Genomic DNA, 57,671 nt, shown 5'->3' on the forward strand with positions numbered 1-57,671 from the left:
CTAAACATTTTGATTATTTCCTCATGCGAGAATGTAATTTCATAGGGTATTATTCTCCGTTTCCAGAGGCTATCCCCTTGTGTAAGGCAGGTTACTCACGCGTTACTCACCCGTTCGCCACTAATCCATTCATTTTCATTCCGAAGAAATCTAATGAGTTTCATCGTTCGACTTGCATGTGTTATGCACGCCGCCAGCGTTAATCCTGAGCCAGGATCAAACTCTCATGAAAAATATTTAGCTACTATCTTTAAAATAGTAGATTAAGTTTTATTCATAAAAGCTTTTTGATTCAAGCTCTTTTCATTTACACTGATTTTAAAATCAATGCGTGATTTATTTTTATCCTTTTCTATATAATATAGATAAGAATCATTTTCTCGGCCGTTCCGTCCTGCGACCACTCCGTGGAGGGTCCTCTTCTGGCCGGACAGGCCTGCTTTTTTGGTTACTCAAATTAATTGATTAAGTTTAATTACTATTTATTTGTAGATAAGTTTTAACTTATCTGGTTCAATTTGCCGTGTGTTAACGACAATATATATAATACCACGATTAAAAATCATTGTCAAATGTTTTTGATAATTTTTTAATATTTTTGCCATAAATTACTTTTATAGCAGGTGTGGTATTTTTATATGATATACCATTTAAAAAGTTTTGTCAAATATCATTTGAATTTACTTTCTAAGTGGTGCTATTAATTTTACTAGGTATTTTTAATTGTGTCAAGCTTTATTTGATATTTCTTCTATTATTTAATACATTTATTATTATCAGTAGACTAGTTGTTATTAATACACATACTACTGCCATGGCCATGCCTACTGAAACTGACCCTTGTTCGAACTCGCTTGTTATATATGTAGATACTGTCATTACGTTTGGTGGGCTGATGATAGAACTTGCTACTAGTTCTCTAAATGAAATTATTAATGTCATCATGGCTACTGAACTTATGCTTGGTGCTATTAGCGGCAAGATTATTTTTCTAAATGTGTAAGATATGCTTGCTCCACTTATTTTTGCGGCTTGGATGAGATTATCTCCCATTTGTAAAAAAGATGATGACACGTATTGGATAGTAAATGGTAAAAACATTACTGAATATACTAAAATCATAAATCCTACTGTATTGTAAAGGGGGATAACATTATAGATTTTGTTCCAAAAAATCATAAGACCTATTACAAATACTATGTTTGGAATCATTTCCGGTAAAATAGCTATGTTTTCCAAATATTTTTTCCATTTGCCTTGGCGATATAGACTTACTACTATAAATGTTCCAACTATTGCACAAATAATGGCAGTTGCAGCTCCTAATCCGAAACTTGTCAGAAGGGCTCTTTTTGCTGCTGACCTATTTTGAAATAATTCTACATAATGCTTACCAGTAAAATTGCCAGCCTTAAGGCCATAGCCTCTTAAGTTTATAAGAGATGTGGCAATTATTGAAAAATATGGTATGCCTATTGAAAATATTATTAGTGTTAGAATATATAGAACAGATAGCACATCAAATAAAATCTCTCCAATTTCTGGTATTTCAAGTCCATAAATCATCCTTAAAACGGTAGTTTTTCCGCAACCAGAAGGTTCTTAGAGAGTAGTAAAAGAATTGTGGTCTATAACCAAATTCAAATCCTTTATAACAAAACTATCCGAAAACTTTTTATTAATATTTACAAGTGATATTTTCACCCCACTCCTACTTTCTTAGAAACTTTGCTGTACGGATAAGTTTACCTAATTAATTTATAAAATTTGCAATTTTTATGTAAACTGTGACTCTAATCAAGTTTACATAACTTGTCTGGATAATCTGTAATCAATCCATTAGGCTTAAATCTTAAATAATGGCTATAATCATAGTCTGCTTTTCCAAACCAAATATTTAAGCCAATATCATTTTCAGCAAATTTTTCTACCATTTCTTTATCAACGACAAAATTCATTGGGTGGTAATATTCCATGCCTAGATTTTTTACGTATTCCCATGCTTTATGGAGTCTGGATGATTCTAAGACCCCGCATTTTATCTTTTGATCAATATTTTTAAATCTTACTAAAGATTGGTGATTAAAGGATGAGATTATTATTTTTTCAGCAATATCATATTCTTTTATAAGCTCATAAACTTTTTCTTCTATGCCCCTATAATCGATAATAGAATTTTTTAGTTCGATATTTGTAATTATTTCTTTGTCTTTGGCAAAATCAAAATATTCTCTAAGGCTTGGTATTCTTTGAATCTCACAATCTGGATATAGTTTTGAAGCATTTAGTTTTTGTAATTGTTCTAGGGTTTTTTCGCAAACTAAAGCCTCACCATCTGTTGTTCTTTCTAATGTTTCATCATGAATTATTACTAATTCCCCATCTTTTGACAAGTGCACATCAAATTCTATACCATCTGCACCAGCTTCTATGGCTTTTTTAAATGCTAGCATGGTATTTTCTGGATATTTTCCCTTAAATCCCCTGTGGGCAAAATTTATCATATTATTCTCCTATTTTTTATAATTATAATAATAAATTTATATAATTTTTATTTTGATTTTGTAAAATTTAAAAAAGAGCTGTTTTATAAGCAAACAACCCTTTTGTGTTAATATATAATTCATATATGTTCAATTTAGTTTTAATTATCTACAAGAATCTTTGTATTGACTGTGTCCACCATGAATAGCGCCTGCTGTTGTTCCAATTATCGACCCAATGGTAGCTCCTTGTGGTCCAGCAAAAGATCCTGCTTTTGCACCTGCAAGTCCACCTGCAGCTCCTTCAGTAACTATCCCAACGGATACATCTACTATACATTCTTTGCTGTAGCCGCTAGCGTGTGCAGTTTGAGTTGGCAATACCAAACCGATTCCTAATGCTAAAGATGCTAAGGCTATGTTAGCTTTTCCGATAATTTTTTTAAAATTTTTCATTACGCTTCCTTCCCTTTTCAATCTTTAATTATTAGTTTCTAAAATTATTTTTTCAAATATTTCTTGGCTAGCCATTAAAATAATTACCCGCTGATTTTGCCTTTAAACATTTTTTTAGTAAAAATAAAAATATATTTAAAGTTTAATTATTAAATCACTATTAGATTTTCCGCTTTAATCTGATATAATACTTTAAAAGGCTTTAAGGATATATTATGCATACAAATAAAAATAAAAAATTTAATAATATTGATGGTTTTACTGGTAAGCTAGGCTTTACACTTTCTTCTGTAGGTTCTGCGGTTGGCATGGGAAATATTTGGCGTTTTCCTGTTATGGTTTCACTTTTTGGCGGGATGAGTTTTTTATTGCCATATTTTCTTTTTGTAATTTTAATTGCATCTACAGGAGTTATTGAAGAGTATTCCCTAGGTAGGCTTACTGGATCTGGTCCTGTCAAGGCTTTTTCCTTTGCAACAGGTCAAAGGGGCAATAAAAATATCGGAAAAAATTTGGGGATAATTCCTGTTTTGGGATCTCTTGCCTTAGCTATTGGATACACTGCTGTTATGGGCTGGATTTTTAGATACAATTTCATGGCCATAAATGGAACTTTGTCTAGTTTTGCAGGCGACAATTCTTTGATTGCTATGACCTTTGACCAAACTGCCAGTGATTTTAGCAATAATTTTTGGATAATTGTAGCTGGTATTTCTTCTATGATTATCATGTCCTTTGGTATTGCCAAGGGCATTGAAAGGGCAAATAAATTTTTGATGCCAATTTTATTTATTTTGCTACTTGGTCTTGCAATTTACATTGGGACAAATCCTGCTGCTAGCAAGGGCTACCAATATATTTTTAGCCTTAATAGAGATGAATTGCTTGACCCCAAACTCTGGGTTTTTGCCTTTGGACAAGCATTTTTCTCCCTATCTATTGCGGGAAATGGATCTGTGATTTATGGATCATATTTGCCAAAAAATGAAGATATACCTTCTTCTGCCAAAAATATTGCGTTTTTTGACACCATAGCAGCCCTTCTTGCTGCCTTTGTAATTATTCCAGCAATGGCCATTGGCAATGCTGACCTTACTGAGGGTGGGCCGGGACTAATGTTTATATATTTGGTAATTGTTTTTAACAAAATGGAAGCTGGGAAAATTTTGATGATAATATTTTATTTGGCCATACTTTTTGCAGGTTTTTCATCAATTATCAACCTTTATGAGGCTCCAGTGGCCTATGTCCAAGAAAAATTTGGCTTTAGCAGAAAAAGATCTGCATTTCTTATAAATGGTTTTGGCATTTTGGCAGCTATTTTTATCCAAGGCATCGTCGGACCTTGGATGGATTTTGTTTCCATATTTATAGCTCCTTTGGGCGCACTTTTGGCTGGCGTGATGTTCTTTTGGATTCTTGATAAAAACCTTGCCCTAAGCGAAGTAAATAAGGGGCGTAAAAAAGCCCTTGGCTCATGGTTTTATCCACTGGGAAAATACCTTTACTGTACATTGAGCATTTTAGCCCTAGTTCTGGGGATTATTTTTGGGGGAATTGGATAAAAGTTTTAAGAGTAGATTATTCTACTCTTTTTTTATAGAAATTATTGATAAATTTTCTATAATCTACTAAAGTTTATTATTAAATTTTGATAATAATGGATATATTATATAAGAAAAAAGGAGGTTATTATGATGGAAAATCAATTACTTCTTAGTTCAGTATTTGTTGCTGGATTTTTATCATTTTTTGCTCCTTGTACTTTTCCCTTGATGCCGGCCTACATCGGCATAATTACCGACCAAAATAGTGAATATAAGAATCTAAAATTTGGCAGGATTTTTATAAATGTTGGAGCAATTATAAAAACCATGACCTTTGTCTTAGGTCTTGCCACAAGTTTTGTTATTTTAGGTTTTGGAGCAGGATTTTTGGGGAAATTTTTTAGCAATAGATGGATAATTTTCCTAGGAGGTTTGCTGGTATTTATCCTAGGCCTTCACCAAATGGAGATAATAAATATAGGAAAATTAAATAAGTCTAGGGAAATAAGTTTTAAAAACAATAAAACCAAGGCTCTTGGGACTTACTTGATGGGATTATCTTTCTCCCTAGGATGGACTCCATGTGTGGGGCCAATTCTTGGGGCGGTCTTATTAGCATCAGCAAGTCGTGGTACAGAAGTATACGGAGCCTTTATGATGTTAGTCTATTCTTTTGGGCTAATGATACCATTTTTGCTAATGGCAATCTTATCGACCACCCTTAATAAAAATTTTAATTTTTTTAGTAAACACCTTACATTTTTGAAAAAATCGGGCGGATTTTTGATAATGATTATGGGAATAGTCATAATGACAGGCCAACTTTCAAATCTAACAGCTTTTTTCAACAATTTATTTTTATAGGAGAAAAATATGAAAAAATTAATATTACTTGCAATTTTCGCCCTATCTTTGACCCTATCTTCTTGTGATCAGCAAAATAAAGAAGATATCGATGACCAAAAGTTACAGGCAGAAAATCAAGTAGAAGAAAATATTAATCAGCAAATTAAAAATGAAAAAGAAACAGAAAGTGAAGATTCTATAGTTTTAGAAGATAAGGATGGCAATCCAGTTTCTCTGGCAGATTATAAGGGCAAAAAAACTTTTGTAGAGTTTTGGGCTTCTTGGTGTCCGGTATGCCTAACCGGCCTAGAACAATTGGACCAATTATCCAAAAACGCTAGCGACTACAATATTGTAAGTGTAGTTTCTCCAGGACTTTTAGGCGAAATGCCAAAGGATGATTTTATAGAGTGGTTTGATGACCTTGGCCATGAAAATATTGAAGTCATATTTGATACAAATGGAGAATTTATAGATGAATTTAATATAAGGTCCACCCCAACAAATGTATTCTTAAACTCAGATGGCGATGTGGAAAAAGTTCTGCCAGGGCAAATGCCAGAAGAAATGATCAAGGAAATCCTAGCTGAATTTGAATAAGAAAAAGACCTTACCTAGGAAACTAGGAGGTCTTTTTTTTATTAGATTATTGCTTTTCTTAAGTCTTCTAAGGCTTCACGTGCTACATCCATAGCCTTTTGCATAGCATCTTTATTTGTCATATCAACGCCCGCTTTTTTAAGAACATCGATTGGATATTCACTTTCACCAGCTTTTAGGTAGTTTAAGTAAGCTTCACGGTCTTCATCACTACCATTTAAGATTTTTTGGCTAAGGGCTACTGCGGACATAAATCCTGTTGCATATTGGAATACATAATAGAACATATAGAAGTGTGGGATTCTTGCCCATTCTGCAGAAATATATTCATCAACTTCTATATCACCACCAAAGTAATCACGGTTTAAGTCACCATATATTTGGTTAAGTTTTGCAGCTGGGATAGGCTCTCCCTCTGCAACTAATTTATTTACTTCATGTTCAAATTCTGCAAACATTGTTTGTCTAAATACTGTAGATTTAAATTGGTTTACGAAATAATTTAGTAAATATGCAGTTTCTTCTTCGCTTTGGCTATTTTTTAGCATGTAATCTAAAAGTAGTAGCTCATTGGTTGTTGATGCAATTTCTGCAAGGAAGATTGAGTATGACCCGTAAATGTATGGTTGGTTTTTCCTTGTGTAGTATGAGTGCATAGAGTGGCCAAGTTCGTGAGCAATTGTAAATACATCACCAATTGTATTTGTGTGGTTTAACAAGATATATGGTTGGGTATCGTATGATCCTGAAGAATATGCACCTGATCTTTTGCCTTCATTTGGCATAACATCAAACCATCTTTGGTCAAATCCCTTGCGGGCTACTTCTACGTATTCCTCCCCAAGTGGTTTGATTGCTTCAAGTACTAATTCGCGTGCTTCATCAAATTCGATTTCTCTTTCATAATCTTTTACAAGTGGCACATATATATCGTGGAAACCTAGGTCATCTACCCCTAAAAACTCTTTACGAAGGCTAGTGTAGTCTCTGTGGATGTCCATATTTTCGTGAACTACTTCTAAAAGATTGTCATAAATTTCTTCATCTAGATTATCTCTGAAAAGACTCATCTCACGAGCTGACTTATATTTTCTAAGTTTTGATTCTATATTATGGCTAGTAATTTCCCCATCAAGTAAGGAAGCAGCTGTGTTTTCAAATTGCTTATAAACTCCATAGTAAGTTTCATAAACCCTACGTCTAAAATCACGGTCCTTATCTTCTTCAAGAGTTGTGAAGTTTGCATCTGATAGGGCAACTTCTTTGCCGTCTTTTTCTACAGCTGGGAATTTCATATCTGCATTTGAAAAAATCATATAAGTAGAAACTGGATTTTGACTTAATTTTGAAAAGCTTGCTAGGATTTTTTCTTCATTTTCACTTAAAACGTGGTCTTTATTTCTAAATAAGTCCTCAAAATAATGGTCATATGCCTCTAATTCTTCTTTTTCACCCAGCATTTTTTTGATGTCTTCATAGTCAGCTGCTAGAATTTCTGGTGTGATAAATGATAATTTTTCAGAAATTTCTGCTCCAGCAATAGAAGTTGTTTGGCTCATTTGTTGGTAGGTGCTATCAGCTGTATTTTCATCAGATTTTAAGTGGCCATAAACTCCTGCCTTGTGGAATTTTCTCATTAGTTTTTCGTAATCTTTTAGGAAATTTAAAAGATTATCAGCATTTTCTGTAATTTTGCCCTTATATTCTGTAAGCTTATCAGCAAGTTCTCTAGCTTCCTTTACTTCACTATAATATTGATCATCACTTGCAAAAATTAAAGAGGTGTCCCACTTTAATTTTTCATCTATTTCGTGTCTTTGCATTATTTTCTCCTTATTTTTCTATATCTATATTCATGCCCATATTTTGGGTAGTAGTTGTGGTTCTTGTGATTAATATGCGATCTTCCCCAGTAATATCTGGCAAATATCCCAAATCCATTTGGCGATTATCATAAAGGCTTGTGAGCGGACGGTGTTTTACCCCGTAAATATCTAACATAGATGGCAAATACCTAGCCTCTGCTTCCATACGATTTGTAATTGCCTGATCTAATGATCCTGGAATGGCTTGGTCAGTATATTCAACCACATCTCCCAATCTTTCGACTGTTGGACTTGTATCATTTACTGATGTCCTAAAAACCAAATTATCCATCAGGCTCATAAATTTATTAAATAAATAGTAAACGCTATAAGTTTCACCATTATCAACTGTTACTTGGCTTACCAAAAGCATAGGGCCTGATTCGGAATTTATTTTATCAAAGCTTACTGTTGTATTTATGCCAGTTATGCCGGTAACCGGCCCAAATTCGCGTTCTGTTAGCTCATTATTCCTCTTATAAGAAAGAATGGTGGAATAAGCACCTGCCCTTTGGCTAGATGGACGAAGTGAAATCCCAATTTGGCTATCGCCAACATTTGTATCTACAATATTTCCTACAGCATCAGCTGGATTTAGATTCTTGCCGCTCTTACCAGAGCCATACAAATTTTCCAAATCCAAATCATCTTCTGATTTTTCCCTTGCTGTATCAATCTCCTCTTCACCAGCCTTTTTGTAGGTGATGTCAGGCATTACAAAGTCTTTATCCTGCTTTTTTTCTGCAGTAGCTATTTCCTTTTCAAAATCAGCTCGTGATTGGAAGTCACAAGCTGATAGGGAAATAATCATTGCAAGTATTACAAAAAAATTCTTTTTCATTAGTGCCTAAACCGCCGATCTTAGTCCTATTATTACAAAAAGAATGGACAATACTACAAAGGCAGTCACACTTATAAGTTGTGTGCTAGTTTGTAGGCTACGATTTATAATTGGGAAAACTCCTGCCAAAATCACTCCTGCCAAAAGTCCACCCAAGTGGCCCAAAACACCAATTCCTGGTCTGATAAGTGAATAAATAATATTTATGGCGATAATAGATAGAAAACTAGATCCAAAGCTAGAAAGCATACTATCGCCCCTATAATTTAACAAAATACCTATAGCCAGACCAAAAAGTCCATAAAGTGAAGTAGAAGCTCCAGCACTAACTGTAGCTGGGTTTCCAAAGGCAAAACTTACTAGGTTGCCCATAATTCCTGCTAAAAGATAAATTATCAAATAGTTACGACTGCCATAAAGCCTTTCAAAAACAGGCCCTACTTGATACAAAAAGTACATATTAAATAAAATATGTGGTAATCCTATATGGATAAAGCTAGCAGTAAAAAGTCTCCACCATTGGCCATTTGCAACTTCACTCTTTACAACAGCACCAAATCTAACAAGATTTGCAATATTTTCGCTGCCACCAGTAAAGGTCATAATTACAAATACAATAATATTTACAATTAGTAAAAGGCTTGTTACTTTGCTTGATCCTAAAACTCTAAAATTATTCATAAGTTTATTATACTTTCTTTTCCTATTTTATCCGCTAAAGTAATTTTGACTTAGGTCCTTGGCAAGGGCCCTAATAGCATCTTTCATCTGGTCTCGGTCAAAATTATCTGAAATGTGATAATCATATATTTTATCAAAATTTTCCCTCTGGCCAATTTTTTTGCCATCCTGATCTTCCAAAAATATTACCTTTAGCTTTTGGTTGTAAGCCTTAGCTACATTTGCAACATTTATTGAGCTTAGCCCGTCAAAGGTATCCACATTTTCTCCCAAAATTAAAATATCATAATTTTTTATCATAGTATCAAAATCTATTTTTTCTAAAATCACGTCCATGGATTTGGAAATTTTGGCCTTAAAAAATGCATAAAGAGCCCAAGCCACTCCTCCACCAGAACCAAGTGATGGCAAATCTAGAGGATTTATTCCTAGGGTCTGCTCAATTTTTTCCTTAAAGTTTTTAGAACCCTTATACAAAAAGGCTATATCTTCGACAGAGGCCCCTTTCCTATAAATCCTATTTTCTAGGAATGAATTTTCCCCAAAAAGTGTAGTATCAGAAGAAGTTCCTATAGTGATTTCTGTCTTTAAAAGCCTGTGGTCTAGATCTGAAATATCAATATTTTCTACTTCTACCATATTTTTTGCAATTGGGTTTAGTTCTTTCCCCTCGCTGTTAAAAAATCTAGCTCCCAAGGCATAGAGCATGCCCATGCCAAGGTCATTGGTCGCAGTATCTCCAATGCCTATGAAAAAAGTATTTGCTCCAGCATTTAAGCCATCTACCATCATCTCCCCAAAGCCTAGGGATGAAGAATTCATAACATCAAGGTCTTCTTGGTAAAGCAAGCGCAAACCGGATGATTCTGCCATTTCCATAACTGCTTGCTTATCTTTCATGACATATCTTGCGGTAATTACCTCATTTTTAGGATTGTGGACATTTACATAATGGTAGTCTCCATCTAAAAATGCTTGCATGGCTTCGACTGTACCTTCTCCACCATCTAAAAAAGGGATAATATCAACATCATTTCCTAATTCTTCCTTAAATATATTTCCTATTTCTATTGAATTTTCGTAATTTTTTATAGAATCTATTGCTACTAAAACTTTCATCTTCCGCCTTCTTTTCTATATACTCCTTATAAAATATTACCCTAAAATCGGTTAAAATAGCATAAATTAAAGCTTTACAAATGATTTGCATATGTTATAATAAACTAGAAAGTTTATACTTTCGCTGTTTAACTCATGGAATCCTACGGGATTTCACCCATCAAAGGCCATCACGAGAGCGTGGTGGTTTTTTTATTTAACAACTTCTTACATTTGTGTTATGCTGTTATTAAAGATTTGTAAATGGGGTGCTAAATTTGGCTGAGATTATACCCAATAACCTGATCTAGGTAATGCTAGCGGAGGGATTTTTCTCAACTTTTAGCTCCTTTTAAGGAGGTTCATATGCAAAATTCTAAAAGTTTACGTAAATTTGTCTTACTTGCCATGCTTGTAGCAATTGGTGTAGTTATTTCCCCAATCCTTAGGGTCCATGGTTTTGCTCCAACCCAGCATTTTATAAATGTGGTCTGCTCAGTTTTGCTTGGTCCATTTTATTCCCTAGCCTGTGCAACAATGATTGGCCTTATCCGTATGAGCCTTATGGGGATTTCTCCACTGGCTTTAACAGGTGCAGTTTTTGGAGCCTTTTTATCTGGGATACTATACAATAGATACAAAACATTTTTATCAGCTTGTATAGGTGAAGTGATAGGCACAGGAATTATCGGGTCTATGATTTCTTTTCCAGTTATGAAATTTGTGGCTGGAGATAGCATGGTTGCCCTATTCACATTTACACCAAGCTTTGTAATTGCAACAATTATTGGATCTTCAGTTGCCTATATTTTCTTAAAGGCCCTTGAGAAAAATGGCAGCCTTGCCAAAATGCAGGAGTCACTAAATGATTAATTTTGAAAATATTCTGGATTTGATGAGGGAAAATACCCACACTATCCATGCAATAGTCAGTCCCCTTGCCTCAAATGATATGGCAAATGTACTTTTAAGCCTAAACCAAGCTCCATTTTTGGCAGAATATTACAATGAGGTTTATGAAGTAACCCAAAATTCCCATGCTCTTTTAGTAAATATGGGGACAATTAGCGAAAGCAAGCTAAAGGGAATCAAGGAAGCCCTAAAATCGGCCAAGGAAAATTATATTCCAATTATCCTTGATCCAGTGGGCGCATCTGCTACAAAAATCAGACTTGAAACTTGCCTTTACTATTTAAAAAATTATCCTATAAAAGTTTTAAAGGGCAATTATAGCGAAATTTACTCCATATACCACAAAAAATTATCAACCCGTGGGGTGGATTCAAAATCCATAGAAAAAGAAGAAATTATAAAAATTTGTAAAGACTTATCTACTATGTATAACACAATAGTTGTTGCAAGTGGTAAGGAAGATATAATCTCTGATGGCAAGGACATTTTGATTTTAAAAAACGGCAGTCCTCTTTTGCCAAAAGTAACTGGGACAGGTTGCATACTTGGCGGAATCATTGCTGCAGCATATTCCTTTGAAAATACTATAAATGCAATAGCCCTTGCCATAAGCATTTTAAATATTGCAGCAGAGCTTGCCCAAAAAGAAAAGGGTATGGCAACTTTTAAAATCTCACTTTTAGACGAAATTTCACTTATGGATAGCAAAAAAATAATGGAGAGAATAGATTATGAAAGACTTTGATTTAAGCTTATACTTAGTAACAAATAGGGACAAATTAAGTGATGAAGAATTTTTTGATGTGATAGAAAAATCTTTAAAGGGTGGTGTAACTTTAATCCAACTTAGGGAAAAAACTGCCCTAGCTCGTGAAGTTATAGAGATAGCCAAAAAATTAAAAAAATTGTGCCACTCATACCATGTACCACTTTTAGTAGATGATAGGGTAGACATTGCCCTAGCAGCAGACCTTGATGGAGTACATCTAGGAAATGAAGATATGGATGTGGCTGATGCTAGAAAAATTTTGGGAGATGATAAAATAATTGGATCAACTGCCAAAACCCTAGACTGGGCCATAGCTGAAGAAAAAAAGGGAGCAGATTATTTAGGTGTTGGTGCTATATTTGAAACCAAAACCCATGTAAAAACCACCCGCACCAGTGTTGAGACCTTAAAAGAAATAAATCAAAACATATCCATACCGACAGTAGCAATTGGTGGATTAAATTACGAAAATATAGACATCCTAAAAGATTCAGGAGCATCTGGCATATCTGTAGTAAGGGCAATAATGGATAGCAAAAATCCAGAAGAAGATGCTAGAAAATTATTTGAAAAAACCAAGTCAATTTTGGGTTAAATAATCAAAAATATTTTTATTTAATTTCTCAACAAAAAATTCCCAGCTTTTAATAGCTGGGATTTTTTTGTAAACTTAAACTTTTTTATATCTAAAGGGTGGTAATTATTAATTTAGGCTCATGTAGTTGATTGTGTATTCTACTGGATATTCTTGGCCGTCTTTTGTAACTCCTGTTACTTTTACTTGTAATTTTGTACCTGGAGCATAGTTCATTCCGTATCCAAATGTAATTGCTTTTACGCTTCCTTTAAAGCTTTCATCTACGTGAGATTCTGTGTTTACTTGACCTGTTGCAAGATCTGTTACTTCAACTTGTGCATTAGCAAGTTCAAAGTTTTCGCCAAACATTAGTGATAGGCTAGATCCTTCGGAGTGGAATTCGCTGATTGCTGTTTGGCCTGGGTAAGCGTAAACTGTGTTTGCATTTTCTCCAGCATAGTCGTCGTTATTTACGAACATTGCGCTGAATTCGTCTGTTTGACCAAATCCTACAAGGCTAGCTTGAGGGTTTAGTACCCATCTTCTGTGTCCAACTTCTGTTTGGTTTTGTTCACCAAGGTCATCTCTTAAATATTCTACAACTGAGTCAAGGATGTTGAATCCTGAAGCAAGGTTTGAGTTTGCTGCACCGATAGTTCCGTTTGCATATTCCGCTGAATCTGCTTTCATTCCTGCTGGTAGTGATGGGAAGTGGTTAACTTGTAGGTTTAATCTATTAATCATAGATGCTGCTTGAGCAAATTTAGCTTGGTCATTTCCAATTGTTAATTGATTTGTGATACCTGCTGCAAATCTTGCTGTGTTTGCAATGTGTAGGGCATCTTCTTGAGCTGCTTGTGATAGTGAACCAACATTTAGTGAGTTAAGGTTAGTATTTGGTGCGCTTGTGAAAACTTCTGTACTGTCTGGGTTAATTAGCTTTAGTCCTAAAAATTCTTTTGTGTCACTTGCACTTGTTTGGTAGTTCATCCAGTAAGATCTGATTTCTTCTATAGATGGGCTTGAGACTGTAAGACCACCTGATACTTGGTCAGCTTCAACTAGATTTTCTACTACTGGAGCTTCTACTGCTGCAACTACTTCTTCTTCTACTGTGTTTGGTAGAGATTGTGATTCAGATATTTCTGATACTGTTTCGATGTCTGTTAGGTCAAATTCTTCAACTGTTGCCGCTGCTACAGTTTGTTCTACTGCATTTGGAAGTGATGTTTCTGATCTTGCATCTATGTCTGCTAGGTCGAATGTTTCATTTGTAGCTACTTCTGCTACTTCTTCAAATTCTACTTCGTTTATAGCTTCTACTTCTTTATTAACTTCTGGAAGTTCCTGTCTAACCTTTTCTATTGCTTGAACAGTTTCATCAACAATAACTGGTGTTTGTTCAGTAGCTACTGCTGTGATTTCTTCTGCTACTTCTTCAACTTCTTCAACTTCGTTAGATTCTTCTGTCATTTCTTCTTTTTCTTCTAAAGCCACTGTTTGTGGAATTAGGTAATTTCTGTTATCTTTTTCTTCAACTTTTACTGCACCTGCTTTTGGTGCATCTACGTTTGCTACTTTTTTTTCTGAACTTTGGACAACTTCTGTACGTCCAACTCTTGTTTCTTTTGCTATTTTTTCTTCTTTTGCTTTACTTGTTCCACAAGCTGTTGTTGTTAATAATGCTAGTGCTAATGTTAGAGCTTTAAATTGTTTTTTCATTGCTGTCCCCTTTGTAAGATTTTTTGTTTAAGTTTGTTTAAGTTTGTTTAAGTATTCAGTATAAGGTGTTTGTCTAAGCTTAATTTTTTTGAATTTCACTTTTTATTTTCTGCTTTTATGATTGCCATCACCTTTATTCTGATTACATTATAGAGGGGGTTTGCTGGCTTGATTTTTTTTGGAATTCACTTTTGTTTTTTAAGGGTGATTTCATATGAAAAAGCTATTTTTTAGCAAAAAAAATACCAGACCTAGATCTTTTTATTAAAAGCTAAGTCTGGTTTTATCTCATTTGATATTAAATTTTATCATTTTTTAAGTCTTCTATTATTTTTTTTGCTTTTTCTTCTTCATCTGGGTCAAAACGTGGATACTCAGGATTTATATTTTCTATAGCATCAATTAGTGCAATAGTTGCAATTTTTCTTGAAAGCCATGGATTGTCAGCTGGCAGCACATACCAAGGAGCATCCTCTGTAGCAGTGTTATTTAACATTTCTTCAAAGGCTTTTTGGTACTCATCCCAATTTTTCCTATCGACTATGTCAGAAAATGAAAATTCGTGATTTTTCTCCCTGTTTTCTAGCCTATCTAAGAATCTTTCTTTTTGCTCATCCTTTGACATATGGAAGTAAAATTTCATAACTGGAAAGCCATTTTCTTTCATATATTCTTCAAAATTATTGATATGCTTGTATCTTTTTTCCCACAAGTCTGGGTCATCTTTGATATTTTTTGGTAAATGGTCAAGGGTGTCATAAATTTTAGGTGAAATAATATCTTCATAGTAGGACCTATTTAAGATTGCTATTTCTCCTCGTTCTGGCAGCCCCTTATGCATCCTCCATAGGTAATCGTGGGCGTTTTCTTCTTCGGTTGGTTTGCCATAATTTGTGTTTTTAAGTCCCTGTGGCATGAGGTTTGAGAAAATATATTTTATTATCTCATCTTTGCCAGCAGCATCTAGGGCCTGTAAAACTACCAATATCCCATATTTACCTTCTGCATTTAATTTTTCATGGAGATTACGCAGCTTTGGTACTAATTCTTCATATAATTCTCTTTCTATATCTTCATCTTTCTGATCACTTATCAAATCACTATCTATACTTGCAATATCTATCTTTTGCCCTGTTAATTTAAATTTATTCTTATCCATTTTTTACTCCTTTTTTGCTCTAGTATATAAATACCCAAGAAAAAAATGCCGGATATTTATCCGACATTTCTTATTAAAATTCATGGTGTTTGTATATGAATTTGTTGATATTTTCTTGGTTATTTTTATAATCTATGGCATCAGCAGTTTTTATTGCAAGTTCTAGATATTCTTTTGCTTTTTTACTTGCCCCACAAGGCATAAAGCTCTGCTAAGTTGTTGTAGTTTACCATAAGTCTTTCCTCATTTTCTATTGATTTATGGTAGTCTATGACCCATTTTGTAAGCTCGATTGATTTTAGATAGCAATCTTCGCAAAGGGCATAATTTTTATCCTTAATCAGATATAAGTTTGCCAAGTTGTTATAGGTTATAGCAGTTTTCTTGCGTTTTTTGTATGGGTCTTTTAGGATTTTTATAAGCTCTATTACTTCTAAATACAATTCCTCAGTTTCTTCGAGACTGTAATCTAAGTCTGCATAAAGGCAGGCTAGGTTGTTATATATTATCAATAATTTTTCTATAATATCATCATCCTGATATTTTTCAATCAAGTCTTTGTAGATATCTATTGCTATTTTAAAGTAAATTTCGCTATTTGCTATATCATCTAGTAAAAAGTAGAGACTTGCAAGATTTGTATAACAAGTTGCAAGGTTCTCCCCATAACTTTTATCCATCTCGTTTTCATCGATTGTATGCATTAGGTCGATTGTTTTCTTGTAGCATTCCAATGCAAAATTATCATCTGACCTATTATCCATATACAAAAATCCTAGGTTATTATAAGAAGTTGCCAAATCTGTAATATCATCCTTTGATGAGCTAATGCTTAGCAAATCTTCCTTGATTTCTATAGCTTTTTTGTAATATTTGTAAGCCTTGTTAATTTTCCAATCTGCATATAGATTTCCCATATTGTCATAAGTGACTGACAATGAACGTTTTACAGATAATATCGGCTTGTGATTTAAAATACTTTCAAAAATCCTCATTGCCTTAAAGTAGAAATCTTCTGCCTTTTGCCTATCATCGATCAGTTCGCTTGCAAAAAGATCGGCAATATTATTGTAGGCCTTGGCTAGGGTTTCTTTGTTTTCAAGACTTGGCTCGATTTGCTCTATTTGGCGTATTACATCAATTGATCTGTAATACCATTTTTCAGCCTTATCAAATTTATTTTCGCTAAAATAAAGGCTGGCAATATTTATATATGCTAGGGCCAGGGTCTTTTTAAGATTTATATTCTCATGCTCATCCAAAAGTTTTTTTATAATTGCAATGGCTTTTTTGTAGTAAAACTTAGCATTTACAATATCTTGCCTATCCCCAGTTGAATGTAGGTTTGCAATATCATTGTAGGCCATGGCTAGGTTTTCATTATTTACCATTGATGGGTCATTTTTTGCAATTTCTTCAAACATTTTAAGGGATTTTTGGTAATAATTTTGAGATTCACTTTTCTTTTTTGCTCCCATATCAAGGTACAACCTAGCTATATTGCTATATGAATAGGCAAGATTTTCTTTTTTTGTATCTTGATCAAGCTGGTAAATTTTTTCGTTGGCTCCTACTGCATTTAATAGGTAAATTTCGCTATTTTTCATATCTTCTTTTAAACCAACATTGTATTTCATACCTAAAAATGCAGACTGATCAGCATAAAGTCTTAGGATGCCAAGATCATCTGGGTATGTTTCAAACATGATTTCTAAATATTCTAAAAGTTTTTTACCATTAATTTTGCTAGCTTTTAGAGAATCTCTAGTTCTTTCTTCAAAGGAAGAATATACCATATAGGCTAGTAAAACTTTTTGAATTTCTAGGTCAAATCTTGAAAATTCTTCAAAAACTTTTCTAATCCACAAATCATCTTCACTATTTATGCGGGTATTGTGGATTTTGGTGATGTTTTCAATGGCTGATTCTATATCTCTAGGATTCAGATTTTGAGCATTTTCGCCAATCTGCCTTAAAATATCAACTGCTGCATCAATATTTCCTGACATATATGCAGAATAATATTGTTCTTGAAGTTTGATAGGGTCTTCAATTGGCAGGGACATAAAGGATTCTGCGATATTGTTGTGGTAGTATTTCTTTTTTTCCCCACTTACGGCTTCTAAAACTGCCTGGCGGATAATCTTGTGAGTAAAATCTACCCTTAAATACTTATCTTCTAGGAAAAAGGCCCTTAAATATCTTTTTAGACTTGCAAAATCAAGGGAATTGTAAGTTTTGCCCTTTAATTCATATATTTTTCTTAAATCACTTTCACGAAGTCCACGCCTTGAAACAGCAAGGTAGGATATGGTTTTTTCAACATCGTCTGTATTTGTTTTTAGGTTCTTGGCTGCGTGGGTGATTAAGTCTAGGATTAGCTCTTTAAGATCATTTGGTAAGTTGGCAATAAGATCTTTTTGGTAGCTGGTTATTTTTTCATAACCGTCACCTGCTTTTATGATGCTTAAATAGTCTTCACTATTCATCATCAAAAGTCTTTGTACCAAGAGTGATATATATAAGGGAGATGAGCTTCCCTCTTTTTTTACAATTTCTTTTTTTACTTCTAAGGGCAATTCTTTGTTGTTATTTGCTAGAGAAGCATTGATTACTTCTATCTTATCACTATCTTCTAGCTCTTTTAATTTGAAATTTAGGTAATCATTTAAGAAAATATAATCATCATCTAACTTATCATCTTCATCTAGGTAGGAGATTATAAATTTGACCTTGCTATCCTCATTAAAGTTTATGGGCTTGATTAAATCTGCTATGGCTCTAGGATTATCTAGCTGGTCAATGGCATCGATTAGGATGACAATCTCTCTTTTTCCTTTTCGTAAGTATTCTCTAAGGGTTGTTTCATAGAGTATTTCTTCGGCAGATAGCTCTCCCTTAGGCCCTGATTTTGAAATTTCTTCCTTGTGGTCATCTAGGACTTCATCAAAATCTATGGACTTATTTTCGTATTTTAAAATCTCACTTATATATTCGGTTATAATCCTCATCATGCTTAAGGCACTGGTTGTCCTTGGTGTCAGTGAAGAAAATAAGATTATGGAATAGCTTTCTTTTACTATGCGGTTAGAAAGGGTAGACATAAGGGTCGATTTTCCACTTCCACTTTTCCCCTTAACAGTAATGATATTATTGTTTTTTATCTCTTTTACTAGCTTATCTTCTATAGACTTTCTAGCATTTGATATTACTGATTTTTCATCAGCCTGGGTCTTGTGGTAGAGGATTTCTTTTTGATTGTCTGTTAAAAATTCCTTATTGGTTTCTTTTTCAAAAAGAATCTTAAGCATATCCTCTTTTGCAAAATCTACAAACTTGTCTACACCAACTAAATATCCATTTTTGTAGGTGACATCATATTCATGGATATTTTCTTTTGGCAAAGCCATCCTAATTTCTTCTTTTAGTTTTTCTATTTTTTCTTTTTCTTCTGGGTCTTGTTCATAAATTGTGCCTGAAACATCACCAATGATATTTCTAATGTAGGCAAAAGAATTCTTAGCATATTGAGGATTTTTTAAAAATCCATAGTCTACTTCAAGATTTGTGATAGATTTCTCGATTTTTTCATCTGGAGAATATATCCCATACCTTACCCCAGTTTCCTTGACCAAATCATTTTCTGGTATCCAGCCATACCTATCGCCAACAAGTACCATAAAATATGGCCTGTTATTTTCAATCTCATCTAAGCAAACCTCTAGGATTTTCTTATCCTTATCCTCTTCATCATCAATATCTGTATCAATACCCCAACGCAAATCTTGGAATTTGATTCCTTGTATTCTTTTTTGATATGCTTTTTCATTTAAATCTGGAGTTAATTTTGTTTGTATTAAATCCCTTTCTATGTGCATATCCTTAAATGTGCTTGATACAAAAATTTGTTTCATCTCTTATCACCTAAATTTCTATGTTTTGCCAGTTTTTATCTGCCCTTGCTATATTGTCTAAGTATTCTACAACACTTCTTTTTTCAATCATTTCACGGTCTATTAGGAAAACTCCAGTTGCTTTTGCAATTTTTCTAATGGATTTATCTATGCCCATGCTGTTGGTATTTATCAAAATTGGTTTTGTATCAATACCAAATTGCTTAGCTTGGGTTTTTATTTCATAAAGGTCTTCTTTTTTTAGTTGGATTTGGGTAGTTGTAATTATAAATGTTGAAAATTCTTTGGTGCAAACTATATCGATATGATTTTCTACTCCCTCACTTAAAGGAGAGTAATCATCATAGGCCTGCCATTTTAATCTAACATCGATTTTGACCTCATCAAAAACCTTACTTTTTCTAATCAGTTCAAAGTAGGTGTAAATTTGTAGGGCAATACCCTTTTCAAAAAATTCCCTAAAGGCAATATCTCCTAGCTGGTAGTTAAATTCTAGGTAGTCACCGTGACCTTCTACATAGTCCTTGCCATTTATGTGGTTGAAAATTCTGATTTCTGCATCCGGATTTGTATCTTTATCCAAGTCTTCCATCATATTATTTAATTCATAGGCCAAGTTTTTGTAATCTTTATTATAAATTTTATAGGAAAATTTGACGTTATTGCTCATAGCATAACAATAAAATTTCTTTTCTGCCTTTTCATTTAATAATGGAAAATATAATTTTCTTAGGTCAAAAACTTCAAAATAATTGAATAAATTTTCACTAATAAAGTCTCCCAAATTTTTAGAAAATTCTTCGTTGTAGGATTCTAGTTTAAGTCTGCCTGGATTAATGGGAAATTTGTAATCCACTAGTAAATCCTCATCCTTAAGCTCTTTTAAAAAAGAAGTTAATTTTTGATATTTTTGTTTATCATCCCTTTTAAAGATGAAATTTCCTGATTCTATCATACTAGAATTTTCTTTTTTTGGATAGGAAAGGTCAAAAATATATTGAGAAATTCCTGCCCTAAAAAACTCTGTGAAAATCGCCCACTTAGAAGAATCAGTATCCATATAGGCCTGCCATAATTTTTCGTAAAAATTGCTCAAACGAGCCAAATTATTTTCACTGGCTGCATTATAAAATTTGGCATTATTTAGGAAAAATGCTTCTTCAACTGTAAGAGTTCTGCGATTTAGATAAAAATCATTGGCAGCATAATCCCCACCCCACTCATTTGATCCTAAATACTCCACATAAGGAAGTTTCATAATTTCAGGTCTTTTTGCATCTGTATGAGTGTTTAAAGTTAGGTCGGCTACAGCATTTTCACTACTATAATATTTTATATCCTCATAGCTAATCATTTTGATATTCATGGATTTTTGCTGTCTTTTATTTTTTAGAAATTCAACAATCTTATCAAACTTTTCCTTGTGATCTTCTGGATTTTCATCGATTAAAAATAAGTTTTGTGGCTCATATTTGATTGCTGCAAGAACATTGGCCCACAAAAGCTCATCATCTGCCACAAATGGGGCAAAAATTGTTTTTATAGGCCCATATTTTATCAAGGGCTTAGCATCTATAACCATGTAGTCAGAATCTCTAAATGACTTTGGTTTTTCACTTTCAATTAGGAGTTTTAAATCTTGTTTGATAAGCCTATAATCAGCCAAAAGATCTTCCTTGCCTAAAAAATCTTTTTCAAATCTCTCATCAATTATACTGATTAGCTGGTTTAAGGTGTTTATAGCATAGGCTTCTTTGTCTGATAACCTAAGAGTAATATTGTAAAGCTCTTCCCAAAGGGGGAAAAGTTCCCTTAAATTATTATTAGCCAGCCAATTTGTATTATTTAAATTATGGCTGATGCGTTCTAAGACTCCTTGGTCAAGATTTTTGGTTTTCTTTAGCAAGAATGCTTGTATTTTTTTACTTACAAGCTCAAACTCATCATCCTGGCCAGATTTAAATTTTCTAATATTGGTATTTACAATGAGCGGGTGGAGTTTATTTATCCTGTCAACGTGATTATTTGAACCAACATAGGCATATTTTTTAAATTCTTCATAGCTTGGCCTAAGGTAACCTTGGCTGATCATAAATCTATTCCAAGTGTGGTGTTCCATATCTGCAAAAATATCTCGTTGGCTAAGGGCATCTGTCAATCGTCCAGGTTTTACAACATTATCATAAAAATGACGGCAAATGTCATCTTTGTTATATGATCCAGACATATAGATCCTGTATTTCATAGAAAGTGCTGTCCTTATAGAAGATTTGATGCTATAAAGGTCATCTTTTATAAAATTTTGCCAAATTCTTGCATCATCCACCCTTTCACCACCATATTCTCTGGTATAAAATTTGTGAATTTCATAGGCTTCTTCTAGGATACTTTCGCTAAAATCTCTGTTCCTAAATGTAGCAGCACTGCGGATGTCGATATTATAAGAACTGATAAAGTCATTTTCAAAAACTTCCACACCCCTTACATACCTGCTGTAATTTACTATTAGTCGATTTTCTTCTAAATCCTCAAATTTGTCGTACAATTTTTTTGCCAAATCCGTATAATTTAGCCCATCTTCCTGGTGGATTATGATGTAATGCTCATTAATGTTATCAAACTTTTTTGTAAAATTAATTGAAGCGTAGGAATTTTCTGTGATAACTTGGTTTATATTATCATCAACGACTTTTTCTTCTATAGAAATTTTTGTAGTTTCCCTTAGCAGGGGCATGGCATCAGTAAGGATCTTGTAGGATTCTTTAGGATTGCTGGTATAAAAAGTAAACCTATTTTCAACATCTGCCAAATCCACCGATGCAAATAATAAACTAAAGAAATCCAGTCCAGCTCTTAAGCCTCCTACCATTGCAATATCAATATATTTTCCATTTTCATCCTCATTTATATAATTATAAAGAGGCTTGCTTTCCATAACAAAGGCTGAAGAAAGTATGTTGGCAATTTCATTGTTTTTGCTAGTATCAAGGCCCTTTTGAATCTCATCTAGCCTTTGGCTAAAGTCATTGACTGATAGATACCTGTGGACACTAAGGCTTTCTTTTAATAGGTCAACTATCCTATCTGTGGTGATTTTGTTTAAAAAGATCCTGTTTGACTTTTTAAGTAAGACCTCCCTAAGATTTCTTTCCAAATAGTCAATATTTTCATTTTCCAAATCCTCTGGATACCTATCCATTAATAGATAGAAAAATGTAACCCCAAGCATATATAAGTCTATCTCTTCGCTGATAAACATTTCCTTGCGGTTGTTGATATTCGAAAGATAACGCAGTTCCGGAGGGATAAAGGCACGCTCACTTGGCATGAAAAATTCTGTAATATTATCCAGTTCATCCAAAAATATTGCCGCATCAAAGTCAAAAAGCTTTACCCTATCTCTTTTGTAATCATAAAGGATATTGGCAGGCTTTAGGTCCATGTAAATAATATCTTTTTGGTGAAGGAAGCTTAGAATTTCAGAAGTTTGCTTTAAAATATCTATAATCCTACCAAGGTCTAGGTTATTGTATTTATCCACACTTTGGGCCTTGTCAGTGTCATATAGGGCAAAAAGATAGTCATCAGACTTTTCTAGTTTGTAGGGTCTTACTATCCTATCTTCTAAAATCGGGTCAATTTCAATCATTTTTATGTGTTTGTCATATGATTCGATAAATTTTTTGCGGTCTTTGACCAAGGTCATCAAGGACTCTTGGTCTTTTGTTTCAAAACGCACCTTGAGAGGGTTGTTTTCATCCCTTTGGCCCACAATATTAGCTTCCTTATAATTTGGGAAAAACTCCTTTAAAATCATATTTTTCTTTGGTGGGTAAAGGTCATCGACAACAACTTCATAGACTAGGCAAGAAGCACCAGCCCCAACCAGTCTGCCTATTTCTATTTTGTATTTTAATTCTCCCCTTTGGTCAGAGATTGCTATTTCTTGACCATCTAGGGGATATCTATTATCTAAGACTGGTTCTTTTATTTGGCTGATAAATTCTTCTTGTGTCTTGAAATTTTTCATCTATTTTTTATCTCCTATATTTAGTAGATACTTGGCCCACAGGTCGCGGAAAGCATCTATTGGTTCATCATAAACCACAAGTTTTAGCAGGGTTTCCTCGTAGGGATTTGAGATATTGTACTCATAAAGCCTTGAGTTTCTAAGCTTGTAGTCCATAAAAATCAGATAGTCCCTTTTGCGCCTAGCTGGTATGGAAAGTTTGTCAAACCAAATATCCTCATTTTCCAAAACATAGGATAGAAAATAGAGGGTAATGAGTCTAGAACGTGTAATTTGGGAGATCTTATCCTTTTCTATAATGGCATTTAAGTTTTCGTGTTTGATTTTTGTATCTTTTAATAAGTCATCTAGGGCCTTAATTTGATCATCTGGCAGGCTGCTATCATCTGTTGAAATAATAGCATCTTCATTGTAAAGATAGGATAGTAGTGAAGATATTTTTTTCTCAGAAATATATATGGAATCTTGTTCTACTTTTTCTATGCCAGCAATATCATTTTGATAAACAAAATCGCTATATTCATCTGCTGATCCTAGTATTGGCACCTCATCCTTAAAGGCGTAGTCATCGCTTCTAAGTGTAATTTCCTTTAATCCGCCTTGTGGATTTTTTTCTAAGATATACTTATGTTCTGGGTAATAGGTTTTGCTTTCGCCCTTTTCTTCTGATTTGAATACAAAGGGCATATTGCGTGTTAGGATAATATCCTCATCACTTTTGTAAAAAACTTTTACCCTGCCCCTTGAAAAAAAGTCGGCATTTTGGGTTAAACCATCATCATTGCCGTATTTTACATTAGAAAATGCTGCAATCTGATCGCCTAGACTTTCTTCCAAATCATAAAATGTGGATACAAATTCACTTTTTATAGTCCTATTTGTGTTTTCACTGACCAAGTCCTTGTGGTAGGCAATGATATTTAAAATAATTTCATCATCGACCTCATTCATATTGCGGTACTCATTTAAGTAATCATCAAGTGAGTTTTGAAGAATACTTGTATTTAGGTTGGTATCCTTTTTTTCAACCTTAACATAGGCCAAATCTTCGTTATCATAAAGCTGGTTTGCCCTTACAAAAAAATTGACAGGATTGTCTGGAAAGTGTTTTAAGGCAATATAAATCAAGGCTTCTTTCTTATCCCAAATGTTAAGCCCTGTTTCTTCTAATACCTTCATCAAAAAAACTTCTAGTTCGGCAAGGTCCATTCCTAGGCCAAATCCATAAATAAACATCTTATCTCTGGTGATAATGCTTGCCTTTAAGTCTTTTCTAATTTGTGTTTTTTTCCAAATTTTCCTGTCTTCTTTATTAAATTCTAACGATCCATAAACTTCGCTTTTTGTGCCGTGTGGGTAGAGGTTTTTTGTCCTAAAAAGTTCTACTACTAGGTCTACTATTTTTTCAAAGTCTGGGTTTTTTTCTGCATTTTCTATGGATGTAAATATTTCTGCCGCCTTATCCCCTATTTCTTCTTGGCCCAGGCCTAGGTCCTTGTAGTGGGTCAGCAGCAAAAAATTGATTATGTACTTATAAAAAGGAATTTTTTTCCTTAGAGCAATGGTGTTATTTGCACCTATCTCGATAGATTCAATATCCAAATACTGACCAGAACTGATGTTTTTTTGCCATTCAAATTCGTTGGTCTCAATAATGGTAGTTTCTCCAGAAACTATTGCATTTTCCATATATGCTCCTTAGTCAATATATTCGTAGGTCTTGTCAAACTCATCCTTGTCGATAAGGTTAAAGTCGACATCTAAAATATTTTCACCATCTTTTTTAACATCATATATTAAGATAATATCATCTTTCTTAGCACTTAGGACAGTTCCCCAAAGCTTGGCTTGGTAAAAACATTTTTCAGAGTCGGGGTTTATGGTTAGTTTGCCATTATCTAGCAAATATTTTATAACCTCATCCTCATCGTCTCCATATTTCCAGCTCCAAAGGATGACTGGGAATTGCTCATAATGATAGTCTTTTATGTGCCTGTGGTGTTTTAAAAATCTCTCACGTGAATTTGGATAGGGGTTATCTGCCTGGTCAATTTTTACAAAATCGCCATCTTTTGCCACTTCACCCTTGGTGGTTGACTCTGCCGAGTAGATTTCATAGTGATCATCGTGTTTGATAATTTGACCACTAGCGATTAGCTCTTGCTCTAGCTTACTACCAGCTCCAAGCTCAAAGGCCTTTACGCACACGTTGGTTTTCTTTGCTTTTTTCATAGTTCCTCATCAAATTTTAAATTAATATTTCAATAAAATTTCCCTAGTAATTCCTAGGGTCTTACTAGGTAATATTTTACCATATTAATGTAAAATTTACATTAATATATAGGTATATTTGTTAAATTAAATATAATCAAAAATCTACTAAATATTTTCCTAGCATTTGGGTAATAGATGTAATGTAAGTTCATTCTAAGGGAAAGTTTAATTTAGTTTGACTTTTATTTTAGAATGATTATAATAATTATGTAACTAATAGTAATAGCGCACTAAATTAAAAAGGAGAATTAACATGGCATTTATAGGTAAAACACTACCAGAATTTGAACTTGACGCATATAATCCACAAAATGACGAATTTACAACAGTTTCTAGCGAAGATTTAAAAGGAAACTGGAAAGTTCTTATCTTCTACCCAGCAGACTTTACATTTGTTTGCCCAACAGAACTAGAAGATATGCAAGATAACTACCAAGCCCTTAAAGATCTTGGTGCAGAAGTTTACTCAGTATCAGTAGACACACACTTTGTTCACAAAGCATGGCATGATAATTCAGAAAGAATTAGCAAATTACAATACACAATGATTGCTGACTCTAACAAAGAATTAGCTAGAGAATTAGACATCCTTGATGATTCTGGAAAAGCTTTAAGAGCAACATTTGTAATAGACCCAGAAAATGTAATCCAAACAGTAGAAATCAACGCTGATGGTATCGGTAGAAAAGCTGATGTAAATATCAACAAAATCAAAGCTGGTAAATACGTTGCTGAACACCCAGGCGAAGCTTGTCCAGCAAAATGGGAAGAAGAAGGCGATGAAGTACTAACTCCAGGTCTTGACCTTGTAGGTAAACTATAAGATTAATAAGGAAAATCAAATAGATGCTAGAAAATAATTTAAAGCAGCAGTTATCCCAATATCTTGACCTACTTAAAACAGAAGTCACTATTGGGCTTTCTGTTACTAATGATGACAAATCGGAAAAAGTTAAAGAATTTGTAACAGAAGTAGCAGAATTGTCAGATAAAATAAAAGTAGAAGAAAAAGATTTAGAATACAAGCCATCTTTTGAGGTAAAGGGTGCATTTGACCACGGTAAAATAGTTTTTGCAGGCGTACCTCTTGGCCACGAATTTGCATCATTTGCCCTAGCAATGCTTCAAGCAGGTGGAGTTGCACCAAAGGTAGATGAAAGTAGCAAAAAAAGAATTGAATCCATGGAGGGAGCAGACTTTGAAACCATCGTTTCACTATCCTGCCACAACTGCCCAGAGGTAGTCCAAGCCCTAAATATCATGGCAATCCTAAATCCAAATGTAAACCATACCATGATAGAAGGATCTATGTTCCAAGACATAGCAGACAGCCGAGATGTCCTTGCAGTGCCAGCCATCTTTAAAAATGGAGAATTTTTCGAAGGTGGTAAGCAAACCATGGATACCCTTCTAGATAAACTTGCTGGAGGCAAATCAGCAGATGATTTTGCTGACAAGGCAGCCTTTGATGTCCTAATCATCGGTGGAGGACCTGCAGCAGCAACCGCAGCAGTTTATGCCGCTAGAAAAGGTGTATCAACAGGACTAGTAGCAAGTGAATTTGGTGGACAAGTAGTAGAAACCCTAGGAATTGAAAATATCCCAGGCTTTAAATACACAGAAGGCCCATCATTTATGGGACAAATGGAAGACCAAGTTAAGGCCCTAGGTGTAGACATCATGACAGGTGCCCTTGCAGAAAATATCAAAGAAAGCGAAAACTCAGCCCAAGACCTACGTCTAATTGAAGTAGAGCTTGATAACGGAGCAAAACTAGAAGCTAGATCAGTAATAATTGCAACTGGTGCAAGATGGAGACTATTAGGTATCCCAGGCGAAACAGAATTTAGAAACAAGGGTGTAGCATATTGTACCCACTGCGACGGACCATTATTTAAAGGCAAAAAAGTAGCAGTAATCGGTGGAGGAAACTCAGGAATCGAAGCTGCCATAGACCTCTCCGCAATGGTAGAACATGTAACTGTTATAGAATTCTTACCAGAACTAAAAGCAGACCAAGTTTTACAAGATAAACTATTTAGCCTAGATAATGTAGAAGTAGTAAAAAATGCCCAAACAACAGGACTTTACGGGGAAAACAAACTTCAAAGACTAGAATACACAGACCGTGAAACAAACGAAGAACACACCATAGATGTAGAAGGCTGCTTCATCCAAGTAGGGCTAGTGCCAAACACAGACTGGCTAAAAGAAAGCGATGTTGACCTAACAGACAGGGGAGAAATAATAGTAAACCCAGACGGATCAACAAGCCTAGAGTCAGTATACGCCGCAGGAGATGCAACAACCAGCCTATTTAAGCAAATTGTAATAGCAGCAGGATCAGGCGCAACAGCAGCCCTTGGTGCATTTAACTATTTGATGAGAAACTAAAAATAAGTAAAAACCGGGACTATTGTATAGCCCGGCTTTTTATTTGTTTCTTTCCTCTGCTTTCTTTTCTAATGCCTTTACAGATTTAAGATATTCTTTTTCAACACTAGCAACTTCTAACTTTTTATACTTCTTATATTCTTCTTCTGCCTTAGCTAAAGCTTGCTTTTGACTTACCTTTCCAGCATTGTCTAGAATCTTTTCCCCGGTTGAACTTAATATTAGGTCCAAGTGGTCTATGTAGTCTTGCATATACATGGGTTTTCTTTTCATAGCTTGAATTTCAGCAAAATCAAAATAACCAGAAACCAAATTATTTAAAATCTTTAGCTCATCGGAAGTCAAGTAATTCTTAGCTACTCCAATATCTCTTTTTGATGGGCTGCCTCCAGAGAAATTGGTTAATCCCATAAATGGTTTATTTGAATTGGATCGTTGATATATAATCTCAGCTGCTGTATGACCATGAGCAGCATAGTGTAACTTATTTTGGACTATTTTAAAGAATTTAGTTGATTCTTTACTTCTAGGATTATAGTCTACACTTGTAGCATATAAATCTAGAACTTGTCTATACATTACTTTTTCAGAGGATCTTATATCACGAATTCTATCTAATAACTCATCCCAATAGTTAGCTCCACCCATTTGCTTAAGTCTCTCGTCATCTAAAGTAAAGCCTTTAATCATATATTCCTTTAATCTCTCAGTAGCCCATATTCTAAAGTTAGTAGCTATTTTTGACTTGATTCTATATCCTAAAGATATTATCATATCTAGATTATAATAATTCACATCATAAGTTTTTCCATTATTCGCTAATGTCGGTATCTGTTTTAATACATTATCAATATCTAGTTCTTCTTCATTTATAATATTTCTGATATGTTCGCTAACATTTGACTTACTTGTTTGGTATAGATCTGCTAATTGGTTTTGATTTAGCCAAATAGTATCTTCTCTTATTATCACTTGTATTTTTGTCTTTCCATTCTCTGTCTGATATATAACAATTTCTCCTGTATCATTTTTCATTTCATATTAATCCTTTCTAGTTATTTAGTTAGTTAAAGTGTCCGGAATTTCCGAATAGTTGAAAAATATATTATATATTTTTTATATATATTATATATTTAATAATCTTCTTTCCTTAATGGTATACCATAATAATCTGGCAAGCCTTGGTTAGCCACTGTTGTTAAATTCATTCTAATAAATTCAGAAATGGACAAACCGTGCTTAGATAATTCTTTTTCGGCCTTATTTTTGGTTTCTTGGTCAATCCTAGCTGATACTCTAGCTTCTTTTATACTATCCATATATTTTCTCCTTTTGACTCTAAGTTTACGATAATATTGTACTCCATATGGTGTACATATTCCATATCAGCATAAAAAAACCAGCCACTAAAATAAGTAACTGGTTAAGATTTGCATATTTAATTTTAAATGATATTAGCAGCTGCAAGTACTTCCGCTGCCACATCCACAACCTTCATCACCAAAATCATCCATATCATCTAAATCTGAATCTGGGAATAGGTGTTCGTAGAACTCATCATTTGCTGGGTATCTTCGAGTGATAATTACTTCTTTGTTTAGCATGGTAATAGGAAGTACATCCTCTCCATTTTCTTCTAAAAATCTTCTAACAATTACATTTTCATCAAATTTATCTTTTGCTTGATCTAAATTGTATCTAGTAATGCCAGCCCCTACATTTGTAAGGTGGTTTACAATCTCATCAACTCTTTCAAGCTCTTTGCTATCAACGCTACTTACACTTGGTTCATATATATATAAATTTCTCATTAATTCCTCCATTGAAATTGATTATCATTATATATTTATAATACCGTATGACTATTAAAAATCATGTAAAGTAGAAATAAAATTTGAAATTTTCTTCTGAATTAAACATCCAAATATTTTAGGTCAAAAGCTATAGCTATATACTATAGATTTGCAGCTGGTGAATCACTAATTATAAATTTGATATACTTATCAAATAAATCCTAAAATGATAGCCAATTATAAAAATCAGCCCTAGTATAACTAAGGCTGATCTTTTATGATAATTTTTAAAAATTATTTATACAATTATCTGTTAAACTTATATTCCATTGAGTTTGCAATTCTTACTAAGAGTAGCATTACTGGCACCTCTACCAAAACTCCTACCACTGTTGCAAGAGTTGCACCGGATGATAGGCCAAATAGTGAGATAGCAACAGCTACCGCTAATTCGAAGAAGTTAGATGCTCCTATCATGCCGCATGGAGCAGCTATAGAATAAGGCAATTTTGCAAGATATGCCATGCCAAAGGTTAGAGCAAATATAAGAAAGGTTTGAAGTATAAGTGGTACTGCTATAAGAGCAATATCTAGAGGTTGGTCGATAATTTTCATCCCTTGGAATGAAAATATAATTATCAATGTAAGTAATAATCCAACCATAGTATATTTATCAAATGATGGGATAAATACATTATTTAAGTAATCCTCACCCTTATTTTTTATAATATACTTTCTAGTAATGATGCTTAGGATAAGGGGAACTACTATAAATAGTACGATTGATAAAAGTAGGGTCCCCCAAGGTATATTGATATTGCCCCTCTTTAGTAAAAAGCTTACTATTGGTATATAGGCCAATAGCAAAATTAAATCATTGCTAGCTACTTGAACTAGGGTATAGGCACCATCTCCTCTTGTTAGCTTACTCCAAACAAAAACCATGGCTGTACATGGGGCAGCTCCTAATAATACTGCACCTGCTAGATATTCTGATGCTAGATTTTCGTTAATAATATTTTTGTAAATTCCAAAGAAAAATAATCTAGCTATTAGGTACATAGTAAATGGTTTGATGATCCAGTTGGCAATCCATGTTATAAATAAACCCTTAGGATTATTCTTGATATTTTTTATACTGTTAAAGTCAATCTTTAGCATCATTGGATAGATCATAATCCAAAGAAGTATAGTTGTTGGGATAGATACATTGTAAAACTCAAACTCTCCCAAAGCCTCTGGAATAGCAGGTATGAAGCGTCCGATTAAAACACCAATAGCCATGCAGATCAAGACCCAGAATGTAAGATTTCGCTCAAAAAAGCTTATATCTTGTTGTTTTTTCATCTAGCAAACTCCTCATCTATTTCACTGATTAAGTCCTTTAACTTTCCTTCAATCTCATCTATTACTTTGATAAATTCCTCATCAGACTTACCAGTAGGATCTTCTATCCCCCAGTCATACTTTTTGTGCCTGAAAGGAAGTATTGGGCATACCACATTGCAACCCATAGAGATGACATAGTCTACTTCAGGAATGTCATCTATGAGCTTGGAATACTGGTCTTCTTCCATATCTATCCCGTGTATTTCTTTCATAAGCCTTACTGCATCTTGGTTTATCTGATCTACTAGCTCAGTTCCTGCAGAGTAAAAATCTATTCTTTCTCCAGCAAATTTCTTGCCAAGGGCCTCAGCTATCTGAGACCTGCAAGAATTGTGAACGCATATAAATGCAACTTTTGTTTTTTCTGTCATAATATACCTACTTAATTAATTTATCTAAATTAGATCCCTTAATCTCATCACTAGACCATGGGATTATTGTGAAGTTACCATCTGTGCGCTCGTCAACCTTATTTATCCATTCTAGCTCACTATTAGCCTTAGCTTGTAGGGTCTTATTAGTAGAGCCAGTTTTGTATATGGATGAGTTTATAATCCACCACTTGCTATAAATTCCCGCTCTTTTTAGGTCTTCTTCAAGTCTCTTAGACTCATAGAAAGGAGTAGGTTCTGCAAGGGTTACAATAAGTACTTCTGTTTCATCACTATTTTTTAATCTAGGTAGAAGTTTTTTTGCTGATTCTGGAACATTACCTTGGTTTTTTTCTATCTCTTGGTTGTAGGATTCTGTAGAATCTAGAAGCAGAAGTGTATGACCTGTTGGAGCTGTATCTATAACGACAACTTCACTATCTGCCTTATCCACCACATCTGCAAAAGCTCTAAATACGGCAATCTCTTGAGTACATGGTGATCTTAAGTCTTCTTTTACATACTCTAAGTCATCATCAGACATGGTTTTTTTAGCATTTTCTAAAACTTCTTCTTGGTATTTTTTTAGTTCTTCCTCTTCATCTATATGGCTTATAGTTAATAAGTCATCTTCTTCAATCATGCCAGTCAAATGGTTGGCTGGATCGGTTGTAGTTAGGTGGACCTTTTGCCCCTTATCGGTAAGTCCCTTAGCGATAGCAGATGCTATTGTAGTCTTTCCTACACCACCTTTTCCCATGGTAAAGATAACTTTTTTCTCATTCTTATATAAGTCATCTACTATATCTTTTAGCCTTGTGTTTTCATTTATATTAATATCTACATCGCTAGTATAGTCCTTATCCTCAATCAGAAGTGATCTTAGGTTTTCGATACTATTTAAGTTGTATCCCCTAAGTGGGATAAAGAAAGTTTTAAGATCCTTAAGACCTTCTGGCATCTTGTCTAGGGACTCTTTTTGTTTTTTATAGAAAGCTTCTGAAACTTCATCATCATGGTCACTTAATAGTCCATTTATGATAAGAATTTGATTGTTAATACCTAATTCTGATAGTTCATTAGATGCTCTATTTGCTTCAAGAAGAGGAGTTTCCTCAGGTCTTGCAACTAATACTAAGCTTGTAAGCTTGCCATCAGCTAGGGTATCTACAGCAAACTTGTATGTTTCTTTCTCATCTTCTAAACCTGATAATTGACCTAGACATGAAGCTCCGTGGGTGCTTTCGCTGATAAAGCTCGTCCAAGCAGAAGGAAGTTGGAGCATCCTTAGAGTATGGCCAGTTGGCGCAGTATCAAATATTATATAATCATATTTATCTTTAAGGTCTGAATCAGTTATAAACTTAGAAAATTCATTAAAGGCAGCTATCTCAACGGTACAAGATCCGGATAATTGCTCTTCCATATTTTCTATTACACTATCAGGTAACTGTCCTCTGTAGGGACCAACTACACTTTCCTTGTACTCATTGGCAGCTTCTATAGGATCTAGGTTGGCAACAGTAAGGCCATCCACAGCTTCTATCCTTACACCCTTATTATCAAGCTCTGTTTCAAAGACATCTTGAAGGTTTGAAGCAGGGTCAGTACTTATTAATAGGACTTTATTGCCCTCATCAGCTAGGCTTATTGCACTAGCACAAGCAGTAGAAGTCTTTCCAACACCTCCTTTTCCTGTGAAAAATAAGTATTTAGTTAGGTCGATTTCTTTAATATCAAATTGTTTCACTTAAAGTCACTTCCTTTTTCTTAATTATATTAGCAGCAGCATCCACTGCCAGAACAGCAAGATCCACCATCATTATTTGTTTCTTCTATTGCATCAGCATCTAAAAATAACATTTCATAAAACTCTTCATTGCTAGGATATTTACCTGTCATAACAATTTCATCATCAATCATTACAACTGGTAGGATATCTCTACCTTTTTCCCCTAAGAGACCATTAATAGTTTTGTTTTCTACAAACTCTTTAGTATTGCTAGTTAGGTTATATCTATCAATGCTAGCTCCACTTTTTGTAAGCTTATCTATCAAAGTAGATACTCTCATCAACTCTTCATCTGGGCTTGGTCCACATACACCTGTTGAGCAACACATAGCATCTTCATAAATATACATCTTTTTCATAAAATCCTCCCTTAATTTAAAACCATAATATATGTAACAAAATACATATAGACACATTCAAATATTTCTATATGTTTTAGAAAAAATATTTGCCTAGGATTTTACACCTTGCAAATACAGTCATCCTGGATATGAAATATAAGCTTTAAACCATCCTCAATCTCATCTAAACAATCCTTATTTAAAGAGTAGTAGGTATTCTTACCCTCTCTTCTGCTAGAAACAAGTCCAACCTCTTCTAGCTTTCTCATATCATGAGATAAGGTGGGTTGGCTTATATCAAATTTTTCAAGTATCTCACAAGCACAAAGCTCATCGCAAGATAACATATCTATAATCTTAAGCCTCTTAGGATCAGAAATTGCCTTTAACTTTTTAGATATATTTTCATAATCAACACTCATAATCTACCTCATATAGAAATATTTCTATATGTTATGATACTGGTGGATTTTGTGGTGTCAACTGAGATTTTTAATAAAAAAATAAAGTTAAGAAATAAGTTCTTAACTTTGTTTTGTCATACTTTATTTTCTTCTATATATATCTATAGGTTCACCATTTTTATTTTTCCAATTTATCCACCCGTTTGCATTTTTGCCAACTAGTATCCAAGCTGCCATTGAAGGAGAGTTACATATTAAATCTTCAACTAGAACTCCATTTACAATAGGAGCAGACTTTACCACTTCTGGCGGATTTTTATGGCTGATAGGTGCACAAATTGCACCCTCTTTTAAAGTCAGTTCGCCATCTTCTACAACTAGTATCCCTTCTACTTTACCAAACCCTCTTACATTTCTTGATAGAGTGTACTCTCCGTTTGGAATTAATTCTATTCCAGATTTGGCTTCTAATTCTCTAGTGGAGCTGATAAATACTTCTCTTTTACTTTCTTCTTTTGGATAGACTTGTAGGCCTTCAAATGAAGACAATAACTGCACCACCAGATCAATATCAAGAGCGAATAACTCAGTCCCTGGAACTCTACTCTTAGAAAAAATCTCATCCAAAAGCTTCTCTTTTTCATCGTATTGTTCAACTTCTATAGCAAATTTTCTCTTAAGTCCAGTTACATTTGCATAGCCATGCCTTTCCAAATTGTACATCCTGCTATCAAAATTATTCAAATCAGTCTTCCCAATTTTTATAAGACCAGGAACAACTGTTGTCATTACGTATATTATTCCTTTTGGCATATTCCTACCTAGCTATCTTATAGATTCAAATACCATGGTTGCTTGAATTCTATCTCCTCCGCCAAGGCCAACACTTGATCCTACCGATGTTGAAATAGTATGTAATTTGTATCCTTTTTGTGCTTGCTTGTTAATCACCGCTTCTAATTCAGATAAGTTTTTAGACCCAGTTCCTATAAATTTTTCTTTCAAAGTAACTTGTAAAACTACATATTTATAAGACCTGCCACTTCCATGTGATACTGTAGATTTATCAGCCATGATTTTAGCCAATTCTTCTTCATTGATTTCTGCTCTTCTTATTTCTGTTGATTCGTCATTATTTTTCTTAAAAAATTTATCCATCTATAGATCTCCTTTTTATATAACCATCCCATCAAAATATTCAGCCTGCTCCACTAGCAAATCTATTATCTTATCACGACTATCTGTCGGATATTTATGCCTTGCTAATAGTCTTTTGATGGTTCTTCTCATATTTGCTCGGCCGGATTCTCTCATCATCCAATCTGAGGTCATTTCTTCTGATATTGCTTCTGTTAGTTCTTGAGTAAAGGCTATTAGTTCTTGGTTTGTATAAAATTCGTGGATGTTTTCTGGTTTTGATATTGCGTGATAGAAGGCTAGTTCTTCTTTGCTTAGGCCTAAGCTTTTATTTTCTTCTTCTAGTCTTACAATCTCTTCTGCTAGATTCATCAAAGCTTCCCTGATTGTTCCTAGATTGTAGTCGCTTTTGTCTTCTTTTACTAATCCTACAAACTTATCCAGGCTTTCTGCATTGTCTACCATGCTTTCTCTGTAGGATTTCATGATGCGTTTTAGTCTTTCGGAAAACTCTTCACCTTTTACTATATCTCCACGTGATATTAGTCTTATTTCATCTTCTATAAGTTTGTTTAATAGCTCTATGCTTAGATTTTTTTGTTCCATTTTAGAGATTTTTTCTAAAAACAGTGGGTCAAATAAGCTAAATCCTTTGTCAAAATCTTGGAATAGATTAATAACTCCTTCGCTATGTATAGATTGTTCTAAGAGTTTGCTTATTTGTTCATTGATTTCGTTTTTATTTAATTTGCCTTGGCCTGTAATCCTATTTAAGCTTGTGCGTATAGCTTCAAAAAATGCTGCTTCTCTCTGTTCTTTTTCATTTGATATAGATGAACATAAGGTGTGAGCCTGTTTTAATGCGTAGGCTTCCCTTTTGTATGAGTTTTGTTTTTCTTCAGAAAAAGTCAGCAGATGATTTAGCCCTTCAGTGATTAAATTTGCCAATTGGCTAGGCTTGATTTTTTCAGAAAATATCATGGCATAATTAAAGTTATAGAAAAATACATCCCTGCATACTTCAAGTTTTTCCTTAAACATAGGATATGCCGAATCTCTAATATTTGCATTTTCTATTTGCTTTTGGTCTGCCTTAGTATAATTGCTCATAGCTTCTTTTAAGGCACTTGCTATACCGATATAATCTACTACCAGCCCACCCTCTTTGTCAGCGAAAACACGGTTTACTCTTGCTATAGCCTGCATGAGGTTGTGGCCTTTCATAGGTTTATAGACATACATAGTGGATAAAGATGGCACATCAAATCCAGTCAGCCACATATCCACAACTATAGCTATCTTAAAGGGATCATTATTATCCTTAAATCTTTTTGCCAGCTCTTCCTTATCAGAATTATTCCCTATAATCCCTTTCCATTCTATAGGGTCATTATTATTTGCAGTTACTACTACCTTTACCTTCTCATCCCAATCTGGGCGGATTTCTAGAATTTTTTGATAGATTTTTACTGCTATTTGCCTATTGTAAGCTACTACCATAGCCTTGCCGGTCAATAAATTTTCCCTAGTCTCTTCATAGTGGGTAATGATATCATTTACTAAAGTATCTATAGCCTCATCTGATCCTATAATCTGCTCAAGTCGGGACAATTCTCTCTTACTAGCTTCTATATCCATTTCATTGGCATGGTCACTAAGTTCATCATATTTTTTATCAATTTGGCTTAAAATATCTTGATTAAGACCTAGGTTGATTACTCTATTTTCATAATAGACAGGCTTGGTAGCTCCATCCTCCACAGCCTGAGCCATATCATATACGTCTATATATTGACCAAATATTTCTTGGGTATCCTTATCGTTTTCACTTAAAGGTGTACCTGTAAAACCAATATAAGTAGCGTTTGGCAATGAATTTCTAACTAGTCTTGCCATACCAGATACTATTTTCCCGTCCTTGGTTATTTTCTCACGCATACCATATTGTGATCTATGAGCTTCATCTGCTATTACAATCACATCATCACGTAAGGTTAATGGTTCTTCTGATTCTGCAAATTTTTGCATGGTTGAGAAAAATATCCCATTGCTAGTCCTATTGTCTAAAAGTTCATGCAAGTGATCACGTGAACTAGCTTGTATAGGCTCTTGTCTTAAAAATTTAGCAGCCCTAGAAAACTGTCCATATAGTTGATCATCTAGGTCATTTCTGTCAGTAAGTATTACAAAAGTTGGCTTACTTAGGGCACGTATCATATATCCAGTATAAAAAACCATGGACAAAGATTTACCAGAACCCTGTGTATGCCAAAACACCCCACCTCTGCCATCACCAGAAGAAATTGCTAACTTTGTAGAATTTACCGCCTTGTGAACCGCAAAATATTGGTGGTATTGGGCAAGAATTTTATTTGTTCCATCATCCTTATGTTCAAAGAAAATAAAATTTTTGATAATGTCCAAAAACCTATCCTTGCTAAGGACACCAGAAAGTAAAGTTTTGTAATCAGCATATTGAGTAGATTCATAAGACCCATCGATAGACTTCCACTCCTTATACCAAGCTTTGCCAGCGGTAATAGTCCCAATTTTTGTAGTAGTAAAATCAGAAATAATATTAAAGGCATTGTAGACAAATAGATTTTCTATATCGTATTGGTAATTTTGTATTTGCCTAAAAGCACTATCAATGTCTGAGTTAGTAGAAGTCATAGATTTAAGCTCTATAACTACCAAAGGCAAGCCGTTGATATATAAAATAATATCAGGTCTTTTTGTGTCCTTGCCAATGATAGTAAGTTGATTGGTCACTACAAAAGAGTTATTTTCTATATTTTCATAGTCTATAAGATAAACAGTAGAAGTCTTTTGTTCATCATCTTCATAATAAGAGACTTCTATGCCATTTTGTAGGTAGTCAAAAAAGACCTCGTTACGATTTACCAAAAGGCCTGCATCTATGTTTTTTATTTTATATATAGCTTGGTCAATGACCTCCATAGAAATATCTGGGTTAATGCTGGCTAGGGCATCAGATAAAATTTCACTTGCAAGCACCGCCTTCATGCTATCCCTTACTATTTCTTGGTGGGGAATATAGCTATATCCTAGGTCCTCAATGTACTCTATAAATAATTTTTCAAATCCATCTTCTAGATATATCTCACTCATAATCTATATCCTCATCATCAATCTTTATATTAGAAACGTCAATCTCCCCACTCATTAGTTTTGGGAGGAGGGTGTCTCGGGTTTGGGCTAGACTATAATTCTCATTTCTTAACAAATTTTCTAATTCAATAAACGGCTTTATTATTTCATTAAATTTTTCTATATGCTCCTTACTAGGGTATATAAGTTTAAAGCTATCTATAGACTTTTTTGGAAGGTGTAATACTGTTGTCCCCGTCGCTACACCTTCGGCATATCCTTTAAATATATTAGAGTTCAAATAATGATATATAAAGTAAGTATCAGTAATATCATGAGGCACAAGTTTTACCACATCCATTGAATATATTTCATAATCAAAATAATTATTGTCGCTGTAAAGAATCACTCTACCAATTATATCTGCAGCTTGAGTTAAATCTGTACACGCCACTAATATATCTTTATCCTTTAAAATATGATGCTTTTTTACTCTTTCTGTATTCTTAATAGGCTTTTTAGCATCATCGTTTTGTCCACCATGTCTATTGAAGTTTTTGATTGTAACCATATTTACACTTGAATAATCAGATAAGTCAGAGCTTTTGTAGGTGTAACCATTTTTTCTATCGCTAATTTCTTTTATCTCCTTAACTTCCCACCCCTCAGGAATCAAACCTAGTTCACTTTCTATAAAATTCCCTTCTTGAAATGGTTCAAAGTCTACAAACCATGATTTGAAAATAGCTTGAGCTTGAGCTTCTAGATTTTCTATTATCTTATTATTTATTTCTATTTTTCTATCAATAGAATAAAGAGGACCAGTTATTGAGTCTTGAAATTCCAGTTTTGGAATATTAACATAAACGTTTTTTATATCCGATACTGTTACATGTCCTAATCCAGTAGTTTGTTTGTTTCTAGCAATTTCTTTAAAATTAGGATTCAAATACTTCATTAAATAATAGAAATAATTGCTGGATATTTCATCTTGATTAGGTATTACTTTAAATATATGTTGATTTAAATATCCTTCTGGTAAATTAAACCTATGAGTATCAATAGATGTATCAGGATTCCCTGACCATGCAAATAAAAGATCCTTTTCTTTTAGATAAAATTTATCCTCAGCACTATTAGTATATTTTGTATTTGATGATATTCCATTATTTAGTTCAGCAATTTTAATAATTGGAATACCGTTATTTGAATAGTCTTTTTTCTTAAATGCTTTTCCATTTATCCAATCAGCTAATTCATATAATGTTTTAGTATCCCAATCATTATAGAACTTAGGTTTATACAGATTAATTTTTTCAAACTCCATAACCAAGCTCCCCAAGCTGTGCTCTTATCTCTTCTTCTAACTTATTAGATTCAGCAAAAAGCAAGCCTAATTCATTAGTAAGCCTTTCCATCTTTTCTTCAAAGGGTTCCCCATCATCCTCTACTTCTTCTAGGCCTACATACCTACCTGGGGTTAGAACAAAGCTATTTTCTTCTATCTCTTCTATATCAGCTGCATGAGCAAATCCAGCTTCCTCTATATCCTTGCCATTTGTAAAATCTTTATAAGTTTGAGATATTTTGGATATATCTTCTACTGATAGGTCTCTGTGGGCCCTGTCTACCATGTGGCCCAAATTTCTGCAATCCAAAAATAGGGTTTTGCCTTTTTGTTTTTTCTCTTTATTGATTATCCATAGGGATACTGATATGCCTGTGGAGTAGAAAAGTCTATCTGGCATGGCTATAATGGCTTCCATTAGGTCATCTTTTATAATATTTGCTCGGATTTCTCCTTCTTTACCAGATGCTGATAGGGATCCGTTTGCAAGGACTAGTCCCATTTTTCCTTTTGGTGCTAGGTGGTAAATCATATGTTGCATCCATGCATAGTTGGCGTTGCCTGCTGGTGGGAGACCGTATTTCCATCTTACATCTTCTACTAATTTATCCCCTCCCCATTCTTTCATATTAAAGGGAGGATTGGCTAAGATATAGTCTGCACGCATGCTTTGGTGTTGGTCTTCGAAAAATGTATCTGCTGCGCCTTTTCCTAAGTCACCTTCTAGGCCGTGGATAGCAAGGTTCATTTGAGCTAGCTTCCAAGTATTGGCATTTGATTCTTGCCCATAGATTGAAAGTTGGTTGACTCTTCCCTGGTGGCGCTCTACAAAGTTTGCTGATTGGACAAACATACCTCCTGCCCCACAGCAAGGGTCATAGACTCTACCTTCATAGGGCTCTAAGATTTCTACCAGAGTTCTTACAATGCTTGATGGAGTGTAGAATTCTCCTGCGTTTTTACCTTCTTGGGAGGCAAATTGAGCTAGGGCATATTCATATGTACGGCCTAGGATATCCTTTGAATTACCGTGCTCTTTTAATTTTAGGTTATTAAATAAATCTACAACTTCTCCTAGACGTCTCTTATCTAGTTCTGGTCTGGCGTAATTTTTTGGAAGGATGCCCTTTAACCTATCATTTTCTTCTTCTATAGACACCATAGCCTTGTCAATCACTTGCCCTATTTCTGGTGTCATCGCTTTACTTGCTACATAATCCCATCGAGCCTCTTTAGGTACGAAAAATATATTTTCTGCTACATATTCTTCGCGGTCTTCCTCAAAACCATCGCCCTCTTCTACAAGTTTTTTGTATCTTTCTTCAAAAGAATCAGATATATATTTTAAAAATATTAGCCCAAGTACAACATTTTTGTACTCTGCCGCATCTATATTACCACGTAGCTTGTCAGCCGCTGCAAATATTTCTTTTTCAAAGCCGAGATTAGCTCCACTTACTTTTTCTGACATAAGGCTCCTCCTAAATTATAATATGATTCTATAAATAATATTTTAAATATTTTCTTTATAATCATTATAACTAAAGTAGCTACCGAAGACCAGAGTATTTGTAAAAAACAATTCTCCTTAAAACAGAGCTTCTACTTATATATAGAAAAACCCCAGGATTCTTCCCGAGGTTTTCTTTGTCCTTTTTCTATCACTTATTTTCCAGCTAAGATTATATCCATCTCTTCTAAGGCTTTTTGGCTTTTTTCTTGCAGTTTTTGTGATGTTTCTAGAAGTTTTGCTATTGTTTCTTTGTTTTTTTCTGCTATATTTGGTGCAATATCTTTTAGGATTTGGATTGCTCTTGCTGTTGTGCGGTTTTTTTCTACTGATGCTTTTAGTTTGTTGTATTTTTCTAGTAGGTCTTTTTTGTAGTAATAGCCTTCTTTTATTGATTTGTAGCCATTTGATACGTAGATTATCTCGTCTGTGATTTTTTCTGCATATGGTTCGTTTTTGCTTTGTTTTGTTTGTGGCAATTCTTTGTTGTAGTGGCTTTCGATTTCTTTTTTATCTACTATTTTTAGTGTTGGTGGGATTACTATTGTTATATTGTCTATGATTGGATTTTTGCCTTGGTCTTTTTTTGGGCTTTCTTTGCCTGGGATTTTTGTAAGCCCTAGGTCTTTCATGTAATCTGCTTTTATGGCACTTTTTCTAAAGGCTTTGGTGTTTTCTCCGTCCATAAACCAGTAGGTTGATCTTAGTCCATCTGCTGATGCTTTTGGATCTATCATAAATCCTTCGTTGTTTAGGTCGATATTCATATCTTTTGGTGCTGTTACGTGGACAATTTTTGGATCTTTGCTTCCATTAAATTGAATTATATTGTGGATATTGTTGTAATCATTGTCTGCGTTTGCCCAAAGCACGTTGTTTTCTGTATCAAAGTCCATGCTCATTACTCCACCTAGTCCTGTTTGGATTTCTGATATGACTTCTGCTTTTCCATTTTCTTCAAGTACTAGGGCGTATACATGGCCATTTGCTTCCATACCTACAAAGAATATTCCGTCTGCATAGGCATTTGGATAGTCGTTTTTGTCTAGGGCTTTGTTGTTTTTTTGGTCATATAAAAATCCGTTTAGATTATCAAAGCTTACCCACTCAATGGTTTCTATGCCTAGGTTTGCTCCTACATCTGGCAATAATTCTGTGATGTTCCATTCTCTGTCTGCTACCATTTCTTTTGCATCTTTAAATGGATCTGCTACTTGCAGTATCATGTTTTTGTTTACATTTTTATCGCCATTATCGCGTTCTACTGCTAGGTAAACTCTTCCTTTATTATCCACTGTGATGCCTTCTGAGTCTGGGCCTGCTGCTTTTGGATCATTGGCATCTTTTATAAATTTTACGGATTTTCCTTTGCCATCAAATCCTGGTGCAAATATCACTTGGTCATTTTCTACTTTGAAGATGATAAATCTACCTTCTTTGTTATTTACTCCATATATCCAACCATCGTGGTTGTCTAGGCCTGATAGGTCTTTTAGGTCAAATATTGATGTTTCGTCTAACACTTTTACTTCATCAATTCCTGGCCAATTTAATGTTTCTACATCTATTTCTTTTTCTACATTTTCTTCTGTAGTGTTGGCTCTGCCTTTTGAAGCTTTACCATCTACAATTTCGCCTGTACCATCTGGGATTCTACCATATGTACCATTTGCATGGCCTTGCCAAGAGAACTTATCTACTAACTTATCTTCTTTATCATAAAGATTTACTTCATCATTGTCACCTAGGCCAAAGTCAAAGTCTACATTTTCTTCGAATACGAAAAATCCTTTGGCTGGAATGCTTGTTCCTTCTTTTACTGTATATTTAGAATCTTTTTTGTGTTTTGGATTATTGTCTAGGATATACCAACCAGATATATCTATTGCTTGGTCTGTATTATTATAAATTTCTGCATAATCATTGCCACCACTAGGATCTTTTGATTCTACTTCATTTACTACTACTTTGCCCTTAAATGCTGATTCTACTGTGTTAGTATCCTCAGCTGGTGGAGTTTGCTCCTCTTCTTTTGCTGGTATTGGGTTTATTTGTCCTTTTGAAGCTTTTGCTTCTTGCATTTGACCTGTCTCAGGATTTCTTGCAAAAACTTCATTTGGGTGTCCGCCTTCCCATTGGTAGCTTCCGATTAACTGATCATTTTTATTGAATAATCTTACAGTATCATTTTTTCCAAGACCAAAATCAAAGAGAGTATCTTCTTCTAATACAAAAACTTCTCCTGGATTTAATATTATTCTATCAAGTTTTATTACTTTATCCGCCCTATCTTCGCTATCGAAAATATACCAGCCTGTTAAATCTACTGGAGCATTTCCTTTATTTAACAATTCTACATAATCTTTTCCCTTATCAGGAGCTTTTGTCATTATTTCGTTGATGACAATATCAAAATCATTTTGACTTGTGTTTTCATTGTTTGCTGCTAATAAATTTACATTTTCTAAATCTGTGCTTGATTCTTCTAAGATTTGTGTTGTTTGCCCAAGTTCAACGTTATTTTCTGTTGCTAAATCTTGGCTTGCAAAACTTTCATTTGCTCCAAGGACTAAGCTTGTTGCAAGTACTACTGCTAGTAATTTTTTCATAAAATCCCCTTTATATTTTTTATTTTAAGTTTATATCAATGATGTAAATTATATGTAAAACAAGTGTAAAGTTTTATAAATATTAGTTAACAAAAAAGACCCCCAAGGTCTATTGCCTTTGGAGGTCACTTTATTTTTTTATCTTACTTATTTAAGTGTAGCATACATGATTGCTTTGATTGTATGCATTCTGTTTTCTGCTTCATCAAATACTTTTGATTGGTGTGATAAGAATACTTCTTCAGAAACTTCTTGACCATTTAGTTCGTATTTGTCACCAAATTTGTCATTGATTTCTTTACCAATTGTTGTGTTTAGGTCGTGGAATGATGGTAGGCAGTGCATGAAGATTGCATCTTCTCTAGCATTGTCCATTGCTGCTTTGTTTACTTGGTATGGGTGAAGTTGTTCGATTCTTTGTTCCCAAACTTCTTCTGGTTCTCCCATTGATACCCAAATGTCTGTGTAGATTACGTGTGCATCTGTTGTAGCTTCTTTTACATCTTCTGTAAAGTGTACTTTTGATCCGTGTACTTTTGATAGTTCATTAGCTAGATCTTGTACGTCTTGTTCTGGCCATAGGTCTTTTGGACCACATCCTGTGAAGTTTACACCTAGTTTAGCACATGTTACTGCTAATGAGTTTGCCATGTTGTTTCTGCAGTCACCCATGTATACGAAGTTGATGCCTCTTAGTTTACCAAAGTTTTCTTTGATTGTAAGCATATCTGCAATCATTTGTGTTGGGTGCCATTTATCTGTTAGACCATTCCATACTGGTACTCCAGCATTTGCTCCAAGTTCTTCTACTAAGTCTTGGTCAAATCCTCTGTATTCAATACCATCGTAGAATCTACCTAATACTTTTGCTGTATCTGCGATTGATTCTTTTTTACCCATTTGGCTTGAACCTGGATCTAAGTATGTTACTCCCATTCCTAGGTCATATCCTGCTACTTCGAATGAACATCTTGTTCTTGTTGATGTTTTTTCGAATAATAGTGCTATATTTTTGCCTTCTAGGTATCTGTGTGGTGTTCCTGCCAGTTTTAATCTTTTGAATTGTTCTGATAGTTCGATTAGGTAAAGTACTTCATCTTCTGTGAAGTCTTTGATTGCCATTAAATTACGTCCTCTTAAGTTAACTCCCATTTTAAATCTCCTTTATACTTTCTAAAATATTACCAATATATATTACAAAATGCTTATTTTTGCATTTTATAAGCGTGTTACCTTTATTTTTTTACCCAGCTATTTTGCTTTTAATCAAGGGTGGCTTAGCCGTTTATGATTTTTGTTCCTACTTCTCCTGATAGGGCATATGCTGCTTTTTCTAGAGATGTAATGATTGCTGTTCCTTCTGGATTTTCTTCGATAAATTTGATACAAGCTTCTACTTTTGGTAGCATTGATCCAGCGTGGAATTGGTTGTCTTCGATGTGTTTTTTGATTTCACTTACTGTTACTTCACGAAGTTCTTCTTGGTTTTCTTTACCAAAGTTAATATATACTGAGTCTACTGCTGTAAGTATTAGTAGTGTATCTGCACCAATGTCTGATGAGATTCTGCTTGCTACAAAGTCTTTATCGATTACTGCGTCTACCCCTTTTAGTTCGCCATTTTCATTTAGAACTGGGATTCCGCCACCACCACCTGTGATTACTACACCATCATTGTCTAGGTGGTTTGTCACTGTTGATAGTTCTACTATGCTTTGTGGTTTTGGACTTGGTACTACTCTTCTAAATCCACGACCTGCGTCTTCTTTGAATGTGTATCCATCTTTTTTGCTAATTGCATCTGCTTCTTCTTCTGTGTAGAAGTTACCTATTGGTTTTGTTGGATTTTCAAAGGCTGGGTCTTTTGGATCTACTTCAACTTGTGTTACTACTGTTGCTACTTTTTTGTCTATATTACGAGATGCTAATTCATTTTCGATAGCTTGTTGTAGGTGGTATCCTATATAGCCTTGGCTCATTGCTACACATTCCACCAATGGGAATTCTGGTATAGTTGAGTCTTCTTTTGCTGCTAGGGATAATGCTAGGTTGATTACTCCTACTTGTGGTCCATTTCCATGTACTACTGCTACCTTGTCATATGATTCTATGATGTCTGCAATTGATTTTGATGAACCTTTTACAGCTTCTAATTGTTCTTTTGGGCTATTTCCTAGGGCATTTCCACCTAGGGCTACTACGATTGATTTCATGTATCCTCCTGAAAGTTAATAATGGTTTGTAAATAATTTATACTATTTGTTTAATGAATCATCGTCTGATTCAAATGTTAAAGTTTCACCTTCTGAAACTTCTTTGGTTTTTGTTGTTGTAGTTGTTGTGACTTTTTCTTCTACTGGTCTAGTTGTAGTTGTTGCTTTTACTTTGCCAGTATCTAGTCTGTAGTATTTGTCTGATTTAAAGAAGTCATCAGCGATTTCTTTTACTTCGCCACTCATCATTATCAGACCAATCAAGTTTGGTATTACTACAAGTCCTAGTGTAAAGTCAAGGAATACTCCAGCATTGTCAAATGATACGAATAATGCTGCAAGTATCATAAGTGATGCAACTACCCTCATAATTTTACCCACTTTTGTTCCAAATAAATACTCAGCTTGTTTTTCACAGTAAAATACGATTACTATGATTGTTGAAAGTACAAATAGGAATAAGCAAATTGAGATAATTACAGAACCCCATTGACCAAATAATGTGTTAAATGATCTTTCTACAGCTATAGATCTTACTGCTGCCATGTCAGCTTCACTCATACCTGGTTGCCATGTGCCTGTAAGGATTACTACAAGTGCAGATATTGTACAAACTATAATTGTATCTGCAAATACTTCAAATACTCCCCAAAGACCTTGTCTAGCAGGGTGGTCTGTTGTAGCTGCAGCGTGTCCATAACCTGCAGAACCCATACCAGCTTCGTTTGAGTAAACCCCACGAGCTACCCCTTGAGAAATTACTTTTGAAAGTGCAATACCACTTACACCACCCATAACAGCCTTAGGATCAAATGCACCTTGGATAATGTGACCAAATGCTGCTGGTACTTCGCCAATATGCATAATTATAATCAATAATCCACATATAATATAAAATGCTGCCATGATTGGAACTAGTTTTTCAGTTACCTTACCAATTTGTTTTACCCCACCAAATACAACTACAGATACTAGAATAAAAATACCAATAATAGCGATTCTTTTAGCAACTAGTTCATCTACTGCAAGTGGTTTAAATACACTTTGGATTGGGTTAACTGCTGATAGTGTTTGAAGTGTGATTGATGGAAGGATCTCTAACATAAAGAAAAATGCTGCAAGTGAACCTAGGACTTTACCAAGATTGCCTTTTAGACCATTTTTAAGCATGTATGAACATCCACCAACGTATTCGCCTTCTGCATTTAGCTCTCTATATTTGATAGAAAGAGCTACTTCTGAGAATTTTGTAGCTTGACCGATAATAGCTGCAATCCACATCCAAAAGATTGCTCCAGGTCCTGCAACGAAAATAATTGTAGGTGCAACTACGATATTTGCCGCTCCTATTGATGAAGCAAGGGCAGTTGTCATAGCTTGGAAAGCAGAAACTGTTCCATCACCTTGGTTTTCTTTGGAAAACATTTTTCCAAAAGTTTGGCTTAAAATATAACCAAAATGACGCAATTGGAAAAATCCTGTTCTGATAGATATAAGCAAGCCACCGCCCATTAATAATACTAATAGAGGCCAGCTCCACAACCAATCAGTAAAGCGTGATATAGTATCTAACATAATTTTCTCCTTTTTTTTATAAGTTCGATATGACTTATAAATATTTACAAACCATCATCTTGATAAAATTATATCACAATCGTTTTCTGATATAGGACATATTTCTTCAAAAAAATTGTAAAGTTAGGGCAAATGTTTTCACAAAACATTTGTAATTTATTATAAATTTTTATTAATATTTTTTGATAAGACTTCAGAATTCCAATGATTTTTGTGCTTTAAACTAGCAAAATGTGATATAATATATAGAAAGAAATGTTAGAAGGGAGGGATTAATATAAAAAATCAGACCAACATCCAGGATGAATCAAATTATTTTCAAACTGATTTAAGCCAAGCAGTTTTAATAGACATGGGCCATGAAATATGTGCAAATTCTACCGATCCCCTCCTTCATACCAACGCTAGATTTTGGTATATAAAAAAGGGCGAGGCTATTTTTAATATCCAAGGAGAAAATTACACCCTAAAAGAAGGTATGCTTGTGGGGATTTTGCCATGGTATTACACGCAAATTATGGAAGTAATGGATCCAATTGAGCTTGATGTGGCAGTTTTTGATATAGAGCTTATAAATATTTTCCTAAAAAAAACCAACCAAATGTTTGGATCGACCATGCAAATTACAAATTCTATCACAGAAAATGCCTATGTAATCTTAGATGATGATGACAGAAAAACTGTAGAATCCATTATAAAAACCCTAAATGAGGAGCTTCATGCCTTTAAAAATGGCAAGGACTATGCCAAACAAATGATCTGCATCAAAATAATGGAACTTGCAATTTTATTTGAAAAATCAGCAGGTCATGGTAAAAAAAAACTCCAAAAGTATAACAAAATAGAAATTTTCCACTATATTTGGGCCCATTTGAAGGAAAAATTGACCCTAGCAAATCTGGCCCATATTTTTTACCTATCAGAATCAAATATCTCAAAGTACATCAAGGAAGAAACCGGCCTATCTTTTACAAATCTCACATCCTTGATGAAACTTACAAAACTAATGGGCTACCTAAATTTTTCTGAAAATAGCCTAGAAGAGTTATCTGTCATCTTAGGATTTAAGGATGCCTCCCACCTTTCCAAATTTTTTAAATCCAAAACAGGATTAAATTCTAAGGACTACAAAAATTCCTACCACACCATTGAAAATGGCGACCAGGTCATAGATTATCTAGAAATGGCTGACATCATCAATTATCTAGTGAAAAATTATTACAATGACTTGGATATAGACCAGGTTTGCAAAAAATTTGATATTAATCAAAATTCCTTAAATAAGTCTCTGAAATTTTATGTAGACAAGACTTTTGATGATTATATAAACTACATGAGAGTGATAAATGCTGCAAGGCTGCTTTTGCAAAGCGATGATTTGGTGTCAGTAATCGCCTACAAGGTAGGTTTTAATACAACCAAAACTTTTTACAGGAATTTCAAAAAAATCTATTCCATAAATCCAAATGATTTTAGGAAAAAAATCAACTACCAAGAAGTAAATCTATAATTTAGCAAAATAAAAATCATTTCCAAATCGGAATGATTTTTTTATTTGCTATTTTCTTTAAAATCTCCTTTGCCCAAGGCCTTGATGGTATCACCGTGCATTTTTTCTTTGATATTTTTATCTTCATTTACAAAAAAAGTATATAAGATGTCAACCATAATTGATAGGGGAAATTGGGGACTGATTACATTTCCATAGTTTAGGTGTTTAAGCGATGGAACTAAAACCAATTCATCACAATATTTCTTTATTTCTTCCCTATTTTGAGATGTAATCAAAACTGTTTTTGCATTTTTATTGTGGGCTTCTTTTAGAAAATACAAAACTTCCTTGGTCTCTCCACTGATGCTTAGGCAAATTACCAGATTGTTTTCATTGTGAAAAACCGCCCTCATTTTCATATGGTCAGAGTCTGTTATGGAGTCGATATTTACCCCTATCCTCATAAAACGCATTTCCATCTCATTTGCAGCAAGGCCTGATGAGCCCTTGCCACAAACAAAAACTTTTTGGGAGGCATTCATATAGCTAACCACCCTTTTTAGCTGGTTTTCATCTATTAGAGAATAGGTTTTATTTAAAAGTTCTTGGTAAGTTTTTAGGACCTGGCTGACATTATCTGTGATTTCGTCATTTTTTTCAACAAAATTTTGCCTATATTGGTAGATAAATTCTCTATATCCCCTAAATCCACATTTTTGGGCAAATCTTGAAAGAGAAGCTTCTGATACAAAAAGCTGGTCAGCTAATTTTTTGGCAGAAAAATCTCCTTTTTTGTCATTATGGATGAAAAAATCGGCTATATTTTTTTCTGTAGCTGTGAAGTTTTCGTAATTTGATTCTATGATTTCTATAACTGATTTTACATAATAGGCCATAGCAGATTCCTAGTTTCTGGCCTCTTTATTTTGGAAATTATAAAAGGCACCTAGCATTCCCGCTGCATTTTGCTTTTTGGCAAATTTTAGGCTAAGGCAATCGTAAAGGGGTTTTTCTAGGTATTTTTCTAGGTTTTTATCTAATTTTTCGTATAAATATTCTTCTTGAGCCATGATGCCACCACCTAGGATAACTGTATCTGGATTTAGGACATAAACTATATTTGATATTCCAATTGCTAGGATTTCGCACATTTCATCTATGGCTTTTATACAGATTTCATCGCCATTTTTTGCTAGTTCAAATATTTTTTTACCATCCCAATTTTCTGGACTATCTCCCTTTAAATTTGAGACCTTTTCTACCAAAATTTTTGCAGAACCAAGTGTCTCAAATGTGCTATTTTCCATATTCATGTAACCTATTTCCATAGCAGATCCATTGACCCCATGGTAAAGTTCGCCATTTATTATTGCACAACCGCCTATACCTGTTCCAATTGTAAGGATTAGGGCGATTTTACTATTTTTTCCAGCACCTGATTTGTATTCGGCAAGGCCAGCACAATTTACATCATTTTCTACATGGCATGGCAAATCAAATTTTTCTTTGATTGGCTTTTTAAAATTTATGCCGGTATAGCCTGGGATAAGGTCTGATGCGTAGCGGATAGATCCATTTTTGGTATCAACCATGCCAGCTGTTGATATAGCAACACCTTCTACTTCAGTTTTATCTTTATAGTTGCTCACAATTCTTAAAACTTTTTCTAAAATTTGTTCTCCACCCTTGCTGGCTTCTGTGGCTAATTCGTTTTTTTCTAAAATTTGACCATTTTCATCTATAATCCCGTATTTTATAAAGGTCCCACCTATATCTATGCTGATATATTTTTTCATACTTGCTCCTACTTTTATTTACAAAAAGGCATAAGTATTTTGCCTTATGCCTTAAATTCTTAATTAAATTTTGATTTTAAATATTGCTTTTTTGGTGTATACTGGATCAGTTATTTGCAAGGCTGTCATGTGGACATCATTTGGATAGCAAACTAAAAAGTCTCCCACCTTTAGATCTACCGAAGAGTTTCTCTCTCCCTCAGCTGCTTGAAAATCTTTTTCTGCATCATATTCACCAAGATCCATGTCTTTTAAGAAGTTTAAATCTATTCTTTCTTCTCCTAAAAGCATTAGGTGAAGGTCTAGATATTCTTTGTGGGCTTCCCAAAATCTATTTTCTACTGTTGTCGTGTCATATTCAACTATATTTACAAAAAATTCATCATCATTAATCTTGTGGATGCCCGCCTCCATATTTTCCATATCATTTTCTTTGTAATAGTCAAAGCAAGCTTTGATTTTGTCTTCTAAATATTCATATTCTTCTAAATTTGTAATGTTTCCAAAAATCATATTTTTCTCCTAATCTTGATTATAAACTGTGGAATTTATTGGTGGTATATCCTTAATTCCCTTTATCTTATTATAAATCATAGATCCAATTACTCCAACTACAAGTGATACCCCAATAGAAATAATTGAGTATGACCAGAAGGAAACTTTTGCTGGGTCTACAAAATATTTTATATAGACCATAACTAGTGCTGCTACGGCAAAGGCAAGGCTTGCTCCAAATTTGTTGGCAACTTTTGTAAAGGCACCTAGGATAAAGATACCAACTAGGATTCCTAAAACTAGTCCCATAAATCCATTAAACCATTCGTAGGCTGATTTTACTCCACCGTGGGCTAACATTATGGATACAATTATTGCAAAAACCCCAACTATTAATGAAACTCTTTGGCCAATTTTAGTTTGTTTTTCAAAAGTCATTTCTTTTTTATTTAGGGTGGACTGGATATCTAAAGCCCAGCTTGAAGCAACTGAGTTTAGTCCTGTTGAAAGGGTGGATTGGGCTGCTGCATATATTGCTGCAAGCAAGATACCTGTTACACCAACGGGCAATTCATAGGCTATCCATGAAGCAAATATTTGGTCTTGTTGGGCATTTGGTGGTAGTGGATTGCCTTGCACTTGGTAAAATACATAAAGTCCTGTACCTATTAGGTAAAACACAGTAGCAATAAATATTGATAAGCAACCATTACCAATCATCATTTTTCTTAGTTGTTTTGAATCATTTGTTGTAGTAAATCTTTGTACAATATCCTGGCTTGAAACATAGGAACCAATTGTATTTATACCAGCCCCAACAATTAATAAAAATACACTATCTCTAAGTATATTTGCATCAAAAATTGGCTGGTCTACTGCTAAAAACTTGTGGTTTGTAAATAGCTCGTGGTTGATGGCTCCCAAACCACCATTGATATTGCTAATTAGGTATATTAAACCAAAAGTAACACCAATTAGTAAAACAGATCCTTGGATGAAATCTGTCCATAATACAGATTTTAATCCACCTGTATAGGAATAAATTATTGCTATAACACCCATGATTACGATTAAAATATCTACATTTATGCCCATAAGGCTAGATAAAACCATACATGGCAGATACATAATTATAGACATCCTACCAATTTGATAGATGATAAACATAATTGCCCCAAGGACTCTAAGTCCCTTGGATTTGTATCTTATTTCTAGATATTGGTATGCTGTATCTATATCTAATTTTGCATAAATTGGCAAAAAGTATTTTATGGTAAATGGTATGGCAATTAGCATTCCCAATTGGGCAAACCACATAATCCATGTGCCCGCATAGGAGTTTCCTGCAAGTGATAAAAAGGAAATAGGGCTAAGTAGGGTAGCAAAAATAGATACTGATGTTACCCACCAAGGAATGGATCCATCGCCCCTAAAATATTCCTTACCCTCCATTTTCTTTTTAGAAAATCTAAGCCCTGCAAAAAGCACCGCTCCTAGGTAAACTATAAGTATTATTAAGTCAATTGTCGTAAAACCCTGCATACTTTTCTCCTACTTAGCCAAGATATTTTTCTTTTGCATCTCTTATCATAGATGCTGCTTCTTTTACTATTTTTTCATCTTCTTCTACTAAGGCTGGTAGAGGTTTTCTAACAGATCCTAGGTCTAAGTTTTCATTTTCTTTTAAAATAGCTTTGATAACCGCATACATATTGCCATGGCCTGATACCATTTTATAAATTATTGCATTTATGTCATATTGGATTTTATGAGCTAACTCTAAATTTCTATTTTTAAAATGCTCATCCATTTTTAAGAATAATTCTGGCATCACTCCATAAGTTCCACCGATACCTGCTTCAGCTCCGATTAGACGTCCTGAGATAAATTGTTCATCTGGACCGTTAAAAATTATATAATCTTCCCCTGCATCTTGCTTAAAGATTTGGATGTCTTGGACAGGCATAGATGAGTTTTTTACACCGATTACACGAGGATTTTTTCTCATTTCAGCAAATAAACTTGGTGTTAGAGCTACTCCAGCAAGCTGTGGGATATTGTAGATTACAAAATCTGTATTTGGGGCAGCATCTGAAATATCATTCCAATATTCTGCAATGGCATATTCTGGCAGTCTAAAATAAATTGGAGGAATGGCTGCAATTGCATCTACTCCTAGACTTTCTGCATGGGCAGCAAGCTCTTTAGAATCTTTTGTATTATTGCAAGCAACATGGGCAATTACTGTTAATTTTCCTTTTGCTTCTTTCATTACATTTTCTAAAACGATTTTCTTATCTTCAACACTTTGGTAGATGCACTCCCCAGAAGAGCCATTTACATAAACTCCCTTTACACCTTTTTCTATAAAGTATTTGGTAAGTTCTCTTACTCTTTCTGGGCTAATCTTTCCCTCATCATCATAGCAAGCATAAAATGCTGGGATAACACCCTTGTATTTTTCTAAGTTTCTCATAATTACGTTTTCCTCCTGTTTAAAAAAACTTTATTTTTCTGCTAATTTGTCAACAAAATTTTTGGTTATCACTTGGGGTCTAGTAATGATTGACCCAACTACGACGCTATAAGCACCTAGTACTATAACTCTTTTTGCCTTTTCTGGGGTATTTATATTTCCTTCGGCAATGACCATTGCTTTGACATTTTTTATAATTTTCCTTAAAATTTCAAAGTCATTTGCCTCGATTTTATGGCCCTTTGATTGGTCAGTGTAACCAACTAAGGTTGTGCCTACAAAATCAAATCCCAATTCATCCGCATGAATGGCCTCTGCTATTGTGGAGCAATCTGCCATTAGCAATTGGTCTGGGTATTTTTCTTTGATTTCTTTATAAAAATCGTCGATATTTTTGCCATTTGGTCTTAAATCCTCTGTTGCATCTAGGGCGATAATTTCAACTCCTGTTGCAACAAGCTGATCAATCTCATCCATGGTTGGAGTTATGTAAACTTTTGAGTCATCATAATCTTTTTTTATGATGCCTATAATTGGTAAGTCTACTTGATTTTGGATTACTTTTATATCATCTGGGGTATTGGCCCTAATTCCGCTAGCTCCGCCTTGTTTTGCCGCTTTTGCCATTCTCCCCATAATAAAAGAAGAATGAAGGGGTTCGTCTGCCAAGGCTTGGCAGGATACTATCAAATTTCCCTTAAGGCTTTGGATTTTACTTTCAGTCATTTTGCCCTCCTATTTATGAAAACTATATACCAATCTGAATTTATTTTCAATATATTAGTGTTAAATAGAAATTACTTTCAATAATCAAAAAATATGATAACATTTTCCCGTTTTCCTTAGTTTTTATTGAAAGTATATTCAGAATTTTTATAAAAATAGAAATAAAAAACAGCAGCTAAGCTACTGTTAATTTATTCTCCATCTAAAACTGTATCTGAAAATACTATAAAAATATCAAATCCCGGTGCTTTTTTAAGGGACAAATACCCATATTCTACAAGATTTATTTGTGGATTTTCCTTATAACGCTTATCAGGGCTGCCGTCTTTATTGGTATGCTCATATGTTTTGCCAAGTACTGTCGCATCTGCTGGAAGATTTTGATCTTCTAAAAATATCATTTTTCCTAAGTCTATTTCCATCTCATTAAAGGATAAGGCTGACATTTTTGATCCCTTTTTGATAAATACTGAATCTGGCAAGAAAATTAATTTTATTGGCCCAGCATCCAGAGTAAAGGTTTCGGCATTTGTTTCTATCTCATCATTACCCTTAAAATACGAAATATTTTCGCGGGAGATAATTTTCATGTCCGCTCCGCTTGATTCTGGCAAATCTTCTGCCTCTGTCACTAACCAAACAGCATCTGATTCCATAATGCCTTCTAGTAAATTATTTGTAACTTCTAATTCTTTTTTTGCATCCTCGCTCATCTCATAATCAAGTCTAATAGTCTGATTATTTTTGTTATATAGCCAAAAAATCACTCCTAGGACAGAAATAATAACAAAAAGTGGATTGATAATTGCAAGAAGTATGCCGATTGCAATCAATCCAATGGCAATATAGGTGTTGGTGCGGTTTTTATTACTTGCAGCAAGCACATCCTTCATATCATCTGAGTGGATACTAGCCAAATCATTGTCAAAAGTTCTTGTATTTGCACTTTGTGTTTTACTTTTGCTGGTTGTATTTGTATTTTTTTTGCCTGTAATTTTTTTATGAGGGTTTCCAAAATCTTTTTGATAACCAATCCCTGTTCCTGGTATATAAGCAGATCCTCTGATATTTCCATTTGCAGTGCGGGTTATGCGAAATCCCTTGCTTCCCCAAGAAAATCCTGGCCCAGACTTACTCATATTTATCCTAAATCCCTTGCCAAGATTTATACTTTTTCTAAATCTAAATCCCATAATATACTCCTTAAAAGTATTATACCAAAGATAATATTTTTTATTAAGTTTTACATTCCTTAACTTGACATTTAAAATATTCAAGTATAATATAAGTGTAAATAAATTTTATTAAAACCTATTTTAAGAAAGGGGTTTCAATGACAAAATTTAACAAAATTAGAACATCAATTCCAGCTTTTTTTAATGCTTTAAAAAATAAAAATACACCAATCCCAGCAAAAATTGCAGTAGCAGTTGCAATTGCCTATGCATTCATGCCTGCAGATGTTGTAGTAGATGCAATTCCATTTTTAGGATGGTTTGATGATGCCCTTGTAATGACAATCTTATTTGCCATTGCAAACAAAATGATTCCTGACTATGTAATGGATAAGGAAAAAAGCGAAATAATCGATGATGTAAATTATGAAGTAATGGACTAAAAAATAACCCAAGCCTAAGGCTTGGGTTATTTTCATTTTAAAGACTTACTAGTATATTTAAAATTATAGCTAGGACTACTGATATAACAAACATTAAAGGAACTACAAGCCCTATAAATCTTTCTCCTTTAATCTTATCAAAGTTTTTATTTACTATATAATAAGAGGAAAAATAAGCTAGGGTGACTACTGTAAAAAACGAGCTTATAAATATCAGATTATAACCTCTCATCATATATCCTGATATTAAAAAAATAAATGTAGGTATGTAAAGATATCCTAGTCCATTTAAAAAAGTTATGTTTTTTTTATTTACTTTTACTTCTTTCAATTCTTTACCTCCTATTGCTTTTATAATTTTGCTAAATAACTTACTTACTATATCTATACCCGAAGAATCAAACTAAAAAACCCAAGTTTGCGATAAAACTATTTTCAAATAGATATTTTAAAATCGTCTTGACTGTTACTCGGGTTTGCGATTTTAAAATATCCTTATCCAATAGTCTTAAAAACTTGGGTTCAGTGTTTAATTTAAAAAGTAAATTTCCTTAACTACTCGTATTTAAAGCAAATTTTGAAACTGGAGATGGTACTCACTTTTTCTTTCAAAGTTTCAAAGCGAGGAGCTTAATATTTATCTCAATATTTAATATTTTTATTAAAGAAGATTTTCTTTTGCGTATTCAATTATATCGTCAGATTCGTACATTGCTTTGCCATCTATAACTAGACATGGTACTTGTACCTTACCTCCGACTTCTTCTAATTTACGAGCATTTTGCTCGCCGCAGGTTGCATCTTCTATGTTATAGGATGGGTATTTGACGATGTCATTATCTCTAAAGAAATTTAACACCTTCAAAGAGAATGGACAATCTGGCTTAAAGTAGAGTTCAAACTGTGAGTCTTCACTTTTCATTGGACTATCCTCCTATCTTTCTAGTTGAAAATATATTTTCTTATTAATATAATACCCAGCAAATTTTATTCTAAACATCGTTTTCCTAATTTTTTATAATTTTTTAGAAATTTTTCCATAAATTTTGTACAATTAGACTATTTGACAATAAAGTTAATAAACCTATAATTTAACTATAGTTTTTTTTATAATTAAAGGAGGTTATTATGGATTACATAGAACTTGCAAGGGCTAATGAAGACCTTTGTATAGAAATGAGACGCGACTTACATAAAATTCCTGAATTGGAATTAGAATTACCAAAAACTGTTGCCTATGTAAAATCAAAATTGGATGATTTTGGCATCCAATACAAGGAATACGTAAATGGCAATGGTCTTTCTGC

At 34.0% G+C, this 57,671-nt stretch carries 51 protein-coding genes, 1 rRNA gene and 1 riboswitch (1 of these 53 running past the window's edge); of the genes, 11 read left to right on the forward strand and 41 right to left on the reverse strand.

From position 1 onward, the window contains the following. From OC526_RS00005 to OC526_RS00020, 4 genes are all read right to left on the reverse strand, one after another. A 16S ribosomal RNA gene (locus OC526_RS00005) occupies positions 1–232 on the reverse strand; the annotation flags it as partial. Positions 233–735: 503 nt separating this feature from the next. Further along, a complete protein-coding gene (locus OC526_RS00010; RefSeq protein WP_262120994.1) occupies positions 736–1,566 on the reverse strand; it encodes an ABC transporter permease in 831 nt (276 codons plus the stop codon). A gap of 227 nt (positions 1,567–1,793) precedes the next feature. Further along, positions 1,794–2,504 (reverse strand): glycerophosphodiester phosphodiesterase, encoded by a 711-nt coding sequence (locus OC526_RS00015; protein ID WP_262120997.1) that lies wholly within the window; start codon positions 2,502–2,504, stop codon positions 1,794–1,796. Positions 2,505–2,648: 144 nt separating this feature from the next. Next, positions 2,649–2,939, reverse strand: a complete 291-nt coding sequence (locus OC526_RS00020; protein ID WP_262121001.1) for a hypothetical protein — start codon at positions 2,937–2,939, stop codon at positions 2,649–2,651. A gap of 215 nt (positions 2,940–3,154) precedes the next feature. Here OC526_RS00020 and OC526_RS00025 point away from each other — a divergent pair, with 215 nt between their 5' ends. From OC526_RS00025 to OC526_RS00035, 3 genes are all read left to right on the forward strand, one after another. Continuing rightward, positions 3,155–4,504 (forward strand): sodium-dependent transporter, encoded by a 1,350-nt coding sequence (locus OC526_RS00025; protein ID WP_262121002.1) that lies wholly within the window; start codon positions 3,155–3,157, stop codon positions 4,502–4,504. Between the two features lie 129 nt (positions 4,505–4,633). Continuing rightward, entirely contained in the window at positions 4,634–5,350 is a 717-nt protein-coding gene (locus tag OC526_RS00030; protein WP_262121003.1) for a cytochrome c biogenesis CcdA family protein, read from the forward strand. A 9-nt stretch (positions 5,351–5,359) separates the two neighbouring features. Then, positions 5,360–5,932, forward strand: coding sequence for a redoxin family protein (locus tag OC526_RS00035; protein WP_262121004.1), 573 nt, complete (start codon positions 5,360–5,362; stop codon positions 5,930–5,932). Positions 5,933–5,973: 41 nt separating this feature from the next. Here the strand turns inward: OC526_RS00035 and pepF are convergent, their stop codons facing one another. Genes pepF through OC526_RS00055 form a run of 4 tightly spaced genes read right to left on the reverse strand, consistent with a single transcriptional unit; the run spans position 5,974 to position 10,438 of the window. Beyond that, positions 5,974–7,755 (reverse strand): oligoendopeptidase F, encoded by a 1,782-nt coding sequence (gene pepF, locus OC526_RS00040; RefSeq protein ID WP_262121005.1) that lies wholly within the window; start codon positions 7,753–7,755, stop codon positions 5,974–5,976. Between the two features lie 10 nt (positions 7,756–7,765). Beyond that, positions 7,766–8,638, reverse strand: coding sequence for a hypothetical protein (locus OC526_RS00045; protein ID WP_262121006.1), 873 nt, complete (start codon positions 8,636–8,638; stop codon positions 7,766–7,768). A gap of 6 nt (positions 8,639–8,644) precedes the next feature. Then, positions 8,645–9,319, reverse strand: coding sequence for a rhomboid family intramembrane serine protease (locus OC526_RS00050; protein WP_262121008.1), 675 nt, complete (start codon positions 9,317–9,319; stop codon positions 8,645–8,647). Between the two features lie 27 nt (positions 9,320–9,346). Further along, entirely contained in the window at positions 9,347–10,438 is a 1,092-nt protein-coding gene (locus OC526_RS00055; protein WP_262121010.1) for a glycerate kinase, read from the reverse strand. Between the two features lie 234 nt (positions 10,439–10,672). After that, a riboswitch (TPP riboswitch) is annotated at positions 10,673–10,763 on the forward strand. A gap of 20 nt (positions 10,764–10,783) precedes the next feature. Between OC526_RS00055 and thiW the strand changes: the two genes are divergently transcribed. From thiW to thiE, 3 genes are read left to right on the forward strand one after another with little or no spacing between them, the layout of a single operon-like run. After that, a complete protein-coding gene (gene thiW / locus OC526_RS00060) occupies positions 10,784–11,290 on the forward strand; it encodes an energy coupling factor transporter S component ThiW (RefSeq protein WP_262121011.1) in 507 nt (168 codons plus the stop codon). Continuing rightward, on the forward strand, positions 11,283–12,074 hold the full coding sequence (gene thiM / locus OC526_RS00065) for a hydroxyethylthiazole kinase (RefSeq protein WP_262121013.1): 792 nt from the start codon (positions 11,283–11,285) through the stop codon (positions 12,072–12,074). Before thiW ends, thiM begins: the two co-directional genes overlap by 8 nt. Next, positions 12,058–12,693: a thiamine phosphate synthase gene (thiE, locus tag OC526_RS00070; protein ID WP_262121952.1), complete on the forward strand. Its 636-nt coding sequence runs from the start codon at positions 12,058–12,060 to the stop codon at positions 12,691–12,693. The genes thiM and thiE overlap by 17 nt, the downstream gene beginning before the upstream one ends. Positions 12,694–12,801: 108 nt before the next feature. Here the strand turns inward: thiE and OC526_RS00075 are convergent, their stop codons facing one another. The 7 genes from OC526_RS00075 to OC526_RS00105 all read right to left on the reverse strand — a co-directional run bounded on the left by OC526_RS00075 (position 12,802) and on the right by OC526_RS00105 (position 25,732). Next, positions 12,802–14,397 (reverse strand): hypothetical protein, encoded by a 1,596-nt coding sequence (locus tag OC526_RS00075; RefSeq protein WP_262121015.1) that lies wholly within the window; start codon positions 14,395–14,397, stop codon positions 12,802–12,804. A 298-nt stretch (positions 14,398–14,695) separates the two neighbouring features. Beyond that, on the reverse strand, positions 14,696–15,556 hold the full coding sequence (locus OC526_RS00080) for a PPK2 family polyphosphate kinase (RefSeq protein ID WP_262121018.1): 861 nt from the start codon (positions 15,554–15,556) through the stop codon (positions 14,696–14,698). Positions 15,557–15,629: 73 nt separating this feature from the next. Then, complete coding sequence (locus OC526_RS00085; RefSeq protein WP_262121020.1) at positions 15,630–15,758, reverse strand: hypothetical protein; 129 nt, start codon at positions 15,756–15,758, stop codon at positions 15,630–15,632. Next, on the reverse strand, positions 15,739–19,470 hold the full coding sequence (locus tag OC526_RS00090; protein WP_262121022.1) for a DUF4062 domain-containing protein: 3,732 nt from the start codon (positions 19,468–19,470) through the stop codon (positions 15,739–15,741). The genes OC526_RS00085 and OC526_RS00090 overlap by 20 nt, the downstream gene beginning before the upstream one ends. 10 nt (positions 19,471–19,480) lie before the next feature. Beyond that, positions 19,481–23,500 (reverse strand): protein kinase domain-containing protein, encoded by a 4,020-nt coding sequence (locus OC526_RS00095; protein WP_262121024.1) that lies wholly within the window; start codon positions 23,498–23,500, stop codon positions 19,481–19,483. Next, on the reverse strand, positions 23,501–25,189 hold the full coding sequence (locus OC526_RS00100) for a hypothetical protein (protein ID WP_262121026.1): 1,689 nt from the start codon (positions 25,187–25,189) through the stop codon (positions 23,501–23,503). 9 nt (positions 25,190–25,198) lie between these two features. Then, complete coding sequence (locus OC526_RS00105) at positions 25,199–25,732, reverse strand: hypothetical protein (RefSeq protein WP_262121027.1); 534 nt, start codon at positions 25,730–25,732, stop codon at positions 25,199–25,201. Positions 25,733–26,027: 295 nt separating this feature from the next. Here OC526_RS00105 and ahpC point away from each other — a divergent pair, with 295 nt between their 5' ends. Continuing rightward, positions 26,028–26,597: an alkyl hydroperoxide reductase subunit C gene (ahpC, locus tag OC526_RS00110; protein ID WP_262121028.1), complete on the forward strand. Its 570-nt coding sequence runs from the start codon at positions 26,028–26,030 to the stop codon at positions 26,595–26,597. Between the two features lie 23 nt (positions 26,598–26,620). After that, positions 26,621–28,168, forward strand: a complete 1,548-nt coding sequence (gene ahpF / locus OC526_RS00115; RefSeq protein ID WP_262121030.1) for an alkyl hydroperoxide reductase subunit F — start codon at positions 26,621–26,623, stop codon at positions 28,166–28,168. 39 nt (positions 28,169–28,207) lie between these two features. Here ahpF and OC526_RS00120 read toward each other — a convergent pair whose 3' ends face one another. The 17 genes from OC526_RS00120 to OC526_RS00200 form a co-directional block, all read right to left on the reverse strand. Next, the gene (locus OC526_RS00120) at positions 28,208–29,203 is read right to left on the reverse strand and encodes a virulence RhuM family protein (protein ID WP_262121032.1); all 996 of its coding nucleotides are present in this window, start codon (positions 29,201–29,203) and stop codon (positions 28,208–28,210) included. 98 nt (positions 29,204–29,301) lie between these two features. After that, on the reverse strand, positions 29,302–29,487 hold the full coding sequence (locus OC526_RS00125) for a type II toxin-antitoxin system RelB/DinJ family antitoxin (RefSeq protein WP_262121034.1): 186 nt from the start codon (positions 29,485–29,487) through the stop codon (positions 29,302–29,304). Positions 29,488–29,622: 135 nt separating this feature from the next. Then, positions 29,623–29,979, reverse strand: a complete 357-nt coding sequence (locus OC526_RS00130; protein ID WP_262121037.1) for an arsenic metallochaperone ArsD family protein — start codon at positions 29,977–29,979, stop codon at positions 29,623–29,625. Positions 29,980–30,267: 288 nt separating this feature from the next. Continuing rightward, positions 30,268–31,308 (reverse strand): ACR3 family arsenite efflux transporter, encoded by a 1,041-nt coding sequence (gene arsB, locus OC526_RS00135; RefSeq protein WP_262121039.1) that lies wholly within the window; start codon positions 31,306–31,308, stop codon positions 30,268–30,270. After that, positions 31,305–31,721 (reverse strand): arsenate reductase ArsC, encoded by a 417-nt coding sequence (locus OC526_RS00140; RefSeq protein ID WP_262121042.1) that lies wholly within the window; start codon positions 31,719–31,721, stop codon positions 31,305–31,307. Before OC526_RS00140 ends, arsB begins: the two co-directional genes overlap by 4 nt. Positions 31,722–31,728: 7 nt before the next feature. Then, positions 31,729–33,471, reverse strand: coding sequence for an arsenical pump-driving ATPase (gene arsA / locus OC526_RS00145; RefSeq protein WP_262121044.1), 1,743 nt, complete (start codon positions 33,469–33,471; stop codon positions 31,729–31,731). A 29-nt stretch (positions 33,472–33,500) separates the two neighbouring features. After that, positions 33,501–33,872 carry an arsenite efflux transporter metallochaperone ArsD gene (gene arsD / locus OC526_RS00150; protein WP_262121047.1) on the reverse strand — a complete coding sequence of 124 codons (372 nt, stop codon included), beginning with the start codon at positions 33,870–33,872 and terminating at the stop codon, positions 33,501–33,503. A 101-nt stretch (positions 33,873–33,973) separates the two neighbouring features. Then, positions 33,974–34,276 carry an ArsR/SmtB family transcription factor gene (locus OC526_RS00155; protein WP_262121050.1) on the reverse strand — a complete coding sequence of 101 codons (303 nt, stop codon included), beginning with the start codon at positions 34,274–34,276 and terminating at the stop codon, positions 33,974–33,976. A gap of 123 nt (positions 34,277–34,399) precedes the next feature. Then, entirely contained in the window at positions 34,400–35,071 is a 672-nt protein-coding gene (locus OC526_RS00160; RefSeq protein ID WP_262121052.1) for a DUF4357 domain-containing protein, read from the reverse strand. A 12-nt stretch (positions 35,072–35,083) separates the two neighbouring features. Beyond that, entirely contained in the window at positions 35,084–35,416 is a 333-nt protein-coding gene (locus OC526_RS00165; RefSeq protein WP_262121055.1) for a DUF4177 domain-containing protein, read from the reverse strand. A 15-nt stretch (positions 35,417–35,431) separates the two neighbouring features. Then, positions 35,432–38,527: a type I restriction endonuclease subunit R gene (locus tag OC526_RS00170; protein ID WP_262121058.1), complete on the reverse strand. Its 3,096-nt coding sequence runs from the start codon at positions 38,525–38,527 to the stop codon at positions 35,432–35,434. After that, on the reverse strand, positions 38,520–39,833 hold the full coding sequence (locus OC526_RS00175) for a restriction endonuclease subunit S (protein WP_262121061.1): 1,314 nt from the start codon (positions 39,831–39,833) through the stop codon (positions 38,520–38,522). The genes OC526_RS00170 and OC526_RS00175 overlap by 8 nt, the downstream gene beginning before the upstream one ends. After that, the gene (locus OC526_RS00180; protein ID WP_262121064.1) at positions 39,823–41,325 is read right to left on the reverse strand and encodes a type I restriction-modification system subunit M; all 1,503 of its coding nucleotides are present in this window, start codon (positions 41,323–41,325) and stop codon (positions 39,823–39,825) included. Before OC526_RS00180 ends, OC526_RS00175 begins: the two co-directional genes overlap by 11 nt. 194 nt (positions 41,326–41,519) lie before the next feature. Beyond that, positions 41,520–43,973 carry a lamin tail domain-containing protein gene (locus OC526_RS00185; RefSeq protein ID WP_262121066.1) on the reverse strand — a complete coding sequence of 818 codons (2,454 nt, stop codon included), beginning with the start codon at positions 43,971–43,973 and terminating at the stop codon, positions 41,520–41,522. A 147-nt stretch (positions 43,974–44,120) separates the two neighbouring features. Further along, positions 44,121–45,125 (reverse strand): ornithine carbamoyltransferase, encoded by a 1,005-nt coding sequence (gene argF / locus OC526_RS00190; protein ID WP_262121068.1) that lies wholly within the window; start codon positions 45,123–45,125, stop codon positions 44,121–44,123. Between the two features lie 125 nt (positions 45,126–45,250). Next, positions 45,251–46,186, reverse strand: coding sequence for a carbamate kinase (gene arcC, locus OC526_RS00195; RefSeq protein ID WP_262121071.1), 936 nt, complete (start codon positions 46,184–46,186; stop codon positions 45,251–45,253). Between the two features lie 42 nt (positions 46,187–46,228). Continuing rightward, the gene (locus OC526_RS00200) at positions 46,229–47,761 is read right to left on the reverse strand and encodes an alanine/glycine:cation symporter family protein (protein WP_262121074.1); all 1,533 of its coding nucleotides are present in this window, start codon (positions 47,759–47,761) and stop codon (positions 46,229–46,231) included. Positions 47,762–48,113: 352 nt separating this feature from the next. On the opposite strand from OC526_RS00200, the gene OC526_RS00205 reads away from it, so the two are divergent. Continuing rightward, on the forward strand, positions 48,114–49,271 hold the full coding sequence (locus tag OC526_RS00205) for a helix-turn-helix transcriptional regulator (protein ID WP_262121075.1): 1,158 nt from the start codon (positions 48,114–48,116) through the stop codon (positions 49,269–49,271). 41 nt (positions 49,272–49,312) lie between these two features. Here OC526_RS00205 and OC526_RS00210 read toward each other — a convergent pair whose 3' ends face one another. The 7 genes from OC526_RS00210 to OC526_RS00240 form a co-directional block, all read right to left on the reverse strand. Then, a complete protein-coding gene (locus OC526_RS00210; RefSeq protein ID WP_262121076.1) occupies positions 49,313–50,149 on the reverse strand; it encodes a MurR/RpiR family transcriptional regulator in 837 nt (278 codons plus the stop codon). Between the two features lie 9 nt (positions 50,150–50,158). Continuing rightward, complete coding sequence (locus OC526_RS00215; protein WP_262121079.1) at positions 50,159–51,049, reverse strand: ROK family protein; 891 nt, start codon at positions 51,047–51,049, stop codon at positions 50,159–50,161. Between the two features lie 63 nt (positions 51,050–51,112). Then, complete coding sequence (locus tag OC526_RS00220) at positions 51,113–51,562, reverse strand: YhcH/YjgK/YiaL family protein (RefSeq protein WP_262121082.1); 450 nt, start codon at positions 51,560–51,562, stop codon at positions 51,113–51,115. Positions 51,563–51,571: 9 nt separating this feature from the next. Then, positions 51,572–53,086 (reverse strand): sodium:solute symporter, encoded by a 1,515-nt coding sequence (locus OC526_RS00225; RefSeq protein WP_262121083.1) that lies wholly within the window; start codon positions 53,084–53,086, stop codon positions 51,572–51,574. A gap of 13 nt (positions 53,087–53,099) precedes the next feature. Further along, positions 53,100–54,020, reverse strand: coding sequence for a dihydrodipicolinate synthase family protein (locus tag OC526_RS00230; RefSeq protein ID WP_262121084.1), 921 nt, complete (start codon positions 54,018–54,020; stop codon positions 53,100–53,102). A gap of 30 nt (positions 54,021–54,050) precedes the next feature. Continuing rightward, positions 54,051–54,746 (reverse strand): N-acetylmannosamine-6-phosphate 2-epimerase, encoded by a 696-nt coding sequence (locus tag OC526_RS00235; RefSeq protein WP_262121086.1) that lies wholly within the window; start codon positions 54,744–54,746, stop codon positions 54,051–54,053. Positions 54,747–54,937: 191 nt separating this feature from the next. Then, positions 54,938–55,939 carry a DUF4236 domain-containing protein gene (locus OC526_RS00240; protein WP_262121089.1) on the reverse strand — a complete coding sequence of 334 codons (1,002 nt, stop codon included), beginning with the start codon at positions 55,937–55,939 and terminating at the stop codon, positions 54,938–54,940. A 140-nt stretch (positions 55,940–56,079) separates the two neighbouring features. On the opposite strand from OC526_RS00240, the gene OC526_RS00245 reads away from it, so the two are divergent. Further along, positions 56,080–56,364 carry a YkvA family protein gene (locus tag OC526_RS00245; RefSeq protein WP_262121091.1) on the forward strand — a complete coding sequence of 95 codons (285 nt, stop codon included), beginning with the start codon at positions 56,080–56,082 and terminating at the stop codon, positions 56,362–56,364. A gap of 37 nt (positions 56,365–56,401) precedes the next feature. Here OC526_RS00245 and OC526_RS00250 read toward each other — a convergent pair whose 3' ends face one another. Together OC526_RS00250 and OC526_RS00255 are read right to left on the reverse strand one after the other, a co-directional pair. After that, on the reverse strand, positions 56,402–56,695 hold the full coding sequence (locus OC526_RS00250; protein ID WP_262121093.1) for a hypothetical protein: 294 nt from the start codon (positions 56,693–56,695) through the stop codon (positions 56,402–56,404). Between the two features lie 330 nt (positions 56,696–57,025). Next, entirely contained in the window at positions 57,026–57,286 is a 261-nt protein-coding gene (locus OC526_RS00255; protein WP_262121096.1) for a glutathione S-transferase N-terminal domain-containing protein, read from the reverse strand. 206 nt (positions 57,287–57,492) lie between these two features. On the opposite strand from OC526_RS00255, the gene OC526_RS00260 reads away from it, so the two are divergent. Next, positions 57,493–57,671 carry the start of a M20 family metallopeptidase gene (locus tag OC526_RS00260; RefSeq protein ID WP_262121098.1) on the forward strand. It continues 1,000 nt past the right edge of the window, so only the first 179 of its 1,179 coding nucleotides appear in the window; the start codon lies at positions 57,493–57,495; its stop codon lies beyond the right edge, outside the window.

Source organism: Anaerococcus sp. Marseille-Q5996, assembly GCF_946893725.1.
GTDB lineage: Bacteria > Bacillota > Clostridia > Tissierellales > Peptoniphilaceae > Anaerococcus > Anaerococcus martiniensis.

Excerpts from the sequence above, each read along its gene's own strand:
- OC526_RS00010 (WP_262120994.1), bottom strand. The coding sequence starts at position 1,566 with ATGATTTATGGACTTGAAATACCAGAAATTGGAGAGATTTTATTTGAT.
- OC526_RS00015 (WP_262120997.1), bottom strand. The coding sequence starts at position 2,504 with ATGATAAATTTTGCCCACAGGGGATTTAAGGGAAAATATCCAGAAAAT.
- OC526_RS00020 (WP_262121001.1), bottom strand. The coding sequence starts at position 2,939 with ATGAAAAATTTTAAAAAAATTATCGGAAAAGCTAACATAGCCTTAGCA.
- OC526_RS00025 (WP_262121002.1), top strand. The coding sequence starts at position 3,155 with ATGCATACAAATAAAAATAAAAAATTTAATAATATTGATGGTTTTACT.
- OC526_RS00030 (WP_262121003.1), top strand. The coding sequence starts at position 4,634 with ATGATGGAAAATCAATTACTTCTTAGTTCAGTATTTGTTGCTGGATTT.
- OC526_RS00035 (WP_262121004.1), top strand. The coding sequence starts at position 5,360 with ATGAAAAAATTAATATTACTTGCAATTTTCGCCCTATCTTTGACCCTA.
- pepF (WP_262121005.1), bottom strand. The coding sequence starts at position 7,755 with ATGCAAAGACACGAAATAGATGAAAAATTAAAGTGGGACACCTCTTTA.
- OC526_RS00045 (WP_262121006.1), bottom strand. The coding sequence starts at position 8,638 with ATGAAAAAGAATTTTTTTGTAATACTTGCAATGATTATTTCCCTATCA.
- OC526_RS00050 (WP_262121008.1), bottom strand. The coding sequence starts at position 9,319 with ATGAATAATTTTAGAGTTTTAGGATCAAGCAAAGTAACAAGCCTTTTA.
- OC526_RS00055 (WP_262121010.1), bottom strand. The coding sequence starts at position 10,438 with ATGAAAGTTTTAGTAGCAATAGATTCTATAAAAAATTACGAAAATTCA.
- thiW (WP_262121011.1), top strand. The coding sequence starts at position 10,784 with ATGCAAAATTCTAAAAGTTTACGTAAATTTGTCTTACTTGCCATGCTT.
- thiM (WP_262121013.1), top strand. The coding sequence starts at position 11,283 with ATGATTAATTTTGAAAATATTCTGGATTTGATGAGGGAAAATACCCAC.
- OC526_RS00075 (WP_262121015.1), bottom strand. The coding sequence starts at position 14,397 with ATGAAAAAACAATTTAAAGCTCTAACATTAGCACTAGCATTATTAACA.
- OC526_RS00080 (WP_262121018.1), bottom strand. The coding sequence starts at position 15,556 with ATGGATAAGAATAAATTTAAATTAACAGGGCAAAAGATAGATATTGCA.
- OC526_RS00085 (WP_262121020.1), bottom strand. The coding sequence starts at position 15,758 with ATGCCTTGTGGGGCAAGTAAAAAAGCAAAAGAATATCTAGAACTTGCA.
- OC526_RS00090 (WP_262121022.1), bottom strand. The coding sequence starts at position 19,470 with ATGAAACAAATTTTTGTATCAAGCACATTTAAGGATATGCACATAGAA.
- OC526_RS00095 (WP_262121024.1), bottom strand. The coding sequence starts at position 23,500 with ATGAAAAATTTCAAGACACAAGAAGAATTTATCAGCCAAATAAAAGAA.
- OC526_RS00100 (WP_262121026.1), bottom strand. The coding sequence starts at position 25,189 with ATGGAAAATGCAATAGTTTCTGGAGAAACTACCATTATTGAGACCAAC.
- OC526_RS00105 (WP_262121027.1), bottom strand. The coding sequence starts at position 25,732 with ATGAAAAAAGCAAAGAAAACCAACGTGTGCGTAAAGGCCTTTGAGCTT.
- ahpC (WP_262121028.1), top strand. The coding sequence starts at position 26,028 with ATGGCATTTATAGGTAAAACACTACCAGAATTTGAACTTGACGCATAT.
- ahpF (WP_262121030.1), top strand. The coding sequence starts at position 26,621 with ATGCTAGAAAATAATTTAAAGCAGCAGTTATCCCAATATCTTGACCTA.
- OC526_RS00120 (WP_262121032.1), bottom strand. The coding sequence starts at position 29,203 with ATGAAAAATGATACAGGAGAAATTGTTATATATCAGACAGAGAATGGA.
- OC526_RS00125 (WP_262121034.1), bottom strand. The coding sequence starts at position 29,487 with ATGGATAGTATAAAAGAAGCTAGAGTATCAGCTAGGATTGACCAAGAA.
- OC526_RS00130 (WP_262121037.1), bottom strand. The coding sequence starts at position 29,979 with ATGAGAAATTTATATATATATGAACCAAGTGTAAGTAGCGTTGATAGC.
- arsB (WP_262121039.1), bottom strand. The coding sequence starts at position 31,308 with ATGAAAAAACAACAAGATATAAGCTTTTTTGAGCGAAATCTTACATTC.
- OC526_RS00140 (WP_262121042.1), bottom strand. The coding sequence starts at position 31,721 with ATGACAGAAAAAACAAAAGTTGCATTTATATGCGTTCACAATTCTTGC.
- arsD (WP_262121047.1), bottom strand. The coding sequence starts at position 33,872 with ATGAAAAAGATGTATATTTATGAAGATGCTATGTGTTGCTCAACAGGT.
- OC526_RS00155 (WP_262121050.1), bottom strand. The coding sequence starts at position 34,276 with ATGAGTGTTGATTATGAAAATATATCTAAAAAGTTAAAGGCAATTTCT.
- OC526_RS00160 (WP_262121052.1), bottom strand. The coding sequence starts at position 35,071 with ATGCCAAAAGGAATAATATACGTAATGACAACAGTTGTTCCTGGTCTT.
- OC526_RS00165 (WP_262121055.1), bottom strand. The coding sequence starts at position 35,416 with ATGGATAAATTTTTTAAGAAAAATAATGACGAATCAACAGAAATAAGA.
- OC526_RS00170 (WP_262121058.1), bottom strand. The coding sequence starts at position 38,527 with ATGAGTGAGATATATCTAGAAGATGGATTTGAAAAATTATTTATAGAG.
- OC526_RS00175 (WP_262121061.1), bottom strand. The coding sequence starts at position 39,833 with ATGGAGTTTGAAAAAATTAATCTGTATAAACCTAAGTTCTATAATGAT.
- OC526_RS00180 (WP_262121064.1), bottom strand. The coding sequence starts at position 41,325 with ATGTCAGAAAAAGTAAGTGGAGCTAATCTCGGCTTTGAAAAAGAAATA.
- OC526_RS00185 (WP_262121066.1), bottom strand. The coding sequence starts at position 43,973 with ATGAAAAAATTACTAGCAGTAGTACTTGCAACAAGCTTAGTCCTTGGA.
- argF (WP_262121068.1), bottom strand. The coding sequence starts at position 45,125 with ATGGGAGTTAACTTAAGAGGACGTAATTTAATGGCAATCAAAGACTTC.
- arcC (WP_262121071.1), bottom strand. The coding sequence starts at position 46,186 with ATGAAATCAATCGTAGTAGCCCTAGGTGGAAATGCCCTAGGAAATAGC.
- OC526_RS00200 (WP_262121074.1), bottom strand. The coding sequence starts at position 47,761 with ATGTTAGATACTATATCACGCTTTACTGATTGGTTGTGGAGCTGGCCT.
- OC526_RS00205 (WP_262121075.1), top strand. The coding sequence starts at position 48,114 with ATGGGCCATGAAATATGTGCAAATTCTACCGATCCCCTCCTTCATACC.
- OC526_RS00210 (WP_262121076.1), bottom strand. The coding sequence starts at position 50,149 with ATGGCCTATTATGTAAAATCAGTTATAGAAATCATAGAATCAAATTAC.
- OC526_RS00215 (WP_262121079.1), bottom strand. The coding sequence starts at position 51,049 with ATGAAAAAATATATCAGCATAGATATAGGTGGGACCTTTATAAAATAC.
- OC526_RS00220 (WP_262121082.1), bottom strand. The coding sequence starts at position 51,562 with ATGATTTTTGGAAACATTACAAATTTAGAAGAATATGAATATTTAGAA.
- OC526_RS00225 (WP_262121083.1), bottom strand. The coding sequence starts at position 53,086 with ATGCAGGGTTTTACGACAATTGACTTAATAATACTTATAGTTTACCTA.
- OC526_RS00230 (WP_262121084.1), bottom strand. The coding sequence starts at position 54,020 with ATGAGAAACTTAGAAAAATACAAGGGTGTTATCCCAGCATTTTATGCT.
- OC526_RS00235 (WP_262121086.1), bottom strand. The coding sequence starts at position 54,746 with ATGACTGAAAGTAAAATCCAAAGCCTTAAGGGAAATTTGATAGTATCC.
- OC526_RS00240 (WP_262121089.1), bottom strand. The coding sequence starts at position 55,939 with ATGGGATTTAGATTTAGAAAAAGTATAAATCTTGGCAAGGGATTTAGG.
- OC526_RS00245 (WP_262121091.1), top strand. The coding sequence starts at position 56,080 with ATGACAAAATTTAACAAAATTAGAACATCAATTCCAGCTTTTTTTAAT.
- OC526_RS00255 (WP_262121096.1), bottom strand. The coding sequence starts at position 57,286 with ATGAAAAGTGAAGACTCACAGTTTGAACTCTACTTTAAGCCAGATTGT.